The organism is Avibacterium sp. 20-132 (assembly GCF_023611925.1).
GTDB lineage: Bacteria > Pseudomonadota > Gammaproteobacteria > Enterobacterales > Pasteurellaceae > Avibacterium.
This window is the reverse complement of sequence record NZ_CP091456.1, coordinates 1,095,006-1,151,906: the sequence shown is the minus strand read 5'-3', so window position 1 is coordinate 1,151,906 and position 56,901 is coordinate 1,095,006. Positions and strand designations below refer to the sequence as shown.

Sequence of the window (56,901 nt, the reverse complement as noted above, 5' to 3'; positions counted from 1 at the left end):
TCTTCATATAAATATTCCCCACGCATATAGCCTTTCGGGTGCTTGGTTTTAGAAAAACGCTCTATTTCCCCATTGGGGAAGGTTAATTTTCCGTGCGCTCCACAACCTATCGCTAAATAATCACCAAATCGCCAATAATTCAGATTATGCCGACACTGATCGCCAGCTTTTGCATAAGCTGATGTTTCATATTGCACATAGCCTGCTTGGCTTAACAGTTGATGTCCTTGCTCAAAAATATCCCATAGGGCATCATCATCGGGCAAAGTAGGAGGGCGATAAGCAAACATTGTATTTGGCTCAATCGTCAGTTGATACCAAGAAAGATGGCTCGGTTCAAGGGCGATAGCTTGGTGTAAATCATCTTTCGCTTGCTCAAGGCTTTGATTGGGTAAACCGTGCATTAAATCTAAATTAATACGCTTAAAACCCGCCTCTTTCGCCATTTGTACCGCTTTTTTTGCTTCGGTCGCATTATGAATACGCCCTAAACGTTGCAATTTTTCATCATCAAAACTTTGTATGCCTAAAGAAAGGCGATTTACCCCTGCTTCAACATAGCCCGCAAAACGTGTCGCTTCCGCCGTGCCGGGGTTGGCTTCTAACGTAATTTCAATATTTGGTGCAAACGCGATTTGCTGTTCAATTCCTTGTAATAATTGAGCTATGCCTTGTGCAGAAAACAAACTTGGCGTACCGCCGCCAATAAAAATGGAATGCAGTGTTCGCTCAGCAAGACTTGCTTGATAACGCAGTAGATCTTGGTGTAAATCAGCCAACAAATGCGCGATATATTCTTGTTCGGGAATGCCTGCTTTTTGTGCGTGCGAATTAAAATCGCAATAAGGACATTTTTGCACACACCAAGGAATATGCACATACAGGCTTAATGGCGGTAAAACTCGCATTATTTTGACCGCACTTTTATTTGTAAACGTTCTTTTAATACACTTAATGCACTGGCTCTATGTGAGATTTTTTTCTTCTCTTGGGTATCAAGCTCGGCAAAAGTGCGGTCTTTTTTAGGATAGAAAAACACACTATCGTAGCCAAAACCATTTTTTCCTTTTTCTGCAAAAGTAATTTCACCTTCACATTCTCCCTCGGCAATAATTGGTGAAGGATCCGTTTCGTGTTGCAATAAAACAATACAACTCACAAATTTAGCCTGACGTTCACCTGCGGGTACATTTGCTAATTTTTGCAGTAATTTTTTACGATTTTCAGTATCAGCCTGCTCGCCCTCAACACCCGCATAGCGCGCGGAATATAAGCCCGGTTCGCCATTCAAGGCATTCACCACTAATCCGCTATCATCGGCAATAGCAGGTAACCCCGATATTTTGGCGGCATAACGCGCTTTTAATAAGGCATTTTCGATAAATGTCAGCCCCGTTTCCTCTGGACTTTCAATCCCTAAATCAGTTTGAGCAATGACATCAAAACCAAATTCGGCAAGTACATCAGCCATTTCTCGCACTTTACCTTGATTACCTGTAGCAAGCACAATTTTTTGTTTCATTGTTGTTCCTTATAAAATAAAAAAGGCGACTACTAAGCCGCCTTTGCAATACGAACTGATAGGAAATCAACGCAGGATTACCGCTCAATCACAATATTCTTCCGCAATATACTTAGTTTGATTAGTATAGTGCATTTTAATTGCGATCACTATTTGCTATTTTCACTAAATGATAAAGGATCAATGCGTTCTCTGTTTTTTTCTAATGTTGCTTTACCAATGCCCTGAACCTCCAACAGCTGTTCTATGGCAGTAAATTTGCCGTGTTTTTCTCTATACTCAACAATCGCTTCCGCTTTTTTAGCGCCAATACCCACTAATGCACGTTGAATATCGCTAGCTGTTGCAGTATTGATATTCAATTTTTCGCCAATAAAAGAAGAAGAGGCTTTCGCCACTTCCACTGCGCTTTCTAACTGAGGACTCGCCTTATCATTTTGTTGAGATTGTGCGGCAACAGAAAAACTCCCTAATAATGCGGTTGATAGAAGTAAAGAAGATAAAATTGTCTTAATTTTCATTACGGTTTTCCTTATTCATAAAACAAAACGTATAAATACTGAATAAATCAGCGGTTATACTTTGCATTTCAGAGTAAAAACTCGCAATAAAAACACCGCACTTCTGCGATCACGATCGTAAAAATAAAGGAAATAGGTTAAAAAAGTAATCATATTGTTTAAAGATTACTTAACTTCTTATTTACTATCTGTAGACTTTAAATGGATAACATTTTGTATAATCCTGATTTTAAACTGCTACAAATAATCATCATAGAAAATGAATTTAAATAAAATCAGAGAAAATAGAAGAGGGAAAATATAGAAAAATAGGTTATATAATGGCAGGGGCGGAGAGGCTCGAACTCCCAACACCCGGTTTTGGAGACCGGTGCTCTACCAATTGAACTACGCCCCTAAGTGAAGTGGCGGAACGGACGGGACTCGAACCCGCGACCCCCTGCGTGACAGGCAGGTATTCTAACCAGCTGAACTACCGCTCCGCAAAATTTGTAATTGGCAGTGACCTACTCTCACATGGGAAAATCCCACACTACCATCGGCGTTATAGCGTTTCACTTCTAAGTTCGGCATGGAATTAGGTGGGTCCGCTACACTATTGCTGCCAAAAAATTTTATTTTGTTAATTTACTAATATCATAATAAATTAACAAAATAAAACCTGGCGGTGCCCTACTCTCACATGGGAAACTCCCACACTACCATCGGCGTTACAGCGTTTCACTTCTAAGTTCGGCATGGATTTAGGTGGGTCCACTGCACTAACGCCGCCAAGATAATTCTTTCGCTTATCTCTCTTCTTTATAGACTTCAAAGCCTTTCGCTCTAAAATCCCTACTCTTTCAATCAAAAACAAGCCAAAACCCTTGAGCGTTGTATAGTTAAGCCTCTCGGGCAATTAGTACTGGTTAGCTCAACGACTCACATCGCTTACACACCCAGCCTATCTACGTCTTAGTCTCAAACAACCCTTACCAACTTAAAGTCGGGGAGAACTCATCTTAAGGCAAGTTTCGTGCTTAGATGCTTTCAGCACTTATCTCTTCCGCATTTAGCTACCCAGCAGTGCCTCTGGCGAGACAACTGGTACACCAGTGATGCGTCCACTCCGGTCCTCTCGTACTAGGAGCAGCCCCTCTCAATTCTCCAACGCCCACGGCAGATAGGGACCGAACTGTCTCACGACGTTCTAAACCCAGCTCGCGTACCACTTTAAATGGCGAACAGCCATACCCTTGGGACCTACTTCAGCCCCAGGATGTGATGAGCCGACATCGAGGTGCCAAACACCGCCGTCGATATGAACTCTTGGGCGGTATCAGCCTGTTATCCCCGGAGTACCTTTTATCCGTTGAGCGATGGCCCTTCCATTCAGAACCACCGGATCACTATGACCTGCTTTCGCACCTGCTCGACTTGTCTGTCTCGCAGTTAAGCTTGCTTATACCATTGCACTAACCTGACGATGTCCGACCGTCATTAGCAAACCTTCGTGCTCCTCCGTTACCCTTTGGGAGGAGACCGCCCCAGTCAAACTACCCACCAGACACTGTCCGAACACCCGTTTCAGGCGCTTCGTTAGAACATCAAACGTTAAAGGGTGGTATTTCAACAACGACTCCACGATAACTGGCGTTACCGCTTCATAGTCTCCCACCTATCCTACACATCAAAATTCAAGGTTCAGTGTCAAGCTATAGTAAAGGTTCACGGGGTCTTTCCGTCTAGCCGCGGGTACACCGCATCTTCACGGCGATTTCAATTTCACTGAGTCTCGGGTGGAGACAGCCTGGCCATCATTATGCCATTCGTGCAGGTCGGAACTTACCCGACAAGGAATTTCGCTACCTTAGGACCGTTATAGTTACGGCCGCCGTTTACTGGGGCTTCGATCAGGAGCTTCTCTTTCGATTACACCATCAATTAACCTTCCAGCACCGGGCAGGCATCACACCCTATACGTCCACTTTCGTGTTTGCAGAGTGCTGTGTTTTTAATAAACAGTTGCAGCCAGCTGGTATCTTCGACTGGTTCATGCTCCATTCGCAAAGAACTTCACACTACGCCAGCGCACCTTCTCCCGAAGTTACGGTGCTATTTTGCCTAGTTCCTTCACCCGAGTTCTCTCAAGCGCCTGAGTATTCTCTACCTGACCACCTGTGTCGGTTTTCAGTACGGTTTAGTAAAGCCTGAAGCTTAGTGGCTTTTCCTGGAAGTGTGGTATCAGTTACTTCAGCTCCGTAGAGCCTCGTCATCATCTCTCTGTGTTGACAGTAGACCGGATTTGCCTAGTCTACCCACCTACCAACTTAAACGTACATTTCCAACAGTACGCTAACCTAACCTTCTCCGTCCCCACATCGCAGCTTTACCAAGTACGGGAATATTAACCCGTTTCCCATCGACTACGCTTTTCAGCCTCGCCTTAGGGGCCGACTCACCCTGCCCCGATTAACGTTGGACAGGAACCCTTGGTCTTCCGGCGAACGGGTTTTTCACCCGTTTTATCGTTACTTATGTCAGCATTCGCACTTGTGATACGTCCAGCAAACCTCTCAATTCACCTTCTTCCGCTTACACAACGCTCCCCTACCCAACAATCTTTCGATTGATGCCGCAGCTTCGGTACTATATTTTAGCCCCGTTACATCTTCCGCGCAGGCCGACTCGACTAGTGAGCTATTACGCTTTCTTTAAATGGTGGCTGCTTCTAAGCCAACATCCTAGCTGTCTAAGCCTTCCCACTTCGTTTCCCACTTAATATAGATTTTGGGACCTTAGCTGGCGGTCTGGGTTGTTTCCCTCTCCACGACGGACGTTAGCACCCGCCGTGTGTCTCCTGTGCAGTACTCTTTGGTATTCGGAGTTTGCATCGGTTTGGTAACCCGGGATGGGCCCCTAGCCGAAACAGTGCTCTACCCCCAAAGGTATTCACACAAGGCTCTACCTAAATAGATTTCGGGGAGAACCAGCTATCTCCCGGTTTGATTGGCCTTTCACCCCCAGCCACAGGTCATCCGCTAATTTTTCAACATTAGTCGGTTCGGTCCTCCAGTTAGTGTTACCCAACCTTCAACCTGCCCATGGCTAGATCACCGGGTTTCGGGTCTATACCTTGCAACTCATCGCCCAGTTAAGACTCGGTTTCCCTTCGGCTCCCTTATTCAGTTAACCTCGCTACAAAATATAAGTCGCTGACCCATTATACAAAAGGTACGCAGTCACCCCAAAGGGCTCCCACTGCTTGTACGTACAGGGTTTCAGGTTCTATTTCACTCCCCTCACCGGGGTTCTTTTCGCCTTTCCTTCACAGTACTGGTTCACTATCGGTCAATCAGGAGTATTTAGCCTTGGAGGATGGTCCCCCCATCTTCAAACAGGATTCCTCGTGTCCCGCCCTACTTCTCGTAAGCTTAGTACCACACGCGATTTTTTAGATACGGGGCTATCACCCTGTTTCGCTTGACTTCCCAGTCAATTCTCCTAAATCACTTGCTATCACTTACTGGCTACTCCGCTTTCGCTCGCCGCTACTCACAGAATCTCGGTTGATTTCTTTTCCTCGGGGTACTTAGATGTTTCAGTTCTCCCGGTTCGCCTTGTTTACCTAGTTTATTCAGTAAACAATGATAGGTTCTTCACCTATCGGGTTTCCCCATTCGGACATCGTGGGTTAAACGCTTCTTATCAACTCACCCACGCTTTTCGCAGATTAGCACGTCCTTCTTCGCCTCTGATTGCCAAGGCATCCGCCCTGTACGCTTTCTCACTTAACTATACAACCTCAAGGATTTTTTCCTTAAAGCTATCATCGTCATTCGTTGAGAATCGCTTACTTGCTTTTGTTCAAGTAAGTCTTCTTCTACTCAGACTTCTTCAATTCAGTGATAAACTTTATCCTTTATCACCGGCTTGAAAGTCTCTTCAGTTTTCAGCTTGTTTTTACATTGTTAAAGAGCAATTCGCTATAAGATTAGCTTTATATGGCGTCCCCTAGGGGATTCGAACCCCTGTTACCGCCGTGAAAGGGCGATGTCCTAGGCCTCTAGACGAAGGGGACTACATATAAAGATAATCTCTACTACATCCTTTGCTTCTCATTGTCTAACATCAATCAACCAATCTGTGTGAACATTCGTCTTCTCTTCGGTAAGGAGGTGATCCAACCGCAGGTTCCCCTACGGTTACCTTGTTACGACTTCACCCCAGTCATGAATCATACCGTGGTAAACGCCCCCCTCTCGGTTAAGCTATCTACTTCTGGTACAACCCACTCCCATGGTGTGACGGGCGGTGTGTACAAGGCCCGGGAACGTATTCACCGCGACATTCTGATTCGCGATTACTAGCGATTCCGACTTCATGGAGTCGAGTTGCAGACTCCAATCCGGACTTAGATGCACTTTCTGAGATTCGCTCACCCTCGCAGGCTCGCTTCCCTCTGTATGCACCATTGTAGCACGTGTGTAGCCCTACTCGTAAGGGCCATGATGACTTGACGTCATCCCCACCTTCCTCCAGTTTATCACTGGCAGTCTCCTTTGAGTTCCCATCTCTACATGCTGGCAACAAAGGATAAGGGTTGCGCTCGTTGCGGGACTTAACCCAACATTTCACAACACGAGCTGACGACAGCCATGCAGCACCTGTCTCAAAGTTCCCGAAGGCACAAACTCATCTCTGAGTTCTTCTTTGGATGTCAAGAGTAGGTAAGGTTCTTCGCGTTGCATCGAATTAAACCACATGCTCCACCGCTTGTGCGGGCCCCCGTCAATTCATTTGAGTTTTAACCTTGCGGCCGTACTCCCCAGGCGGTCGATTTATCACGTTAGCTACGGGCGCCAAGCTCAAAGCTCAACCCCCAAATCGACAGCGTTTACAGCGTGGACTACCAGGGTATCTAATCCTGTTTGCTCCCCACGCTTTCGCACATGAGCGTCAGTATCTCCCCAAGGGGCTGCCTTCGCCTTCGGTATTCCTCCACATCTCTACGCATTTCACCGCTACACGTGGAATTCTACCCCTCCCTAGAGTACTCTAGTAAACCAGTCTGAAATGCAATTCCCAAGTTAAGCTCGGGGATTTCACATCTCACTTAATTTACCGCCTGCGTGCCCTTTACGCCCAGTTATTCCGATTAACGCTCGCACCCTCCGTATTACCGCGGCTGCTGGCACGGAGTTAGCCGGTGCTTCTTCTGTGACTAACGTCAAATCAACGTGCTATTAACACGTCCACCTTCCTCATCACCGAAAGAACTTTACAACCCGAAGGCCTTCTTCATTCACGCGGCATGGCTGCGTCAGGGTTCCCCCCATTGCGCAATATTCCCCACTGCTGCCTCCCGTAGGAGTCTGGGCCGTGTCTCAGTCCCAGTGTGGCTGGTCATCCTCTCAGACCAGCTAGAGATCGCAGGCTTGGTAGGCCTTTACCCCACCAACTACCTAATCCCACTTGGGCTCACCTTATGGCTAGTGGCCTTGCGGTCCCACTACTTTAATCCTCAGATATTACGCGGTGTTAGCCATCGTTTCCAATGGTTATCCCCCTCCATAAAACAGATTCCCAAGCATTACTCACCCGTCCGCCACTCGTCAGCATCGAAAGCAAGCTTTCAACCCGTTACCGTTCGACTTGCATGTGTTAAGCCTGCCGCCAGCGTTCAATCTGAGCCATGATCAAACTCTTCAGTTCAATCTCGCTCAATGAATACATAACGTTATATTCTATTTGAATTTTAAGTTAAGCATCATTGATTTCTAAATTTTAAATCTTTTTGAAAATCAACGAATGCCCACACAGATTGTCTGATTGATTGTTAAAGAGCAAAAAAAGAACGACGCGATTTGTATCATCTTCACTTCTACAACGTCGCGTCGTTGTGTGCGGCGTATTATAGACACCTCGAAAATCTTTGCAAGTCTTTTTTTGCAAATTTTTAAGATTTTTTATCACTTGATGACTTTTACGCCAACTTGCAAAATTATTCACCTAAGTGCGGTGAAAATTTAGCTTATTTTATCTCTCTAGAGCCATCCTTTTTGACGAAATGTTTTCCACACTTCAATAACATACGCCATTTCTTCCGGTGTACCTAAGGTTAAACGGTTGTAATTCGTTAATGGCAGGAAAGGACGGCCAACAACAATATTGTATGCTTTCATACGTTTTGCATATTCTACACTATCACCTTTGATACTGTGAAAAATGAAATTTGCACTACTTGGTATATAAGTAAGCCCTAATTCATCAAGCGCTTTCATCACCATACGACGAGATTCATCTGTAACACGACGGCTTTCTTGTAAAAATGCGTTATCTGCTAATGTTGCACGTGCAGCCACTGCAGCGGTTAAGTTAGTGTTATCGGCGCTTAAGAATTGACGTAAATAGTCCATTTCTGATTTCGCTGCCACCATATAGCCAATCCGCAAGCCTGCCAATGCATATAATTTAGAAAACGTTCTCGTTACAGCTAAATGTTCAGTCCCTTTACGCACCCATTCCATCGCGCTGGTGAATTGCGGATCACCTTCGGCATATTCTGCATAAGCCTCATCAATCAACAAACGATGATTCGCTGGAATATTATCTAACCAAGGCGCCAACTGGCTACTTGGCGTCAATAATGCAGTTGGATTATTTGGGTTACAAAGATAAATAATGCTCATACCATCAAATTGATCCGCAACCGCACGGATTGCTTTAAGATCAAATGAGAGATCCTCTTTTAGTGGAACTTTCACCACCGGCACATTGCGTGCAGCGGCATAATCTTCATAAATCCCAAATGTTGGATCGGGCGCAATCACTTGTACAGCTTGCTTTTTCTCATTCGCTTGCTGAATCCAACCTGCAATCACCGCTTCAATCGCTTCAGAAGAACCATTACCTAATCCTATATTTTCCGTATTAAGATTAAAACGCTTGGCAATATCCTCAATCAAACCTTCACGTTCACTGTCCGGATAACGATTGGATAAATTGAGATGATTAATAATCGCCTGACGTGCAGACTGGCTCATTCCCAAAGAATTTTCATTAAAGTTTAATAGCAGAGGGTGTTCAGCGCTAGGTAGCGTAAATGTTGTCTGCGTTGTAATGGCTTGTGTTTCAGCAACGACTTTGTGGTGAAAAAAACCTGCAGCAAAACCCGCAGCGGTAAGTTGTAGCATACGACGACGATTAATTTGCATAATTATTCCTTATTAAGTTTTAGTTATTAAATTTCCAATTCATAAAGCAAGCAATTAAAGCCTATTAAAACTTACTTTAACGGCGTTAAATTTGTAATAATTCATTAAAATTGTCAAGTAATAAAACCTATATCTTAAATTAATATTTAAAAATAGTGAATTTTAATTCAATGAGACTCTTTTGACTATACGCTATACAATGACGTTCTAATAGCAACATACGATAGATGTAAGATGAGAAAAATGTTCTTGCAGAAAAGTGAAAAAGGAAACGAGAAGATGGAAGTCTTCTTCAGGGTTAGTCTATCTTTTATATCACGTTAATGCAGGGGTGCAAAATCCACTTTAACGCGACTTATGCAAGTGCGGTGGAAATTTTGTTAATTTTTCCACCGCACTTTCTGTTGGCTAATTAAGTTGCTTCAGCTGTTCGGCAAATTTGTCCACTTTTTGCCAATCGGTATATTCAATTTCTTTACTGGTGTCCGTTTCGCCGCCCGTAATTTTCATAATAAAGCGGATCATCATTCGGTCGAACCAGCCATAACGAGGATACAATAACGCCCCCGCAAATACCGCACATAAAGTGGGGTTCCAGTGGATACGTTGCAAAAATTTTTTGACATATGAATTCGTTTCTGGCGTATCCTTGCCGGCTTTACGCGCAGTTAAATTCACGCCAAAAAATGCCGTTTGTTTGCGATTTAAAAGTGCGGTGTTTTTTTCGATAAATTGATAAAGCAATTTGTTAAAATGTCCGTAACGGATTGACGCACCGATGATAATGCGATCAAATTCCGCTAAGTCAGGCACGTTATCACTAATGCTGCGCACTTCGGCGATTAATTTTTCTGCCATAAATTGGGCGATTTTCTGCGTTTGCCCATCACAGCTAGAATACAAAATCAAAGTTTTCATCAAGTTCTCCAAAAAGCAGGACTGAATAGCACTAAGAGTGAAAAGATTTCCAAACGCCCTGCCGCCATTGCAAAGGAAAAGACATATTTTGCACTATCTGGCACACCGGCAAAGCTTGTACTGATGATACCTAGCCCCGGTCCTGAATTTGTAATGGCGGCAAAAACAGCACCAATGGAATCAAATGCTTCCATTCCGCATAAGATAGCCGCAAAGACGCATAGCCAAAATGTAAGGAAAAAGGCAATTAAAAACGCCCAGATCCGTTCAATAACCTGCATAGATAACAAATTATCACCGAGTTTAACTGGCACAACAAGGCTTGGATGAACTAACGATTTCAGTTCTCGTTTAAACTGCAACCAGACAACTAAGACACGGATCATTTTAAGCCCTCCCGAGGTTGAGCCGGCACAGCCCCCTAATAACCCCGCAAAGACAAGCATCATTCCTAAAAATGGCGGCAATTGATTGAAATCAAATAACGTATAGCCTGACGTCATTGCCATAGACGCAGATTGCGCACTCCCTTGGGCAAAGGCATCAATCAGCGAAAGGTTATCGTAAGAAAGATAAAGCCCTAGAGATAGCACGAGAATAAAGAATCCTTGAACGAAACAAAAAAAACGAAACTCAGGATCGTGCCAATAGGTTTTCCATATACTTTGGTGTTTCATATGTGTTAAAGCCGTAATGTGCAAGCCAAAGTTACAACCTGCGACAAGCATAAAAAATGCGGCTAAAAAATAAATTTTGGAATCATTAAAATACCCTAAATTGGCATCGTGAGTGGACATTCCACCATTAGAAACCGTAGAAAAACTATGGGAAATCGCGTCAAACATTGACATTCCCGCCCACCAATAAGCAAGAATGCATACAACCGTAAGCACGCAATATAAAATCCATAATAGTTTTGCAACTTCTGCAATTCTCGGCAAATTTTTCTGATCTTTCAGTGGGCCTGAAGATTCAATGCGATAAAGCTGGCTTCCTCCAATCCCTAAAATAGGTACAACGGCAACAACCAATACAATCAGCCCCATTCCCCCTAGCCATTGTAAAAACTGGCGATAAAATAAAATGGATTTCGGCAAGTTATCTAGCCCAGACATTACCGTTGCACCTGTCGTCGTCAGGGCAGAAAATGCCTCGAATACCGTATCCGCAAAATCCATATGCACTTCATCAAATAACAAGAATGGAATCACCGCCAATAAACTCAACAGCACCCAGAATACCACGACGATTAAAAAACCTTCTCTGGCGCGCAATTCCTGTTTATGTTGATGACAGCTCCACCACAACAGCGTGCCAAAAGAAAAGCTAGCAATGAAGGCTTGCATAAACGCTTTTCCTCCCCCATCACCATAAATCAGTGCCACAAATGCTGGCACAAGCATTGTGGCAGAAAAACACATCACCAAAATGCCGATAATTCGAAAAATAGATAATATATGCACAATGTTCTCTCTTATTTTATTGCGAGGATTGTTAGCTGACCGGCAGAACGTTCCGTTAATTCTCGTTCAAACTCAGCCTGTTTATCAGGACGGATTGCCAATACAAAATGGACTTTTTCTTGGAAATCTTGCGATTCAATCAACACCTCTTGCTGCACACATAAGTGTTGCAGCCAGTTAATTTGGTCATACTCACAGGTCAACCCAAAATGTTCTCGCTCCACTTTCATTGTGGTTTCAAGCAATTGCAAGGCTTGTTGCACGCCGTTGCCATAAGCACGCACCAAGCCTCCTGTCCCCAGCAAAATCCCACCATAATAGCGCACCACAACGGCACTGACTTCACCAATTTGGCTACCCAGCAACGCATTTAACATTGGCTTGCCTGCTGTGCCTGCGGGTTCGCCATCATCGGAAAAGCCTAAACTTTGGGTATCTGAGGGTTTACCCGCGACCGCCGCCCAACAATGATGGCGGGCATTTGGGTGCTGAGTACGAATTTCCTGCCAAAACGCTTTCGCTTGTGCTAAACCTTCTGTATGTTTGAGATACGTGATAAAACGGCTTTTCTTAATTTCTTCTTCAAAAACCACCGCACTTTGCGGAATTAAATATTCCATAATCCAGACTAATTTTGACCAATATTTAATTGAGCGGTATTATACGCACAAAATTACTTCAACTAAATAAACAATGAACGAAATTAATATTCATCAACAGTTAGATACCCAAGGGCTACGCTGTCCTGAACCGGTAATGCTAGTACGCAAGCAAATTCGCCATATGCAAGCGGGGGAAGTGCTACTTATTCTGGCTGATGATCCTGCTACCACAAGGGATATTCCCAGTTTCTGTCAATTTATGGATCATCGTTTACTCAAAAGCGAAACAGAAAGCCCCCCGTTTAGATATTGGGTGCAGAAAGGGCAATAACGAAGAAAATCAGAACAAAATAAAAAGGTGCGGACATTCGCACCTTTCTTTTTTAACGGGATTATAGATAGAATTTATCTACAAAATTTAATTTATCGTCAAGTTTTAGCACTAATGGCTGACCTGTTGGGATTTCAAAATCCATAATATCTTCATCAGAAATGCCGATAATGTGTTTGGCTAAGGCGCGCAATGAGTTACCGTGAGCGGTGACTAATACACGTTTTCCTGATAATAACGCTGGGGCAATTTGATCTTCCCAGAATGGTAAAACACGCTCTAAGGTTACTTTTAAGTTTTCGCCATCAGGGATCACATCAGGCGGTAAATTTGCGTAACGGCGATCATTATGGGCTGAATTTGGATCATTTGGATCTAGTAATGGTGGTAATGTATCGTAAGAACGACGCCAAATATGCACCTGCTCATCACCATATTTTTCTGCCGTTGCTTTTTTGTCTAAGCCTTGTAATTCGCCATAATGACGCTCATTTAAACGCCAACTTTTCACTTGCGGGATCCAAAGTTGGTGAGACTCTTCCAACACAATATTACAGGTTTTAATTGCACGAGTAAGTACAGAGGTAAACGCGATGTCAAACTCATAGCCTGCATCTAATAATTTTTTCCCTGCCGCTTTCGCTTCTTCTACACCACGTTCCGTTAAATTAACATCACGCCAGCCAGTGAATAAATTTTTCGCATTCCATTCACTAAAACCGTGACGAATAAACACTAATTCCATAGAAAATCTCCTAATGTTAATGAAAAATACTGCGCCACTTTATAGCAAAAATTTCAGCCTTTTAAAAGGAAAAAGCATTACTTTCCTGATCTTTCGCAAGGATTTACCGCATTCTGATTTTTCTCCAAACCGCGATTTTCTGATTTACTCAAAATTTTTCCCGCGAACATTTAGCGCCTTGCTCAAATAATGGTATAGTTATGCACATTTTTAGCCATTAGGGCGATACACCAATTTTATTAATGAGAGAAAAAACGTTGAAAAAACGCACCGCACTTTTCTTTTTTGCCTGCACCCTACCTTTCGCTGTGCAGGGCGCGGATCTGTCTGCGATTCAAAAACAGATCAAACAGCAAGAACAGAAAATTGCTGAACAAAAACGTGAACAAGACAAATTGCAATCCACCCTTAAAAATCAGGAATTGCAAATTAATGGCGTGGTTGGACAACTTCGCCAAACGGAATCAGATCTAAAAGCCATTCGCCAAATGATCGCGGATACCGATAAACAAATCAAACACTTAGAAAAACAAGAAAAAAGCCAAAAAGAAAAACTGGCTAAACAGATCGATGCAATGTACCGCTCAGGCATTAACCCTTCGGTGCTAAAGAAACTCTTTTCAGAAGATGCTCAAAAAGCAGAGCGAATGAAAGCCTATTATGAGCATATGAACCAAGCTCGTCTTGCCTACATTGAAGATCTCAAACAAACGCAAGAACAACTCAAGAAAGAAAAAGCCAATATTCAAACTCAACAGCAAGAACAACAAGATCAGCTGAATGCGCAGAAAAAACAACAACAGAGTTTGCAAAAAGTGCAGCGCGAACGCCAATCTACGCTCAATCAGCTGAATAAGCGTTTAGCCAAAGATCAAAATAAATTAGATAGCTTAAAAGAAAACGAAAATGCCTTACGCCAACAAATCCAACGCGCAGAACAACAAGCGCGTGAACAAGAAAAACGTGAACGTGAAGCGTTAGCGCAGAAAACTCGCCAAGAAGAACAAAAAAACCAAAAGCCTTACACGCCAACCGCCCAAGAAAAACAGCTTATGGCAAGTAGCTCAGGGTTGGGTAAACCACAAAGGCAATATCAATATCCCGTATCAGGCAAAATTCTCAACCGTTTTGGTTCAACCCAAATGGGGGAATTGAAATGGAAAGGGATTGTGATTGGCGCAAATGCTGGAGCGTCTGTACGCGCGATTGCTGATGGACGAGTTATTTTAGCTAGTTGGTTACAAGGTTATGGCTTAATGGTGATCATTAAACACGGTGAAAACGATCTAAGCTTATACGGATACAACCGCGCCGTTTCAGTCAAAGAAGGGCAACTGGTGAAAGCAGGGCAAAAAATTGCCGAAGTGGGAAGTTCTGGGGGACAATCAAGATCAGGGCTTTATTTTGAAATTCGCCGCAAAGGTGTTGCAGTAAATCCAACAGGTTGGTTGCGATAATGAAGAGAACTTACCAAAAGCAAATCACCAAAAAACAAAGTGCGGTCAAAAATTTACTGATTTTTTCTACCGCACTTTGCTTGAGCCTCTTCCCCACAATTTCGATCAGCCAATCTCGCCTTGCCATTGTTATTGATGATGTGGGCTATCGCCCTAAAGAAGATGCTGCAATTTATGCGATGCCAAAAGAAATTTCGGTAGCAATCATTCCTTCCGCACCCTATGCCAAACAACGCAATCAACAAGCAATGCAACAAGGGCGAGATGTGCTTATTCATTTGCCCATGCAACCTATGGGGAATCATAAGATTGAATCTGGTGGTTTGACACTTGGAATGACACAGCAGGCAGTTCGAGAAAGAGTACAAAATGCCAAGAAAATCGTTTCTGCCGCCATTGGCTTAAACAATCATATGGGTAGTGCTGCAACCGCAAATCAAGATTTAATGAATAAATTAATGACGGTATTAAAAGAGCAGCACCTCTTTTTTCTTGATAGCCGCACTATTGGGCGTTCTGTCGCAAGTAAAACCGCAAAACAATACGGCATAAAAGCACTAGATCGCCATATTTTCCTTGATGATAGCGATGAGTTTAACGACGTTCAACGCCAATTTCAACAAGCCATTAATTATGCCCGTAAGCAAGGTACCGCCATCGTTATTGGACACCCTAGAAAAAATACGATTGCAGTATTACAAAATGGCTTACGTCACCTCCCTCAAGATATTCAATTAGTGAATATAGGCAGTCTATGGCGTGGTGAAAAAATCGTCCCGCAAAAACCATTTATTATGCTCTTTAATGCAACACCAGCCCCGACATCCGTCGCCCCTTTTCGAGAAATACCATTACTAAGAGGGATACCAAAATAGAAGAGATCAAAAAGAAGTGGCGGAGATAATGGGAGTTGAATTATAACTATAACATATTAATATATAACAAAATTTAAATTAGAAACCCTAAATCTTGGTACAATTCTTGGTACAATTATCCAAAGTCACTTATAAATTAGACCATTTTTTATACAATTATTCCGGACGTAGAATGGACGCATTTTCAGCTTCAGCTAATGCGCTTTCGCTTGATGTTAATTATTCCTATATAGCTATGTTTTCTCTTTTTATTGCCTCTGTAAAATCTGCATTTCCACCACAATAAATTATGTAGCATAAAACATAAAATTTTTCATTTTTTTAATTTGGTAAAATTTCACGCAAAAAAAATTTTTTTATATATTAGCAAAAAATCATAGGACAATTAGGACAATAGGACAATTCTTTAAATTACAATAAGTTAAGTCGCAAAAATTGTCCTATTGGTATAGGACAAAATAGGACAATTTAGGACAATTTTAGGACAAAAGGGCCATTTTGGTTAATTTTTGAACTGCTCTATTTTAGTAAATCGCTATTTTCGCTAATTTTGGCAAAAATTAAATGTAGCATATATGCTACAAAAATAACAAAAATAAACAAATTAAATCGTGATAATAACACAAAAATCAAACGCTCGAATGGTGATAAAATTCTTAACATCTTAGAGATCATTTGTTTTTATGCTTGATTTTAATTTCGTTATGTTACTCCTCAATCACTGCCCTTGCTTTGTTTATGTCTGCTTGTTACGTGACCTTGTCATCCCTACAAGGCGTTATCTTGTTTGATAGATGAGATAATTTGATCTTTAGTGATTTTGGGCAAATTTACTGACCGTTTAACCACATCAATAGCATTCCTTAGCACATAGGGGCATAATTTACCTTTGTAGATTTCACTAAAACCATTAATTAGTTCTTGATATAAATGTGAAATATTAAAGGCTTGGTGCGCTTGAATGCAGTTTAAGATTGAATCGTGAGATAAAAAAGGATGGTCAACTTGTGGTATATCCACTTGATCGGCGAGTAAGCCGGGGTTGTTGCTGATATAAGGATGGATTTCTGAATTGATAATAAATACTAGTAGCGGTTCAACCGACGCAATCATTACAAATTTATATTTAGGTGGAGTTGTAAAATCACAAAACAATCTTAATACAGCCCCAGCCTTTAAATGATTGTTTATAACTGGCTCAACAATATCTTGAGGAAATAAATGCGAAAAACTAGCCATTTAGATAGCTTCTTAATTGCTCGCTATTTTTACTGTGCTTTACAAAAGCCTCAAAGACAATTTCATTATTGCGATCTGCTTCTTGCCATAAGCTATCGTGCGATTTGTTATTTAATTCGGTAAAAGAAAGTTCACCATTCTCAGCAATAGATTCCTCTAGACAGTCTATATCACTTTGGCTTAAATAATCGCTATTTTCGTGCCTCTTTGCTTTAACGTTAAATTCTTTTACTTCTAAGGCGTCTCTAATTGAATTAATAATTTCGTGAGGTAAATAAACTTGCTCGCCTCTCGCTACTTTCAAAAAGTTATACGCATTGCTTGCTACTGGTCCGTTTTTCATTGCGATATAACTATCACCTGTAATAAAACGCCCGTTTCTTTCTAAATGCTTTCTATCTGCAAAAAACTGTATCTTAACAATGTGATAAATATCTTTAATCGGGCAACGATTAGCAATATAAAGCAATGTTTCTAACGCTTTTTCTCCATCAAATGCCATCTTAAACATAATCCCCCCTAATTTTTGCATTAAAAAGCAAGGATGCAACTTGACTTGCGAGTAGATTACACAAAATAACCCCCGGGACAGTGGTTGCATCACGCTTGAGGGCAATTCTACATAAACCTTAAACAAAAGCAAGGCTATTTTATTGTCTCTTATTGTGTCTATATGCCTCTGCTTGCCTCATTAGCACGATTTCCACCACCACAAGCAAGCAATAAAAAACGCCCATTACTGAGCGTTTTATTGTGGTGGACGTTATACCGTTGGTTATGCCTCTTGCTTGCTGTTCTCAAGCTCAATAACAGGATAAAGCAAATAGCACCTTGTGCGCTTAGGGTCGATTTTATGCGGTAGCTTGGTCATATACTTATAGCCCTTTTCATTGCCTTTCTTCAATATCCCTTTATCTAGCAATATTTGACAGGCTTGTTCTTTCGGGTTGCCATTTATGGCTTCCTCAAACGCCATTGGGTAAAGGTAAAAATGCTCAATGTCGTTATTTTCGGTTAATGTCATTCGATAACCTGCAATGTTATGAATGGTTGGTTGATGAACATTCAAAGGATAATGAATAAACCGCCCCTCTGCATTAGCCAGTAGCCAGCCGTTCACTTGTTCTATCACTTGCATTTCTTCACGGCTATGCAAGCCATACACATTTACCCATTCATTAAAACAGTGTAATAATGCTTCAGCACTTTCCACCACCGTCCATAGTGTTAAATGGCTTGAAAGGGTGAGTGCCGTTTCTAGCACAGCAAAACGACTTGCTACCCGTTGCACTTGTGGGCTTGCGTCTTGTGGTAAGCGTGCCAGCCATTTATTTTTAATCTGTTGATAAATGTTTACTAAATCACCTTGATTAGAAATAAGCCACGTTATCCACTCCCGACCAATTGCCCCATAATGCTTTTTACTGGCTTGGTTTAAGTGGTCTGCGTGGGTTTTACCGTCTTTGAAGTGGTGGAATTGTGTGGCAGATGTGATAGGAATATTCAATAAGCGCACCAACTGCCCCGCGTTGGTTTTTATGCCCGCTTGGGATAAATAGCCCTCTAGGTCAATTTCACCCGTAGAGAACGCCATAATGCGCCAGCGGTTCACTTCTCTATTGCCTCCGTCTTTTGCTCCCTGTACTTTGCCAATACCATTAAAAAGCGTGTAGGCGGTTTGCTCGGCGTGTTTTTTATTTGCCCCTTGTCCTATTTCGTCCATCACTAAAAAGCCGTCATTGCGTGCGGCTGCTTCGTTGCTTAAGCCTAATGCGGTAGCGTTCCAGCTCACTCTGGTAATTTCGGGGTGTCCGTAAATGCTGGCGGCAATATTGGCGGTGGTAGTTTTCCCACTGGTTGATCCGCCGAATAAATGCACTCCAAAGCTATCTGCCTCCAGTAAATGAATAAGCGGTGCAGATAAGGCACAAGCTACACCCAACATCATTGAAGCATTGCCCTTTGCATATTGCCCGATTTCATTTTGCCAGCTCTCTAATGTGCCTTTGACTTGGTAGCCTGCAAAGCCTGCAGATTGTGAACGGAATAACACGGGGCTATCAGGCTCACCAATGACTTCACCATTTGGCAATAAATACGCGCCATTCTGCCAGCCTGTGGCGTTGGTAATCGTCCATAGTTTACGATCGCCCGTGGTTTGTAAATAATCCGCTAATTCGTTTTTAAGTGTTGCATTAGAGGTAACTTTCAAGCCACGATTTTTTAACGTCCGCCAGCCCTCTCTTTCGCCAATATCACCAAGGGGCAAAGCCTCGGTTACTTTCTCTTGACTGTTTTCTAATTGCCATTGCAACACTAAATAACTTTCGCTTTCACTGCGTCCAATGCCAACCACGTCCACCACATCAGAAAGCCATTGCACACGCTCGATAATTTCGCCTGTGTCTTTGTCAAGTTTCGGGATAATGCGATATAAGCCCGTTTTTCCGCTCTCTGCGCGTTTTTCTATGTAAGGTGATAGATTATTCGACTTTGTGCTTTCCCCCTTGCTCTCGCTTGCCTGTGCGATAATTTTCGCGGTTTCTGCTTCTTCGCCTTGCTCTCTCAGGCGTTGAATATAACCGCTTAAATTTTCGATTTGGGAAAGGGTTACACCGTCCACCAGCTCCACAATTTCGGCTTTTGTGGTGGTGGCAAGGTGTAAGCAAAGTGCGGTGATTTTTTCTTGAGAAAGTTCACCACATTGAATGAGTTTTATTGAACGCTGTTCATCGGTCGCAATATGCCAATTAGCTAACTCGGCTAACTGATTATCCCCTAAAATCACGGGCTTTTGCTCATAGCGGGGGATTTCTCCCCCTGTAGTTTTAAAAGGTGAAATTTGCAAACCATCAGCGATATTACGCCATTCTATACCCGCTCCTTTGTCCCACGCTTGCCAAGCACGAGAACCAACCAAAACAAGCAATTCAAAGGCGTGTTTATTCCACGGCTCTTTTAAGTGCGGTGCGTTTTTAATGAATTTTTTCATTTGTTGCCCTCCGCCAATTTCTCGCTTTCCATTCGTTCTATTTCTAGCTTTTCCACGTCCGCCACTACGGTCATTAGAAGCCCAATTAAAAACTTGGTTGAACGCTTAAAGGCTTTATTTTTGGCTTGCTGAGTGGTGTTCAGTTCTTGATTATTAATTAGCTCAAGCAACAATTCTCGCCCTTGTGCAAGCCCCTCTAGCAGAGCTTGGCTTTCCTTTTTCATTTAAATTTTATGGTGGAAACCATCAGGGAAATTCTCAAAGCATTTACGGTTAGCTTGTTTGATTAGCTCGCCTTGGCGTTTCCATTGTGGGAAATGGCTAATTGTTAAGGTTGGTTTAGTCATTGCTTCCCCCTTTTAACATTGCAATTCTGTCTTCAATTATTTCAAGTTTGGCATATAGCAGGCTTTCAATGCCCTGTAGTGCATCTTGAATTTCACAATGCTCTAACGCTTCAATGTCGGTACGGCTTGCTAGGATATTTAATAGCGTGATCGGTTGATGCAATGCTTGAATATCGCTTTCCAAAACGTCAAATTGTCTTGTTTTGTTCTTGGTATTAGCGTTCATTGCTCACCTCCGCTTTGCTGTCTGTTTGTTCTTGCTCAAGGGTGATCGCTTGATATAAATCCATTAATGCACCTTCTGCCAGTAAATTAAAACCATTCACTAGCGTTAAATCGCTCTGGCTGTATTGGCTTTCTATGTGGCTTTTTAATAAGTAAATCAGGGCTTCCAGTTCAGAAAAGCGCGCTAACATAAATTCTTGTTTGATATTTGGGGTAATTGGAGGATTAAACATTTTTCACCTCCATCATAGCTGAAGTGAATGTAACAGGGGATAAAGTGCGGTGATTTTTCGCCAAGTTTTGAACGTTAATGCAACCCGCAAAAATGAGAATAAACCACTTAGCTAATTTTGCTCTTGCTTGCATTTCAGTTTCGGCAAAAATGCGGATTTTTTGAATTGTATTGGTTAAGTCTGTGCGACGAATTGCCGCAAAAATGAAGAGTTTCATTGCGATTTCCTTGTATTGATTATTCAAGGTTACCGCTAAAGTTTCCAGGCTTGGGCGGTAACGTGTTACGGGCTGGAAAACTGCGATACAAGGAACACAGCAAAGGGCGAAACCTTTCCCATAACACGCTACCATAGAAGAACACGCTCTTTTTAGGCGTTCTTTGGGTGTGTTTGTGGTACGCATAAAAAAACACGCATTTAAGGGCGTGTTACTATACGCCTTGTATAAGTTCGAGTTTCCAGGCTCGGCACTGTTTGAAAGTGCGGTATTAAAATACGATAAATTTATGGCGGTTGTAAAGAAATTTCTACTATAATCTTGCTTAATCATTCGGGTTTCTCCTATAAATTTGAATGATTGGGGCTTGCTGGTTGGGGAATTAGCAAGCCTTTTTGTTGGTTTTCCTCATTTTGAGTAAAAGCACGATTTCGATCTCAGGTTTTATCTACGATCTTTATTCCTCATTAAAGTCTGGTCGCCCGTTAAAGTGCGGTAGTTTTTCGCCTCGTTTTCGTTTTTCTGCTATCAGGTCTTTAATGCGGTAATAGACTCGATAATCATTGATAAGATTGCTTGCCCTTGCTCGTAGGCTGTGCGGTTTCATATTGGCGGCGTTTGCGTGTGTGGCGATATAAGCCTGTTTTGCATTACCTAACTCAATATATTTCTGTACAAAGGCTTCTTTTCTTGGGGTTAATTCTTCGCTTCTTCGTCTTGGCATTGGCTTCTCCTGTGTGTCATTTTGATGCTAACTATCTCATTGTTCTTAAAGCAAAACGCAAAATTGCGTTCACCTATCCTATTGATTCTTAAACAATCCTCATCTTTGAGTTTTGCGAAATCCATTTCTGGATTTTGTCTAATCAACGGGTGAAAAATTTCGCTCGTTCAGTTATCTTCAAATTCCAGTGGAATATTGCGGTTTTTTAGTTTCGGTAATTTTTCCCGTTCCTGTACTTTGTTGAAGAAAGTAAAAATTTCTTGGCTCATTTCTGCGGGTGTAAGGCGATAAGTTGCCACTTCCCAGCCTTCACCTAGTTGGTGATTTTTAAACGACTCTACGGCATTTATTGCCGCATTGCGATGTGAGAATATCCCTAAATCACGTTCTACTTGCGCCCGTTGTTTAAGGTTAATCAAGGTGATATTTGCGCGAAATTTGATGAAGTTGTTATTTGTCATTAGTGTTAATCCTTATCGTAATCTTGGGGTTTTGTCGCTCTTGATATTCCGCCACTAGTGCAATTTATCTTCACGTTCAATTAATCGCTTTAAGTGGCTTTTACGTTGCCTGAATGGTATATCTACCATTAAAAGGCTGGTGTTCGTTTGTTGTAGCAACTTGAGCAAATAAAGCTGCCTTGTGGTAAAACTATCTCGCACATTCGCAATCCCGGTTCTTTCTTTCCAGTGGTGGACGTTTTCGCCAAGAAGTAGGCTATCTAACATTACTTGTTCATTGCTGAAGTGATACGGCTTCAATTCTTTGCCTTGCCGTTGGTAATAGTCCTTTATTGCATCTGTCATTGCTCGATTATGGTCAATCGTGGCAAGCCGTGCTTTGGTTCGCTCTAAGGTGTTGCGGTGAATATTCGGTGCAACCTGTGCGAATTGCTTTTCTGCCTCAATAAAGTGCTGGCGGATTGCGTGGCCCACTTCGTTTTTTTCCAATAAACAAAGATGTTTCGCCATATCGAAAGTAATAACGTAATCTTTGCTTCGCATATTCCCGCCTTTTTGATTTGATAATTTTGTCAAATCAATGGCGGAATTTTGTACAATAAAATCTTGTCCTTCGATAAATTGGCATTGTTTAATACGTTTTTTAATCCACGTTGAATATTCTTGCTTTGAACCCAAAGCTTTATGCAAATTACGAGAATTTACGCAATTTATTTCCTTGTGGTGGAATTGGTGCGTTACTGGCTCAAGCAGTAAATTGAGCGCATTAGCTTCTAAATTCGCTTGTAAGTGTTGATTATTGTTCATTGGGTTAATTCCTTTTGGTGTAGCTTGGTTAATTTTGCAAGTTGGCATTTAGCTCTATATAGTCCGTGCTGATAAGTTTCGTTATTGGGGTAATTCAATACATCATTTTCTAGCGTGCTAATTCGCTCACTGAGCAACGTTATGACCTCGTCTAATGGATATGGCTCGTTATCATCATAAGGGCTCATAAATCGCAATAGCGGGCGTTTTTCTAAATAGTGTTCAATTGCTTCACTCAATAACGCTGTTTTAGCAATTCGGCATTTCATTATTGCAATCTCCCTGTTGGTGGAAGTTGTGCTTGGTGGAATAATTGAGGAAATACCGCATTTTCTAATTGGTGTTCGGTCATTACTAATCTTCCTCTTGTTCAAGGTTAATTAAGGCGTGTAGGTGGGTTTCTGCCTCGGTAAGGTTATCAAGTGCAAGTTCTATAATTTCATCTGCTGATAATACTTGGCCACGTTTATTTGTTACCGCCCCACCTTGATTTATGACAATTTCTAACAAGGTTTTTGCTTGCTCGATTTTCTCGGCTAGTTCTAGCGTTTCAATTTCCGCCAGCCTTGCAATGGTATTGATAGGTTTAAAAATCCCCATATGGCTAATTGGTTTTGATTTACCGTTCTCAGTGGTAGAGACGGCATTATTTCCACCAGCGTTAGCTAATTCTTTAATCTGTGGGATAAGTCCTTTAATTTCGCCTAATTTGATTTTTGCTTTAGTTTCTTGTGCTGCCATTTTGTTAATCCTGTGGTGTTGAATGTAGGGTATAAACCCCTATGCCTTTGTGTTTTACTCCTGCGTGATCTAATTCGTCTTGCGTGCTAGTGGAAATGTCATAACCTTTGGCTCGCAGTTCCATAATGCGAGGTGCAGGGCTACAAATTCCCATCGCTCTAAATTCTAGTGTTGAGCAAGAACCTTGTTTTAATCGCTGGATAATCGCTATTTGTTGCGTGTGCTTGCTAGTGTCGGTGATTTGTTGCATTGTCTGCCCCTCCCTATGCTTCAAGGCTCGCTAAATAGGCTTTAACGCTGCTTTCTGGATAACGGCTACAAGTGCCAAGTTTTACCCGTCTTAATTTGCCTGCACGAACAAGGCGATCAACGGTAGAACGTGAGCCAATGCCTAAATCAGTAAGTTCTTTTTGTGTGTAATGTTTTTCGATTGGTTGATTTTCCATAACTTCCCCTTTGGTGTGATAGTGATATGGTTCTGGGTTCACCCTCGTAAGTCTTGGGCTTGGTGGGGATTATGGAAAAGGTGGGAGTTTGCTTCAATTAGTTGATTTTTAAATTAAAAATTCGTTTTTAAATAAGACTTAATTAAAAAGAAAAAGCCCCTAATTTGAAAATTCTTAGGGGCTTATTTAAAAAGGCTATTTCTGTTTGGGTGGGAATGGTGATTTGTTGTTTATCCTTAACTTTTCATCAATTAAGCGATCAAAAGTTGGATATTGAATATCTGCTTGCCTTATCCCTTTTTCTCTTAAATCGGCATTAAGAGCCTCAAAAAGTGCATTTCTGCTTTGATAGTTAGGATAACAATTCATCACTAACAATGAGAATAAATCTCTTTGGGCTTGGCTTATTCTATTGTCTTGATTAGCTATGGGTTGATTTAACTGATTTTTATTCTGTTGAAGCTGTTCAATTTGAGCATCTAGTTCTTTAATGTAATTATCTTTATTTTTTATTACTGCGCTTTGATCAAGTTGAGCAATTTGAGTTTTTTCTGATTGTTTAAGCTCTCTTGTTTTTTCTGCTATCTGTTCAAATTGCCTTAATCTAACTAATGTTTCTCTAAGGTTTTCTTCGAGTTTTATATTCTCCGCTTCTAAACATAAATTTTGCTTTTCTAGCTCTTCTATCCTTGTTTCATCTTGATGCCACTGATTAGAGAAACTTTTATCTTTTCTTTCAGTACACACAACACTTTGCAAACTAGGTAATGGCCATTCATAGCCATATTTTAGAGCAAATATTTCTGCACTCTTTCTATCAATACTTGCCTCAAAAATGCCATTAAACTCATCAAACGCGTGTATTTCTGAATTTGCCAGTTCTCCGTCTAATATTTTTTCTTCTAAGGTATGAAGCATCGGGTAAAAATTTATATCTTTAGAACTTGCATAATTAGCAGGCGAAATGCCTTGGAATAATGCGATACACTCATAAAAATTAAGCGTTTTTCTTGGTAAATACGGCTTTAAATCACCTTGAACGATGACTTTCTTTTTTATGGCAACTCCTAACGCTTTTTCAATATCTGCTTTTTTAATTAAAAGATTGCTTCTCAAATCCATAATGCCTCCTAGCTTAAAATGGAACCTCATCAAGACTGTCCAAATAGTCTTTTAATCTTAGATCAAGAGCTTTTAGCAAAACTGGCTCAGTGGATTTCAATATTCTTGGCTTTATTCCAGATACATTTTCATAAAGATAACAGTCATTGCCTTGTAAAGTCCCGAGCAAATCCCTAAGTGCTTTTTCTCGATCGTTTTCATTGAAAGGCAAAGCCCATTCAATAAGCTCTTCAATAGAAATGAATTGGTTTTGAATATAGGAATTTTTACCCATAAAACGCCCCTATACGTTGCCCTATTTGTTGTTGGTGGAAGTGCAACAGGAAAGCAAATAGGGTTACTTTCTTTTCAAACGGGTTAATTACGCCCGTTCTAGTTGCACTTTAATTTGAGTTATTAAGGAATAGTTAATAACTGAAAAGCATTTATTCGTTGCTATGAAAGCAATTTTCTTTGATCCACGTCTGAAAATGTGGATTATTTATTTTAATCGCTTTGTTTGCGTCTCGGGTGATAAGTTCTTTTTTCTCGAGCTTTCTTAGTTGCCCTTGAATTGAGCTTGAACTCACTTCATCAACGCCTATTTTCTGCGCTAAATTCTCCCTTGTGGCTTTTTTGTAAGGTGTGGTTTCACCTTGTGCGGCAAGTTTTAAAATTTCACGCTCTAACAGGCTTAAACTGCCCCATTCTTTACCCACTTCGCTCAAGTCTGCCATTTGTGATAGTCGATAATCTGCCGCTTCTTCCAGGGTCAAATTATGGTTAATAATCATATCCTGCGCAATAGAGCGCATATATAACGGCGTAAAGTGAAAACGCTCAAACAGGTGATAAAAGTCATCTTTATCAATCGTCTTTCCCGTTCTATCGTGGTAAATATCCGCCAAAAAGTCCGTAAAAGCGCGGTCGAGATGTGGGAAATCTATCGCGTGGGCAAAATGAAAAAACGGCGCTTTGTTATCATTAAACATTAAGCGCAAGCCGTTTGTGCTGCTACCTGTAAAAATCACTTTAATTTTATTTTGATTGACATCAAGCCCAGTCCGCAACGACTGAATAAAATCCGCATTGCCTTTTTCCCTTGCAAGCTCTTGTACTTCATCAAGTAGCATTAGAACGGGCTTCTTGGATTTCTCCGCCAATTCATTTAATAATCCGCTAGCGGTAACAGATAACGCTGCTTTATGGCTTTCTAGCTCAATGCCAACGCCTAGCACATCAACGCTTTTCAGTTGCTTTATGGCTTGCGTGAATTTGTTTGCGCCACTGGTAACGCTATCTAAAAACTGGAGAAGCTGAGCATTAAACGCCTTTCTCATTTCGCCATCAGATTTTTCCATAAAGCTAAAATAAAACACATTAAAGCCCATTTCTTCCGCCAGTGGCTTAATATCATTGAGCAAAAATTGCGTTTTCCCCATACGGCGAGGGGCAAATAATGTTAATGCGTGCATAATGCCATCTTTTAGGCTAATTAATAGACGGCTTGCCAGCTCACTTCTTGGAAAATAAAGCGGATCGCGCATTTCATCCCTCTTTTATATAAAATTATACAAGATGAATATAATTATATAGCGTAAATATAATTTTGTATATTGTCTCTCCTTGCGTCATTATACGCCCACATAAATCAAAAGCCAATTATTTGGCTGTGATTTTATCCAGTAAATAAAAAAGCCACAAAAAACTGTAATAGCGATTGCATAGGGTTTCTGTGGTGGTAGTTAGCTTTGTTTCTGTGAACTTTTCCACCACCCTACCTACGCAAAAGGCACTCAATAGGACAAAACACCCCAAAAATAGGACAAAATAGGCTCAAAATAGGACAAAATGACCTTAAAATAGGACAATTTTTGATTATTAATTAATCTATTTTTATTATAAGGTATTGATATTATTATATATGTAATTTTCCATTGTCCTATTGTCCTATAAAAAAATGCTCTCCTAATATGTAAAAATTTTTTCAGTGAAAAACGAACAAAAAAAGCCAGTGTAATCACTGGCTCTTGTGGTGGTGGAATTAAACAAAAGGCTTAGGTGCAAGGCTTTCTAAATAATCGCCCCAATCTTGCAACATTGCCGCACGTTGCTCTAAATACTTCGCTTTATTGTAAATCTCCCTTATGCGGTCTTTTCCCTTGTGTGAGAGGGCTTTTTCTATCCAATCCGCATTATAATCACGCTCATTCAAAGAAGTGCTTATTAAGTGCCTTATGCCGTGCGTAGTAAGTTTTCCCTTGCCAAGGGTCTTTACTATCGCATTGCGCATTGCCTCAATCGTAATATGTCCTGATTTTGCATTTACGCTAGGAAACACAAATTCACTATTTAAACTAAGTGCGGTGCTAATTTCTCGCATTTTCTGCAATACCGCCACCGCTTGCCGTGAAAGTGTTACAATATGCAACCGTCCGCCCTTTAAGTTCTTATTACCTTTCTGCACACGATACGCCCAAAGGCTTTGACTAAAATCAATATCTTCCCATCTTGCCCCCGCTATCTCTGATGGTCGTCCACCAGTTAAAAGCACTAATAACACAGCATAGAAAGAAAACGGGCTAAAGCGATTGTTCTCTTTGGCTTGGTAAAATGCCGTTATAAAGCTCTCTAGCTCTTCTGGTTCGATTGTGTTCATTCCTTGCGGTGTTGGCTTAGTGAACTCCTTGCCAATCTTAGCAAGGTTATTTGTGGGGATAATCCCACGGTGTAGGGCATAAGTCATCACTTCATTAATTTTAGTGATTACCTTGGATAATTCTGTGTATTTGCCCGCTAATTCCAACGGTTTAAGCGCATTGATTGCCATTAAAGGAGTTATCTCTCGTATAGGATAATTGCCAAGTAGTGGGAGGATATGGCGATTAAATCGCTTCCAAGTGTCTTGTGCGGTGCGTTCTGAAAAGTCAGGCTTTAGCTTCCTATCTTCAAACCAATTTAACGCCACTTTCTCAAAGGTGTTATTAATTCCCTCCGCTTGTAACTGGCTTTGCTGTTGTTCATAGTCTTTTGGATCAATTCCTTGCGCTAATAGGGCTTGATATTCATCACGCTTAGCCCGTGCTTGCGCAAGTGAGATAGCAGGATAATGCCCTATCGTCTTTTTGGTTCGCTTCTTAGTACGTGGATTAGTGTATTTAAAATGCCATATCTTAGATTGAGACAATGCCACCACAATAAAAAGCCCGTTACCATCGCTTAAGGTGATTTCTTTATTGTCGGCTCTCGCCTTTCTAATCTGTGTGTCTGTTAGTTGCTGTGTTTTTCTTGCCATAGTATCAACCTTTAAAAAATTGTACCAAGAAAAAACAACCACTTTGCCACCTATCGGCATAATTTAACCATATGAAAATAAATAATTTTTCGGATAATTGTACCAAGATTTTTATTGCCTAAATCATTGCTTTTGGGAGTAACGTAGCGAATTTTTAAAATCTTGGTACAATTCTTGGTACAATTATATTGCGTTATAGAGATTTACGGGGACGCAATCAGACGCATACAATATCGCCAAAGGCTAGATTTTACAAGGATTTTTGAAGCAGTGAGATTTATGTAGAGACGTGTAGAACAGTGGATTGGCGGAAGATAATGGGAGTCGAACCCACCCAAGATTGCTGGCAACCTTAACAGGATTTGAAGTCCTGCCGTTTCACCGGAAACGCCTATCTTCCAACAGTTTGCTCACTTTAAAGGAAATTTGTTGATTATTCAAGCCTATGTGAAAGTAAAATTATCGGTCCACATTTTATTGTTATTTTAATGTGCAATAACATAAGATCATTTTAGTAAAGTGCTACCGAAAAACACACCAATGCCATATCCTTTCAACATCTCTCGGCAAGACTTCCAGTTAAAAGCTGAATTTTTGATTAAAAAACAGTATGATTACAAGTAAAAGTTTACTAGGACGATAAAATGAGCAGCCTTTTTCAACACCTTCCTTCAATAGATAAATTGTTAAAACAGCGTGAAATTGCCCCACTGATTACAATGTTCGGTCATCGTGCGGTGGTTAATGTATGTCGAAAATTCCTTGAAGATGCCCGTTCTCAGATAAAAAAAACACAAACACTTCCTGATATTTTTCTTAATCAGGAAAACTTGCTTACCGAAATTCAGCGAACCCTCACCATACAACAACAAGTAAAAATTCAACCTGTGCATAATTTAACGGGAACTGTTTTACATACGAATTTAGGTCGGGCTTTGTGGGCTGAGGCTGCACAGCAAGCCGCATTATTAACGATGCAAGAAAATGTCGCATTAGAATATGACTTGCTCGCCGGAGAACGTAGCCACCGCGATAAGTATATTAGTGAGCTATTATGTGAGCTTACCGGAGCAGAAGCCGCTTGCGTGGTGAACAACAATGCGGCAGCCGTGTTACTAATGTTAGCTACCTTTGCAGCGGGTAAAGAAGTGGTTATTTCTCGTGGTGAGCTAATTGAAATTGGCGGTTCGTTCCGTATCCCTGATATTATGCAACAAGCAGGCTGTAAGCTAATTGAAGTTGGTACAACAAATCGCACCCATTTAACTGATTATCGCCGTGCGATCAACGAAAATACTGCCTTTTTAATGAAAGTTCATAGTAGTAATTACCAAATTTGTGGCTTTACACATTCTGTCAGCGAAGCCGAATTAGCACAACTTGGTCAGGAAATGAATGTGCCTGTGGTAACCGATTTAGGCAGTGGGGCATTGGTGGATCTTTCACAATATGGCTTGCCGAATGAACCCACCGTACAAGAAAAATGGCAGCAAGGTGTGGATTTAATCTCATTTTCTGGGGATAAATTGCTAGGTGGTCCACAGGCAGGCATTATTGTTGGAAAAAAAGAATTTATCGATCAACTACAAGCGCATCCACTCAAGCGCGCATTACGCTGTGATAAAGTCATTTTAGCAGGATTAGAGGCAACGTTGCGTTTATATCTTCAACCTGAAAAATTGACAGAGAAACTGACGAGTTTGCACTTACTCACGCAGCCTGTCTCCGTATTACACCAACAAGCAGAAATACTGAAAGTGCGGTTGGAAAATCAGTTAGATTTTGCCTATACCGTCCGTGTGGAACAAAGCCAAGCACAAATTGGCAGTGGTGCCCAACCCCTCGCCACACTCCCTTCCATTGCGGTAACCATAGAAGAAAAAACATCGCAAAAATTGACCGCACTTCTTGAACGCTTCAAACAACTCCCCCAGCCTATCATTGGGCGAATTGAACAAAATAAATTATGGCTCGATCTACGTAGTCTTGCCAATTTTGAACGTTTATTAAATACCGTGGAGCAACTATGATTATTGTTACCTCAGGCCACGTCGATCACGGCAAAACCGCTTTGTTACGCGCTTTAACGGGTACTGATGCAGATCGCTTGCCAGAAGAAAAGAAACGCGGAATGACGATTGATTTAGGTTATGCCTATTTACCTTTACCACAGAAAACGCTGGGTTTTATTGATGTGCCGGGACACGAAAAATTTCTCTCAAATATGCTTGCCGGGCTAGGCGGAGTAGATTATGCAATGCTTATCGTTGCCGCAGATGAAGGTATCCAGCCACAAACCGCAGAACATCTCGCCATTTTACGCCTATTGCATTTTAAGCAAATTATTGTTGTGATCACAAAAGCGGATAAAGTCAGCGAAACACATATTGCAAACACCAAGCAACAACTGATGCAAACATATCCATTTTTGGAAGAAAGCGCTTTTTTCATTACTTCCGCTTATACAGGGCAAGGTATTGCCGAATTACAAGCACATTTAGCAAATTTGCCTTCTCTTTCTGATAACCAGCTGCCTTTCCGTTATGCGATTGATCGCATTTTTACGATTAAAGGGGCAGGAACTGTGGTAACCGGCACGGCATTCAGTGGGCGTATTGCTACGAATGAAGAACTGTACTTATCCACAGGAAAAAAAGTGCGTATTAAAAATATCCATAGCCAAGATCTACCATCAATGGTTGGAGAGGCTGGGCAACGTTTAGCCTTAAATATTCAAACCGATGTAGAACGGACTGAAATTCAGCGTGGAGACTGGCTTTTCTCTCATCCTCCAACAGTTGCCACTGATCGCATTACCGTAGAAATCGAAGCGGCACAATGGATACAAGAAAGCCAAGCGGTGCATAGTTATCACGCCGCCTCGCATACAACAGGTAAACTCACATTGCTCGAAAATAAACAACTTTATCCACAGCAAAAAGCCCTAGCAGAACTCACTTTACAAGATCCATTATACTTAACCTATAACGATAAATTAATTTTACGTACAGGCGATGCCAAATCCTTATTAGCCGGCGCAAGGGTGATTGAAATTCACTCGCCAAAACGTTACAAGCGTACTGAAGTGCGGTTGAATTTTTTACATCATTTACTCACAACGCAAAACGTAGCTGAACGTTTAAGTTGCTATTTACAACATCGCCCAATGCCACTTACGGAATTAGCGTGGTTAGCACAACGTAAAGAAGAGGATTTACCCGATTTACTTGCAGAACGTCATATCCAAACCCGGCAAGGGTGGGCATTTACGCGTAGTTATCAACAACAGCAAAGTGAAAAATTAATCGCCACATTGACGGATTACCACCAGCAATCTCCCGATCAACTTGGCTTAAGCAAAGCACGTTTATATCGCATTGCGGCTATTCATCAGCCTGAAACCTTAATTTATCATTTTATTGCTGACTTATTAGCCCAAGAGAAGCTTCAGCAAACGCGCGGTTGGTTGCATTTACCAGAACATAAAATTCGTTTTAATACAGGAGAACAGCAGTTATGGCAACAAGTCCTCACGCATTTTGAACAACAGCACGGACAAGCATTATGGGTGCGAGATTTAGCGAATTTACTGGATTTAGATGAAAGCACGATGCGTAATTTTCTTTATAAAGCAGGGAAATTGGGCTATTTAACGCCTATTGTACGAGATCGTTTTATGCTTACGGAAACCCTGTATGCGTATGCCCATTGGGTAAAAAATGCTATCTTGGAGAAGGGAGGCATTTCAGTAAATCAACTCCGCGATGAATTACAATGGGGCAGAAAAATGACGGTACAACTTATGGAATATTTCGATCGCTGTGGTTTTTTACGCCGTAAGGGAAATGTGCATTTATTACGAGATGGCGATCTCTTTGATTACTAACCATAAAACACAAGTGCGGTGAAAAATGGAGAAATTTATCACCGCACTTTTCTTAAATGCAAACACATTTTTATTGCCATTTATTTTTTCATCAATCCTTTTGCAAGCGGGATAAGACAACCTCCTCACAACGTCCATTTATTTCAAACTAAAGCAACGATAAAGCAGATCAAGTATCAACCTATGTTGAACCTGTGTTATTCCACTAAATATTTAAATTGATTTTCTCATCAATAAAACATTGATCCATTTCAAATGCCGGTTTTGCTGCTTTATCTTTACCAATGGTTTTTGAAGGGACACCCGCAACAGTGGTATATTCAGGGACGGGTTGTAACACCACAGAATTGGCGCCAATTTTGGCATAACGCCCAATTTCAATATTACCGAGAATTTTTGCCCCAGCTCCAATCATCACCCCCTCCCTTACTTTTGGATGACGATCACCAGATTCTTTACCCGTTCCGCCTAGGGTAACGCCTTGTAGAATAGACACATCGTTTTCGATGACAGAGGTTTCGCCTACCACAATGCCAGTGGCGTGATCGAACATAATGCCACAGCCTATTTGTGCAGCGGGGTGAATATCCACATCAAACGCAACAGAAATTTCATTTTGTAAATAAATCGCCAACGCTTTACGATTTTGTTGCCATAAATAATGGGTAATACGGTAACTTTGTAAAGCGTGAAAACCTTTTAAATATAATAACGGCGTTGTCCATAATTCCACTGCGGGATCCCGTTGACGCACCGCACGAATATCGCAAGCCGCACTGCCAATGATATCAGGTTCTGCTTGGTAGGCATCTTCAATAATTTCACGCAAGGTGATCGCGGGCATAATGGGATTTGCTAATTTATTAGCTAAAATATAACTTAATGCGTTACCAAGATTCTGGTGTTTTAGAATAGTGGAATGAAAAAAACTCGCGAGCATTGGCTCACATTCCGCTAATTCTTTTGCTTCTTGACGGATTAAACGCCAAACTTCAACAGGCATTTTATTCTCCTTTTCGTTCTCGACCAAGCAAACTAGATACCACGTCTTTGGCATTTTTAGCACAAAATAGGACTTGGTAAATTTGTTCGGTAATTGGCATTTCTACACCTTGTCGCTGAGCAAGTAAATAGGTTTCTTTGGTGTTATAAAATCCTTCCACCACCTGACCAATTTCAGCTAATGCCTGCTCGGTGTTTTGCCCCTGACCAAGCATTAACCCAAAGCGACGATTACGCGATTGGTTATCGGTACAAGTTAGTACTAAATCACCTAAGCCCGACATTCCCATAAATGTATTAGGGTTTGCCCCGAGTGATTCACCTAATCGGCTAATCTCCGCTAACCCCCGTGTAATCAAGGCAGTACGCGCATTTGCACCAAATCCCATTCCGTCTGACATTCCAGCCCCAATGGCAATCACATTTTTAATAGCTCCGCCAAGCTGAACACCGATCATATCTTGATTAAGATAAACACGAAAATGTTTACTGCAATGAATACGCGCTTGAAATTCTTGGGCAAACGCCAGATCGTGAGAAGCTAAGGTGATTGCCGTTGGCAGCCCTTGCGCAAGCTCTTTGGCAAAAGTTGGGCCAGATAAAACAGCTAATGGATATTGCGTGCCAAGTTTTTCTTCTACCACCTGTTGCAATAAACGCCCTGTATCTCGTTCTAAACCTTTCGTCGCCCAAACAATTCGATGCTCTGGCTGTAAGTGCGGTCGGATTTTTTCTAAAACTTCGCCAAAAACGTGGCTAGGTACAACAATCAATAAATCTCGTGATTTTTGCACCGCACTCGCTAAATTCGTTTCAATTTGTAATGCTTCAGGAAACGGAATATCTGGTAAAAAAGACTGATTACAACGTGTATCCGCCAACGCTTGCATATGTTCGGCATTATGTCCCCAAAGATAAGTAGGAGAACCGTTACGAGAGAAACTGATTGCCAATGCCGTCCCGTAAGATCCTGCGCCAATGACAGTAATGGGTGAATTGGAAATATTGTTGTGCATTAATCATCTCCATAATCAAAAAAGTTAATAGCACGGAGTATATAGTAGGGCTGAGTTTAACCTACTTGAATGAAGCTGGGAATAGCATTTTTAGATACACAGATTAACCGTGGGGAGCTGGTCAGTCATTTTTATAAAAAAGTGGGTCTTTCACCCACTTATTTTGATTAATTAACCGTTTCTGGTTTCTCGTCCTGTGCTTGCTCCGCTTGCTGACGCTCTAAATATTCCATAAAGAGTGCATCAAAGTTTACAGGAGAAAGATTTAATGGCGGGAAAGTGCCACGGTTTACAAGGCTTGCAATTAATTCACGCGCGTAAGGGAACAGCATATTTGGGCATTGTGAAGTTAAGCAATGGGCAAGTTGAACGCCTTCCAACCCACTTACTGTGAACACACCTGCTTGTTTTACTTCACAAATAAACGCCACATCACCACTTTCTTCAAGGGTGGTTTCGGTGGAAATGTTTAAACAGACCTCATAAAGATCTTCACCTAATTCAACCACTTCTGTGTTTAAATCAAAAGAAAGTTGAGGTTTCCATTCTTGTTGGAAAATATGGGGAAGATTCGGCGCTTCAAAAGAGACATCTTTAATATAGATACGTTGAATTTGTAATACAGCTTCTGTTTGTTGTTCTTGTGCTTCCGTTGCAACTTCTTGATTTTGCTCAGTCATTTTCTATTCCTCTATGAGTTATTTATCTTTTTTCACTAATGGCAAATTCGCTGAACGCCAACCTGCAATCCCTTCTTTTAACGCGTACACTTCGCGAAATCCTTGTTTAGCCAAAAGCTCTGCGGAAGTGCCTGCAGCCATTCCCGTGGCACACACAACCACAACGGGCTTGTCTTTATGCTGTTCAATTTTACCAATATTCTGATTTTTAATTTCGCTAGGTAATAAATGAATGCTGTGAATAATATGCCCACGTTCAAACTCATCAAGAGTACGCACATCAATTACTGTCGCCTCTTTATTATTCATTAAGCTAACGATCTCGGCATTCTCAATGGTTTTCACTTTGGTGGTGAACGCCTTGAAATAGGTGTAAATAACGAGAAAAAATACGGCTATCCAAGAAATAACCATTAATGTGTGATTTTTTGCAAAGGCGGTTGCCATCGGTAGAAATTCTTGCATTTTACTCTCTATGTTTTAGTTCAAAATAAAGGCTTAAGTATAACCGCACTTTATTCATCTTTCAAAGAAACTCTGCGAAATTCCTCACTTGTTAAGGTAGGTTTTATTCTAAATCAATGAATAAATAAAAATAATTAGAGCTTATATAGCGATTCACCGCGTTTATTGCTATATTATTGCGCGATTTTAAAGAGATTTTTCTCTTTTCATCATTGTATGTTCTTTTTGCAAAGAAATTATCTAATCCATATATTAAAAGAGGTTCGATTATGTTTTTTCTCCAATTTGCCATCGTATTGGTGTGCATTTTGATTGGTGCGCGCATTGGCGGTATCGGCTTGGGAGTGATGGGCGGTATGGGGCTTGCTATCCTCTCTTTTGGCTTCGGCTTAGCGCCTGCGGGTTTACCGATTAATGTAATGCTAATGATTATGGCGGTCGTTTCTGCCGCAGCAGCAATGCAAGCCGCAGGTGGTTTAGATTATATGATCAAAATCGCCACCAATATTTTACGTAAACACCCGAAATACATCACCTTTATTGCGCCTGCAGTAACTTGGACATTCACCGTATTAGCAGGAACAGGTCACGTGGCTTATTCTGTATTACCGGTGATTGCAGAAGTAAGTCGCCACAATGGTGTGCGTCCTGAACGTCCGCTTTCAATGGCGGTAATTGCTTCACAATTTGCCATTGTCGCTAGCCCGATTGCTGCTGCGGTGGTTGCGGTGGTTGCTTATCTTGAGCCACAAGGCATTCACTTAGGTGATGTATTAATGGTAACCATACCTTCAACCATTTTAGGCTTAGCACTTGCTTGTATTTTCGTCAATAAAATGGGTAAAGAATTAAAAGATGACCCAGAATATCAACGTTTATTACAAGATCCTGAGTATGTAAAAGAAAACCATACAGATGTTAATCCTGACAACATTCAATTAAAACCAACTGCGAAATTATCTGTCGGTTTATTCTTATTTGGTGCGTTATTAGTAGTATTAATGGGGGCATTCCCTGGCTTACGTCCAGTTTTTGATGGCAAACCAATGGGAATGGCACACGCCATTGAAATCGTGATGCTGACTGTGGGAGCATTAATCATTTTAACTTGTAAACCAAATGGTAACGCCATTACACAAGGTTCCGTGTTCCACGCGGGAATGCGTGCTGTTATCGCTATTTTTGGTATTGCGTGGTTAGGTGATACCCTGATGCAAGCGCATATGGTGGAAGTCAAAGAAAGTGTGAAAGTGTTGGTTGAAACCGCACCTTGGACCTTTGCTATTGCACTATTTGTGCTTTCTGTTTTAGTAAATAGCCAAGGCGCAACAGTTGCCACTTTATTCCCAGTTGGGATTGCATTGGGCATTCCAGCACCTGTGTTAATTGGGGTATTTGTTGCGGTAAATGGTTACTTCTTCATTCCAAATTACGGTCCAATCATTGCCTCAATTGACTTTGATACCACAGGAACAACACGTATTGGTAAATATATTTTCAACCATAGCTTTATGCTACCGGGGCTATTAAGTATGGCATTCAGCCTTGCGTTTGGCTTGTTGTTCGCAAATATTTTGCTGTAATTTTTTACCGCACTTTATGCTATCAACTGGGGGCGTTGCTCCCAGTTTTTTTATGCCCTCATTCTGATACAAAAAGTTAGCTATGGCATTCCTTGCCAAACTTTCGCATAATATGGCCAGCTTTTTTAACAAGAGGAATATAATAATGACGATTTCCAAACAACAAATTCTTGATGCTTACCATTTTCGCCACGCGTGCAAACAATACGATCCCACAAAGAAAATCAGTGAGGAAGATTTTCGCTTTATCCTTGAAACCGCACGTCTTTCGCCAAGTTCCTTTGGATTTGAGCCGTGGAAATTTTTAGTGATTGAAAATCAGCATATTAAAGAACTTATCCGCGATACCGCGTGGGGAGCGAAAGATAAAATTATGGATTGTAGCCATTTTGTCGTCATCCTCGTTCGCCAACCCCAAACTCTCCTAGCAGATGGCGAATATGTCCCACATATTATGCGTGATGTGCATCATATCCCTGAAGATGCCCTTAAATTGCGTCAAGGTTTTTATCGCAACTTTACAGAAAACGATTTTGCGCTCACCGACAATCCCGTTGCGTTTTATCATTGGGCTTGCCGTCAAAGTTATATCGCCTTAGGCAATATGCTCACTAGCGCGGCAATGATTGGCATTGATAGCACCCCGATTGAGGGCTTTCCGCTAGAAAAAATGAATGATCTTTTTGTTGCAGAAGGGTTATACCGTGCAGATGAATACAAGCTCAGCGTGATGGCAGCATTTGGCTATCGCGTAAATGCACCGCGAGAAAAAACACGCCAAGCATTTGACGAAATTGTCGAATGGGTAAAATAAAAACCCCGTAAAATCCTACCGCACTTTATCCTATCAATAAAAATAAAGTGCGGTGCAAATTTTCTTCTTTTTAATCATTCTTTGGAATAGGTATGCTCATTTCATTTATTCTGATTGCACTTTGTGCAGGCGTTGCCCTTGCCACGCAAGCCGCGATTAATAGCCAACTGGCAGGATCATTAATGGGACAACCCGTGGTGGCCGCATTGATTTCTTTTGCGATGGGAACCCTATTGCTGCTTTTTATTTGTTGGTGGAAAGCTGATTTATTCACTACCTTACAACAAGTGCCAAAACAACCAATATGGAAACTCATTGGTGGCCCGCTCGGTGCGTTAGTGGTCTTCACAACCATTTTTCTCGCCCCTAAAATGGGCGTAACAAATATGCTGTTTTTCATCATTATCGGGCAACTTATTGCCGCAGCGGTGATTGATCATTTTGGCTTGATTGGTATGACAAGTCGTCCAATCCAAATCTGGCAAATAATTGGCTTTGTGTTTATGGGCGCTGGATTAGTGCTATTTTTCTTTGGCAAAAAATTGTTTGGCTAGCTTTCAACACATCGATCGATAAGTGCTATCCTCATCTCAGGTAAAAATACTGTAAAAAATTACCGCACTTCTTCATTGCCTTCCTATTTTCCCGTAATGGCGGGCTGGTGTGTCCGCCTAAAAAATATTGCCACACAAGCAATGTAAAGGCGGTCATTTGGAAATGAGTTAGGATTTCCCAAAAAATTCCCCTCTTGCATCAAGAGGGGAAGAGCAAAAGTGTGGTAAGAACACATTGAAATGTAAAAAGTTTTCTTCTACAAAATCATCTTCACTAATTTATCCGCTTTAATACGGGCAAATTTTTTCAGCAGTTTTTGCACTGGTTCTGGATATTGCGAAAGTGCCTCCAGTTCTGTGTAGTGTGTGAGCTGTATGGTATGTTGGCGAATACAGTCTAACTCTTGTTGTACTTGGGATTGCAGTTGTTGTGCTGGATCTTGAATGAGCAAGCCATTTTCTGCGTCTAAACGCCAAGCACGCGGGTTAAGATTGTTGCCGGTTAAAAGCATATAATGATCATCTACCCACACACCCTTTAGGTGATAGCTGTTATCACCGTCTTTCCAAGTGCGAATAACCAGCTGACCTTGGTTGATTTGTTGCTCAAATTTTTGGCTAAAACGACGTAAATTACTTTCATATAAATAAGGCAGCGCGCCAGCCATTTTAAATGGCTGTGAAGGGGGAATATAAAAATCATTGGCAGTTTTATCCCCCACAATAATTTCAATTTGCTTGCCTTTTTGTAATAAACGCCGAATTTTTTGTTGCAATGGGCGAGGGAAATTAAAGTAAGGCGTACAGATCACCAATTTTTCCTGCACAATCTGAAAAAGATCTTCAATCGTACGGTTAAGCAGATTTGCACCACCGCCTAAGCCAAAAAGTGGGGTGATTTTTAGGCCAGAATTTTCTTCGTTTGCAAACTTATATTGTCCATCACTTGCCAAGCCTTTACGGAAAGCACGAATATGTTGGCGAATTTCTTTGGTTTTAGGACGCTCAACATTATCCAACGGTAATACTGCTTGATTACTCAGCAAATGCTGTTTGAGAAAATCCACCATTGAGTCTGTTAAAGCCGAATGAGTGATTTTATGATAACGATCGTAGCGATATTTTTCATTTTGCTGTAAATAAACATTATTGATACTCGCCCCACTGTATAGCAACGTATCATCAAAAATAAAACCTTTAATGTGTAAAACGCCAAAAACTTCTCGTGTATTTACGGGAACACCGAAAAATAAATGAGCGTGTTCACCATATTGATGAATTGCCCGTTGATCACAATACCAGTCCGCATTTGTGGCTGTCTTTTCTGCCCCGAGTAAATTACGTTGAGCGCGATGCCAATCCACAAAAATTTTCACATCAAGATTCGGATTACGGCTTTTCGCGGCAAAGATCTCATTCAAAATCGCTTGCCCTGCTTCATCATTTTGCCAATAAAGTGCGGTGATATAAATGCGCGTTTTTGCTTCACGAATAAGCTGAATAATCTGTTGCTTAAATTCCGCAGGGTGATGAAGAAAATCAATTTGTGTTTCCTCTAAAGCCAAATAAGGCAAGGTTTGTAGATTTTCTTTCGCCCGTTTCGTTTTATTTATCAACATAATTTTTACTCTAATTTTAGTAATCTTTTTTGTTCAGCTCGCTAGTTTACAATATTTACTTCTTCGCTTGGTAGAAAAAAGATATTTTTTCGCTATAATGCTCACACTTTCTGACAAAGTGCGCTGAAAATTCGCCCACTTTTCTTATTTTTATCACAATTTGGTAACGCAAAATGAACGCAAAAAAACCAACCTTCCAACAATCGGATTCCACAAAACGTTTCAATGAACGCTACGCTGGCGAAAAACAAGACAAAAAAGCACCGCACTTCTCGCGTGGAAAAAAGGAAGATAAACGCCCTTTTCCTCGAGAAAAGACAGCGTTCAAAGCAAGCGAAAAAGTGCAACAACGTACAGAATTAACGATGGATAATGCACGTGGCACAGCCAATGTCAAAGTGGTAATTAAACGAACTGGGGAAAAAGAAAAACAGAAAAAAACAGGCCCTCTTTCCCCACGTGCACCAGAAAAAATTAAGAAAAATCGCGCAGAAGAAATTAAAGTTTATGGTGAAAACACCTGTTTAGCACTTTTTGCTCAGCGTCCTGAAAGCATTGTTCGCGTATGGACTACCGTGGAAATGGCACACCGTGTCGGGGAATTATTCAGCTATTTGGCAGCAAATAAAAAAGTCTATCACGTTGTAGATAATAAAGAACTTGCGTTAGTGAGTGGTACAGAACACCATAACGGCATTTGTATGTTGGTGAAAAAACCTCGTCATTTTACCCTTACTGGGTATCTAGACATTCCACGCCAAAAAGATGCCTTAGTGTTACTTGATAATGTACATAATGCCCATAACATCGGTGGCATTGTGCGAACTTGTGCGGTATATGGCGTGAAAGGGTTAGTATTGAGTAAAGCCGATTTACTTAACTCTGCTGCGGCAATGCGTGTGGCAGAAGGCGGTGCAGAATACATACATACGTTACTGACCAACAGCACAGAGCAGGGTTTAACTGAATTGCGTGAAAAAGGCTATCAAATCGTACATCTAAGCCAAAACAAACAAGCCAAACCTTTCGCTCAGTTGAAATTAAGCGATAAAGTGATCTTTGTATTAAGCGAAAGTGCGGGGGAAAATTTGGCAAAAAATCACGATGATGTTGTGAATTTATCCCTTGCTAACCCACTTAACTCAGGTTTGAATGTTGCTGTCGCTGCGGGTGTTCTCTTAGCAAAATGGGCAGAAAAATCCTTATAATTGATCCGCGTGATGAATAAGGACAAAGCGTTCCCATAACTGGGCTTCGCTTTCTTGATGATTAGGATCAGGCTTAATGCAGTTGCTGATTGGGCAAACTTTTTGACAGGTTGGGGTATCATAATGCCCCACGCATTCGGTACAAAGATTTGGATCGATAAGATAAATATCTTCGCCCACAGAAATGGCATCGTTCGGGCATTCAGGCAAGCACATATCACAATTTGTGCATTTCTCTGTAATTAAAAGTGCCATCATTTCCCCATATCATCATTGAAAGGGCGAGATTATAAAGAATCAGCAAGGAAAATTAAATAGGCAAAACAAGATGAGCAAGAAAAACAATAAAGGACTTTCTTTTTTAAGTACCCTAATCATTGCGGGCATTGCATTGATTTGGAATTATTTTCAACCTTCCGAAAAAACACCTAAACCGCAGCCCGCCCCACAATCGCAACCAAATACAACCGCACCACTTAGCGATAATTATGATTACATTATGCGTGATGATGCCATTGGGCAAAATAAAAATGCGCCGGTGGATTATTATATGCTGGCGTTGTCTTGGTCGCCGGGGTTTTGCCAAGCCCAAAAGGAACGCTATAACGGTAAATTGCCACAATCGCTGATGAGCCAATGTGGCACACAGCAGTATGGCTGGGTGATCCACGGATTATGGCCACAAAATGGCAATGCTCATTCCGTCAGTGATCATCCTCGTTTTTGTCAAGGAGATTTACCTATGGTTGATCCTAGCTTGATTAAGCCTTATCTTGCCGATAGCCCAAGCGCCAATTTATTACAAGGCGAATGGGAAAAGCACGGCGCTTGTGCGTTTAATGACGCCAAATCATATTTTGAAAAACAGCAAAATTTATACCGCACTTTAACCTTGCCAGATCGTGATTTACCACGCAAAGAATTATTTGCTTGGCTGAAAAAACATAACCCACAATTAAAAGGAGCCTACTTGAGAGCAAGCCATAATGAATTATTTATTTGTTATGACCTGAATTGGCAAGTGAGAGATTGCCCACATTAGTGCGCGCTTTACTCTATTTGGAGTAATAAAAGATCTATTATTTCTCAGAATTAAAAAAATCTGCCTGATTATTTGATCTAAAGCAGTTACAATCTAGTAATAACTGGGTATAATGCCACCCAGTTCTATTAATTTTTAAACAAATAAAGAGGGTAAATTATGTCAGTAATTAAAATGACCGACCTAGATTTAGCAGGTAAACGTGTGTTTATTCGTGCCGACCTTAATGTGCCAGTAAAAGAGGGAAAAGTAACCTCTGATGCACGTATTCAAGCAACCATTCCAACCTTAAAATTAGCCCTTGAAAAAGGGGCAAAAGTGATGGTTACCTCTCATTTAGGTCGCCCAACTGAAGGCGAATTCAAACCTGAAGATTCCCTCCAACCTGTAGTTAATTACTTAAAAGATGCAGGCTTTAATGTACGTTTAGCACGTGATTATTTAGACGGTGTAGAAGTGAATGACGGTGAAATTGTTGTACTTGAAAACGTCCGTATTAACAAAGGCGAAAAGAAAAATGATCCTGAATTAGGTAAAAAATACGCCGCACTTTGTGATGTATTTGTAATGGATGCCTTTGGTACCGCACACCGTGCGCAAGCTTCAACTTATGGCGTAGCAGAATTTGCCCCGATCGCTTGTGCAGGCCCGCTATTAGCAGCAGAATTAGATGCCTTAGGCAAAGCCTTAAAAGAGCCACAACGTCCAATGCTTGCTATTGTTGGGGGATCAAAAGTTTCAACCAAATTAACCGTGTTAGATTCTCTTGCTAAAGTCGCTGATCAACTGATCGTCGGCGGTGGGATCGCAAATACCTTTATTGCTGCAGAAGGCAAAGATGTAGGTAAATCCTTATACGAAGCGGATTTAATCCCTGAAGCACAACGCTTAGCAAAAGCAACCCAAATTCCTGTCCCAAGCGATGTGCGTGTTGGCTTAGAATTCTCTGAAAACGCACCAGCGATTGAAAAATCCGTTGATGATGTGCAAGCAGAAGAATCTATCTTTGATATTGGCGATAAAAGCGCAGAAGAGCTGGCAAACATTATCCGCAATGCGAAAACGATTCTGTGGAATGGCCCTGTAGGTGTATTTGAATTCCCTAATTTCCGTAAAGGAACTGAAGTGGTTGCCAATGCTATCGTTGAAGCAACCCAAAATGGTGCATTTTCTATTGCAGGCGGTGGCGATACCTTGGCTGCAATTGATTTATTTGGCATTAAAGATAAAATTTCATACATCTCAACAGGTGGCGGTGCATTCTTAGAATTCGTAGAAGGCAAAGTATTACCTGCTGTTGAAATCTTAGAAAAACGTGCGAAAAACTAATTTAATTCGATTGAAATAAAGGGGAATGTTCTTCCCCTTGAAACATTCCCAAAACTATATAGGAAATATTAATATGGCAAAATTACTAGACATCGTAAAACCGGGTGTATTAACAGGCGATGACGTACAAAAAGTTTTCAATTATGCAAAAGAGCATAACTTTGCATTACCTGCGGTAAACTGCGTAGGTACGGATTCCGTTAATGCGGTATTAGAAACCGCTGCACGTGTTAAAGCACCTGTGATTATTCAATTCTCTAACGGTGGCGCGCAATTCTATGCTGGAAAAGGGATTAAACCTGCAAGTGGCGCACGTCCTGATGTGCTTGGTGCGGTAGCGGGTGCAAAACACGTTCACGAATTAGCCGCTGAATACGGTGTACCTGTAATTCTTCACACCGACCACGCAGCGAAAAAATTACTTCCTTGGATTGATGGCTTGTTAGATGCAGGTGAAAAACACTTTGCGGAAACAGGCAAACCACTTTTCTCTTCACATATGATCGACCTTTCTGAAGAGCCAATGGAAGAAAATATGGCAATCTGCCGTGAATACCTTGCTCGTATGAGCAAAATGGGAATGACCCTTGAAATTGAAATCGGTATCACAGGTGGAGAAGAAGACGGTGTAGATAACTCAGATGTTGATGAATCACGTTTATACACACAACCTGAAGATGTACTTTACGTGTACGATCAATTAAACCCTGTAAGCCCACGTTTTACCATTGCAGCAGCCTTTGGTAACGTACACGGCGTTTACAAACCTGGTAACGTAAAATTAAAACCATCTATTTTAGGCGCATCACAAGAGTTTGTATCTAAAGAACGTGGTCTTCCAGCAAAATCATTAGATTTCGTTTTCCACGGCGGTTCTGGCTCATCAACCGAAGAAATTCGCGAAGCAATCAGCTATGGTGCGGTGAAAATGAACATTGATACTGATACCCAATGGGCAGCGTGGGAAGGTATCTTAAACTTCTACAAAGCAAACGAAGCATATCTTCAAGGCCAACTTGGTAACCCAGAAGGTGAAGATGCACCAAACAAAAAATACTATGACCCACGTGTTTGGTTACGCAAATCTGAAGAATCAATGTCTAAACGTTTAGAAAAATCTTTCCAAGATTTAAATTGTGTTGATGTTTTATAATCAGTAAAAGCAATTTCAAATATAAAAGCACTGACTAACCTCAGTGCTTTTTTCTTGTTGCATATTTTTTCTGTTGTTATCAAGAACAATACACAGAATATAAAAAAATCCCGAACAGTTCGTAATCTTACAGAAAAATTAACCGATTTTTGGTCCGCACTTTTACTTTATATAAAAGCAAAAAAGTGAGCCTCTTATCCTTAAGTGCGGTAAAAAAACAGTAAATTTTTCACCGCACTTTATTTCTTCAGTGCAATAGTAAAAAATTCAGCAATTAAGAAAGGCTTATTTCCAGCCCTTCGCCTTACAAATCAGATCATAAGCGGCTTGAATTTGTTGAGTTTTTTCTTTCGCCATTTCAAGCATTTCTTCTGGTAACCCTTTGGCGACTAATTTATCGGGATGATTTTCATTCATTAAACGGCGGTAAGCACGTTTGACTGTGGAACGATCATCACTTTCACTGACGCCAAGCACATTATAAGCATCTTGCAAGGTTGGGCCAGAGCGTTGTCCTTGATAGCCATAACTGCCCTGTTGATACCCCTCTTGCTGAGAGTCTCCCTGTTGTGAGCCGTTATATTCATAATAAAATCCACCACGGCTGAATTGGCGCGCGGCAATTTCTGCCATCAAAATTTGTTGGAATTGGAAACTGGATAAGCCCAATTCTTCTGCCACCACTTGGAGAACGTCTTTTTCATTTTCGTGTAAGTGATCATCGGCAAATGCGGCTTGTAATTGAATGCGTAAAAACATTCTTAATAAATCATTACGCTGTCCACAAGCGGTGCAAAATTCACGAATGACTTGGCGTAATGGGAAATTAGGATCTTTACCCCGATTAAAGGCGTCTTGTGCTAACTTACGCCCTTTATCATCTAAATTCATTTGATTCATTAGATTGTTCGCAAGGGCGATATCATCTTGCGTAACCCGTCCTTTGGATTTAGATAAATGGCCAAGCACGGCAAATGTGGTCTGCATAAACAAAGATTGGCGGGTTTCTTTACGTTTAAAAAAACTCGAATTGACACTACCAAGCTCATATAATTTTTTATCGGCTAAATGTCCTAAATAAGCACCACAAAGCCCACCAAAAAAGCCGCCAAAACGGTAGCCAATAAAAAAACCTAATAACTTTCCAATAAAACTCATTCTGTTCTCCAATTTGAATAATAAAGTGCGGTGCTTTTTTAGCGAGATTTACACACCATATTGTTCACGATACGCACGCATTGCGGGCAAATATTGTTGATAATCTGTTTCTTGCTCAATAAATTGCATTAAATCGTCAAAATCAATAATCGACAGCACGTTGCATTGATAATCTCGTTCCACTTCCTGAATCGCGGAAAGTTCGCCTTTACCACGTTCTTTACGGTTTAAGGCAATCACCACCGCACTTAATTTTGCTTGATTTTGTCTAATGAGATCCATTGCCTCACGAATTGCTGTGCCAGCGGTGATGACATCGTCCACCAACAGCACATTACCGCGCAATGGGCTACCAATTAAATTGCCCCCTTCGCCGTGATCTTTCGCTTCTTTACGATTAAAACACACGGGCTTATCAATGCCATATTGCTTAAACAATGCCACAGACAGGGTTGTGCCAATCGGAATGCCTTTGTAAGCGGGGCCAAAAATCACATCATAGGCTAAGCCACTGGCTTCAATCGCAGCGGCATAAAACTCCCCTAACCGTGCTAAATCTGCCCCTGTATTAAATAACCCTGCATTGAAGAAATAAGGGCTAATACGCCCAGATTTCAAGGTAAACTCGCCAAATTTTAGCACATTACGACTTAGCGCGAATTTGATAAAGTCAATTTTATAGCCTTGCATTTGCACTCCCTTATGATTAAGGCGATGAATTAAGAATGTTGTAATGCCTCGCGTTGGGCGTTGAAAATCACTTCACAGCCTTGTTTAGCAAGATCTAATAGGGTTAATAATTCTTGGTGAGAAAAGGGTTCTCCCTCTGCGGTGCCTTGCACTTCGATCATTCTCCCATCGTCAGTCATCACCACATTCATATCGGTTTCTGCGTTACTGTCTTCCACATATTCCAAATCGCACACCGCTTCACCTTCCACAATCCCAACCGAGATAGCGGCGACAAGGCCTTTAATTGGGTTGGTTTTCAGTACGCCTTTTTCCAGTAAACCATTGATGGCATCAATTAAAGCAACGCAAGCCCCTGTAATCGACGCCGTACGCGTACCACCATCAGCTTGAATCACATCACAATCAAGTGTGATTGAACGCTCACCAAGCGCATTGAGATCCACCATTGCACGTAAAGAACGGGCAATTAAACGCTGAATTTCCATCGTGCGTCCACCTTGTTTGCCTTTTGCTGCCTCACGTTGCATACGGCTATGCGTGGATCGTGGCAACATACCATATTCTGCGGTAACCCAACCTTGATTCTGCCCTTTTAAAAAACGAGGAACAGAATCTTCCACGGTTGCTGTGCAAAGCACTTTGGTTTCCCCAAATTCTACCAGCACAGAACCTTCAGCATATTTCGTGAAATGACGGGTGATTTTAATTGGACGTGGTTGATTTAATGGACGATCATTCGGACGCATTGGAAATTCCTTACTCATTCATAAAATGGCGCTCATTCTAACACGCAAACTGACAGATGAGAAATTTAACGGTAGAATAGACGGCAATTTTTAGCGCACATTAAGGATTTATTATGATTTATAGTATGACGGCTTTTGCCCGTTATGAGATCAAGCAAGATTGGGGCAGTGCAGTTTGGGAAATTCGTTCCGTTAATCAGCGTTATTTGGAAACCTTCTTCCGCTTACCAGAACCATTTCGTGGCTTAGAAAACACCTTGCGAGAAAAATTACGCCAGCGTTTAACCCGCGGTAAGGTGGAGTGTAGCCTGCGTTTTGAAAGCACGCCACAAGCCAATGCTAGCCTTAATTTAAACCAACCATTCGCATTGCAAGTGATTGAATCGTTACAATGGATTAAGCAACAAGCCGGTGAGGGGGAAATCAATCTCACCGATGTTTTACGCTATCCTGGTGTCGTGGAAACCCCAGAGCAAGATTTGGATCGCATTGGCCAAGCATTGATCGCAGGGTTTGATCTCGCCTTAGAAGAATTTATTGCGATGCGAGGACGTGAAGGAGCGAAAGTAAATGAATTAATTCAACAACGTTTAACTGCAATCGCGAGTGAAAGCGATAAAGTGCGGTCAAAAATGCCGGCGATTTTGCAATGGCAACGTGAGCGTTTGCAGCAGCGTTTTGAGGAATTACAATTACAAGCCGATCCACAACGCCTAGAACAAGAAATGGTGCTGTTGGCACAACGTATTGATGTGGCAGAAGAGTTAGATCGTTTACAGCTACACGTGAAAGAAACGCAGCGTATTTTACAAAAAGGCGGGGCGGTAGGACGTAAGCTCGATTTTATGATGCAAGAACTCAATCGTGAAAGTAACACGCTCGCTTCAAAATCCATCAACGCTGAAATCACCAATTCAGCGGTGGAATTAAAAGTGCTTATTGAGCAAATGCGTGAACAAATTCAGAATTTGGAATAATTATGGCAATCATCAATCTTTTACAATATCGTGTTATTTCCGTACAAGGCTTGGAAGCAGAAAAATTTCTGCAAGGTCAGCTCACTTGCGATGTAAACGGACTGGCTGATGGACAATCCACGCTGACTGCGCATTGTGATCCTAAAGGCAAAATGAGCAGTATTTTTCGTCTGTTGCGCGAAAATGCCGAACAGTTTTACCTGATTGTTCGCCACAGCTTATTACCTTCCGCATTGGATAATCTGAAAAAATATGCGGTCTTTTCCAAAGTGGTGTTTAATGAACAAGATTGGCAAATTATTGGCGTGCTGGATAAAGCAAAGTGCGGTGCAATTTCTGCGGATTTTTGTCTGGAAATAGGGCAATCTGAACGAGCCATATTATTAAATAAGCACGCACAACAGATTGATTTTACTGGTTCAATAACCCAATGGGAGCTGGCTGAAATGCAAGCAGGCTACCCTATTTTATCGCCTGAAAGCCAAAATGAATTTATTCCACAAGCGTTAAATTTACAATGTATTGAACAAGCGATTTCGTTCCAAAAAGGTTGTTATATCGGGCAAGAAACCGTGGCACGAGCGAAATATCGTGGCATTAACAAACGTGCAATGTTCCTATTGAACACACAAACTGATGATCCCGTTCAGCTTGGCTCAGAAATTGAAATGGAATTGGAAAATGGCTGGCGTAAAACGGGCGTTATTCTCAGCGCAGTACATTTTGAGGGCATTTTATGGTTGCAGGTGGTAATGAATAATCAGTTTAAGGCAGGCACGAAATTTCGCCTTTCAGGTTCAGAAACCTTATTAAATCTCGTTGAATTACCTTATCGTCTATCATAAAAAATTGGGCATTACGCCCAATTTATCTATTCAAACCAAATTAATGAGGCCATTCGCCCCGTTTGTTGATCTCGGCGGTAAGAGAAAAAGTTGTCTTTTTCAAGATAAGTGCAATGTTCGCCCCCACTAATCTGCGAAATGCCTAGTTTGTTAAGGCGTAAGCGCGCGATCTGATAAAGATCGGCAAGGTATTTGCCTTGCTCGTTAGGATCAGACACAAAGGCTTGCGCCGCATTGGGATCTTGTGCGATAAATTGTTGTCGCACTTCTTCACCCACTTGGAAAGATTGAGGCCCTATTGCTGGCCCTAACCAAGCGATAATTTCTTGTGGTTGAGCTTGGAATTGTTGTACCGTTTGTTCTAACACGCCATTACATAAACCCCGCCAGCCAGCGTGTGCCGCCGCGACTTCATTACCTTGTTGATTCGTAAACAAGACAGGCAGGCAATCTGCGGTCATTACAAGGCAAACTTGGTTTGGTTGATTAGTGTAAACCGCATCAGCATCTAAATTATTGCCCTCGTAAGGTAAGCGAATCACCCTAGTGCTGTGAGTTTGATTTAGGAAAAGTGGAAACTGCGGTAAATGAAAACGTTCCACCAATAAAGTGCGGTTATTTTTTACCGCACTTTTATCATCACCGACGTGATCGCCGAGATTAAAACTATCATAAGGGGCTTGGCTCACCCCGCCTTGGCGTAAGGTGGTCAATGCGTGGATATTTGCTGATGTTTGCCAATTAGGGATAAGTGCGTCCATTTTAGTAATCCAATTCCTCTTTATGAATAAGGTAATCTGTTTTTAACGCATTCACTAAGCCAACAAAATCTTCTGGCAATGGGGCATACCATTCCATTATTTCCCCCGTAATCGGATGGGCTAAACGTAACATTATGGCGTGTAAGGCTTGACGTTTAAAATCACGCAAGGTTGCTAAGAATTCTTCACTGGCATTTTTAGGCGGACGTGGACGCCCACCATAGGTTTGATCGCCGAGTAATGGGTGGGCGATATGCGCCATATGCACACGAATTTGGTGTGTTCGTCCTGTTTCAAGGCGTAAACGCAAGCGTGTGTAATTGCGGAAACGTTCCATAATGCGATAGTGCGTTACCGCAGGCTTGCCCATTGGGTGAACCGCCATATGAGTACGCTTGGTCGGGTGGCGCGCCATCGGTTCATCAACTGTCCCCCCTTGGGTCATCACCCCATAAGCAATGGCTTCATATTCACGGGTAATTTTGCGTTTTTGTAGATCACGCACCAATTTGGTTTGAGCTGGAATGGTTTTCGCCACCACCATCAGCCCCGTTGTATCTTTATCTAAACGATGAACGATCCCCGCGCGCGGTACTTCTGCAATGGCAGGATAATGATAAAGTAACGCATTTAAAACCGTTCCATTAGGGTTGCCCGCCCCTGGGTGTACAACCAAATCTTTCGGTTTATTAATGACCAAAATATCATCATCTTCATACACTATATTTAACGGAATAGCTTCTGGCTCAAAGCGGGTTTCATCTTCGACTTCTAGGGTAATAGAAATGTGTTCGCCACCATACACTTTACTGCGTGGCACATTGACCACTTCGTCATTTACTTTCACCAGATCACTTTCGATCCAAGTTTTTAACCGTGAACGAGAATAGTCAGGGAACATTTCCGCTAAACTTTGGTCTAAACGTTGTCCCATTTGATTTGGCTGAACGTCTGCTTCTAAAGTAATGTGTGCCATAAATAAAAATCCGTGAATAATTTGCTTATTTAGCAAGGTGCTATAAAATACGGATTATTGTAACTTATTTATTATTGCTCGTAAAAAAAGGATTCATCAATGCGTAAATTAACGTCTTTTACATTCGTTGCATTAACGGCACTTGCCGTAAGTGCTTGTTCTAATTCATCAAAAGAAATAGAGCAAGGCACTGAACAAGAACTTTATGCGAAAGGGCAAACCTATTTGCAAGACGGGGACTATTCCCAAGCGGTACGCTATTTAGAAGCAGTCAAAAACCGTTTCCCTGCGGCAAATTACAGTGAGCAAACACAGTTAGATTTAATTTATGCTTATTATAAATCGCAAGATTACACCAAAACCTTGGTCGCAGCAGAACGTTTTTTACAGCAATATCCAAATAGCCCAAATGTAGATTATGTGATCTATATGGCAGGGCTAACCAATTTTGCTTCAGGCGAAAACTTCTTCCAAGATTTCTTTGGGGTTGATCGTGCTACCCGTGAAAATACCGCAATGAAAGCGGCATTTGCAAACTTCCAAACCCTTGTGGATCATTTTCCTAATAGCACTTATGCACAAGATGCCTTAGCAAGAATGGCTTATATTAAAGCTGCCTTAGCTCGCCACGAACTTGCCATTGCTAAATTCTATATGAAACGCAATGCCTATGTTGCCGTTGCTAACCGCGTAGTCGGAATGTTACAACAATACCCTGACACCCAAGCCACCCTTGAGGCGTTGCCATTAATGAAGGAAGCCTATGAAAAAATGAACCTTCCTGATTTGGCAAAACAAACGGAAACCTTGATTCAAGCAAATAAAGATAAAAAATTCAGTGATGTCGAAAAACCAAAAGACGTTGAATTAAATAAGCCAAAAGCTTAATCAATGCGCAATAGAAGATGATGAGAAAACCTCTATATTGAAGATAGAGGTTTTTTATTACTTAATTTTTAAGTGCGGTAAGTTATTAGAAAATTTCCAAAAATTTGACCGCACTTAGATTTTTTTTCGTCAGAGTGTAAAATGTATGATAAAGAATTTATTGGCAAATCCGGGAAATCAATATAAAGGATTATGAAGTAATCTGAAGCAGAATGAACGATATTCAATGATTGAAGTGGTGCCCCCAACAGGACTTGAACCTGTGACCAATCGATTATGAGTCGACTGCTCTAACCGACTGAGCTATGGGGGCGGTGAGAGTTTGCTGATTATAATGAAATCTCCTAGTAAAGTCTATCATTCACCAATTATGCGGTTTAAATTTGAACAAAAAAGCCTGATAATACATCAGGCTTTACTAAAGATAAATTATCCTTACTCATCCAAGAAACTACGCAAGGTTTCTGAGCGGCTTGGATGACGTAGTTTGCGTAACGCTTTCGCCTCAATTTGACGGATACGTTCACGGGTTACATCAAATTGTTTTCCCACTTCCTCTAAGGTGTGATCCGTATTCATATCAATACCAAAACGCATTCTTAGCACTTTCGCTTCTCTCGGTGTTAAACCTTCTAACACTTCGTGTGTAGCGGCTTTAAGGCTTTGTGCCGTTGCGGAATCAAGTGGCAATTCTAAGGTGCTGTCTTCAATAAAATCACCTAAGTGGGAATCATCGTCATCACCAATTGGGGTTTCCATTGAGATCGGTTCTTTGGCAATTTTTAGCACTTTGCGAATTTTATCTTCTGGCATTCCCATTCTTTCTGCCAATTCTTCTGGTGAAGCCTCACGCCCCATTTCTTGCAGCATTTGACGCGAAATACGGTTCAATTTATTGATTGTTTCGATCATATGAACTGGGATACGAATGGTTCTTGCTTGATCTGCGATTGAACGTGTAATTGCCTGACGAATCCACCAAGTTGCATAAGTTGAGAATTTATAACCACGGCGATACTCAAATTTATCCACCGCTTTCATCAAACCTATATTTCCCTCTTGAATCAGATCCAAGAATTGTAAACCACGGTTGGTGTATTTTTTCGCAATAGAAATGACCAAACGTAAGTTTGCCTCAACCATTTCCTTTTTCGCTCGGCGTGCTTTTAATTCACCTTGGGAAACCGCATCGCAAATATCGCGAATTTGGCTAATTGTTAAGCCTGTATCTTGTTCAATCTGTCCTAACTGGGCAATTGCCTGACGGATAGGTTCTTCATACTGCGCTAATTTTTCAGACCAATTTTTCCCAGCATTCAGGGCTTTTTCTAGCCACGCATCTTTGGTTTCGTGTCCAATAAATTCTTTTTGGAATGTGCCTTTTGGCATTTTCGCGTTATCCACCGCCATTTTTTGAATATGACGTTCCTGCTGACGCACGCGTTTCATCATATTACGCATAGATAACACTAACGTATCAAATTGTTTTGGCACTAAACGGAATTGCGTAAAGATCTCTGCCAAAATTTGAATTTGATCTCTTGCTTGTTTTTTATGGCGACCGTGTTTTGCAATCGTTTCTAAGGTTTTTTTGTGCTGAGCCTGTAATTCTGCAAATTTTTCACGCGCCACTTCTGGGTCAATACTGTTATCAGAATCACTGTCATCGGAAGAATTACTTTCATCACTTTCTTCCTCTTCGTTTTCATCATCTTCAATTGATTCTGTTGAAACGCTTTCCTCATCTTCTTCGTCAGAAAGCATTTCGTGTTCATCTGATACAGCTTCTTCCACGACGGCATTTGGATCAACAAAACCTGTGATGAGATCAGCTAAACGCATTCCCCCCTCTTCCACCAAAGCGTATTGATGTAAAAGATCGCTCAAGGCTTCGGGATAAGCTGCTACGGCAGTTTGTACTTCATTGATCCCTTCTTCAATACGTTTCGCGATGTCAATTTCGCCTTCGCGGGTTAAAAGCTCCACACTCCCCATTTCACGCATATACATACGCACGGGGTCAGTGGTTCGTCCTAATTCCGCTTCCACGCTAGATAATACTTGGGTGGCTTCTTCTACCGCATCTTCATCAGTGATATTTTCATTTAACATCAAATCATCGGCATCCGGTGCAGTTTCTAGCACTTGAATACCCATATCGTTAATCATTTGAATGATGTCTTCAATTTGATCTGCATCTACAAGCTCTTCTGGCAAATGGTCGTTTACTTCAGCATAAGTAAGATAACCCTGCTCTTTCCCTTGTGCGATTAACAGTTTCAATTGAGATTGTGGATTTTGTTCCATATCCATATTATATATCCGCCTCGATGTGTAATTATGGGAGATAAAATGCTTTTGATTTTATCACCGTTATGTTGGATTAACTATTTATTTTGCTGTTTTTTCAATAATAATTGTGCAAGTGTGTGCCGTTCTTGTTCATTTAAGCCTTCTGTGCGTGCTTTTGCGATAAGCATTTCGATATTTTTCTCCATCAGTTGCAAATAAAAAGAACGCAAGGTTTCACGAAATGTGTCTTCGATTTTATCCTCATCGACTAAATGATCCCACACGGCAAGAATTTCAAGGGGGCGAAAATGCTCAGTATCACGGTAATGTTCTAAAATTTGTGCCGTCGTCATCCCCACTCGTTCACGACAAAGTGCGGTGATTTTTTCAAACAAATCTAGCCCTGCCTCATTGAGTACCGACAAGGCACTTAAATTCTCTGGCACAATGTGGATCAACTCAGGATTTTGTAATAGCAAAGCAATCAGCACACGCATTGGTGTGCGTTTTACCACATTTTGCTTCGGCGTTGATGAGGTATTCTCTTTTTGTGCGGGGATTAAATGCTCAATCTGCGTTTCATTAAAGATCCCCAATTTTTGCGCCAAAAGCTTACGCAGAGATAAACGTAGCAATTCCCCCGGAATTCGGTTAATCAATGGTACCGCAAGCGCAGCCAGTTTTCCCTTGCCTTCTTTACTTGAAAAATCCACCTGTGAACTCAGTGTGGCAAATAGAAAATCGCTCAGAGGCTGTGCTTGACGAATATAATCCTCAAACCCTTCTTTACCATACTGACGAATGAAGGTATCAGGATCTTCGCCATCAGGTAAGAAAATAAACTTAATTTGCCGTCCATCTTCTAAAAAAGGCAACGCATTTTCTAACGCTCGCCACGCTGCATCACGCCCAGCACGGTCAGCATCGTAACAACAAATAATCTGTTCACTAGAACGAAATGCGAGCTGAATTTGCTCAGGCGTTGTCGCTGTGCCTAAAGACGCAACGGCATAATCTACTCCAAATTGAGCAAGCGCCACCACATCCATATAACCTTCTACCACCAGCAACATTTCAGGACTATCATTAACTTGCAATGCTTCAAACAAGCCATAAAGCTCGTTGCCTTTGTGGTAAGTCATACTTTCTGGTGAATTCAAATATTTTGGTTTTTCATCCCCTAACACGCGTCCACCAAACGCGATGGTTCGCCCGCGACGATCACGGATAGGAAACATAATGCGATTACGAAAACGATCATAAACATCTTGCTTTTCGTTGCGCGATAACATTCCCACATCAAACAATTTTTGGCGAGCATCTTGATTGCCTCCAAACTGTTTAAGCACCGCATTAAACTGATTCGGTGAAAAACCGATTTGAAAACGTTCAATCACCTCAGCAGATAAACCACGTTTTTGCACATAAGATTGCGCGGGAATATGATGCGCAAGTTGCTGATGATAAAATACTGCAATTTCTTGCATTAGCTGGTAAAGATCTTTCTTAGTGCGATAACTCGCTTGGGGTTTGCCTTTGTTATCCAAGTGCGGTGATTTTTCATAAGGAATTTCCAGCCCTAAATGATTGGCAAGTTCTTCTACTGCCTCGATGAATTCGAGCTTATCATATTCCATTAAAAAATTAATCGCATTACCGTGTGCGTGGCAGCCAAAACAATGGTAAAACTGCTTTTTAGGGCTTACGGTAAAGGAAGGCGTTTTCTCGTGATGAAAAGGACAACAAGCCTGAAATTCACGCCCTGCTTTTTTCAGCTTAACCCGTGAATTAATTAATTCGACAATATCGGTTCTGGCAAGAAGATCATCAATAAATGAACGTGGAATATGGCCTGCCACAATAATTTCCTCTCATTTCAATCAATGTAGATTTAGAAAGACATACCTAAGATAATAAGAAATGACAGAGCTAAAAACAACAAAACCGTGATTCCAAAAGGTTTCACGGCCTGCTTAACTCGAGTTTAATTAAAAAATTTTTAATTAGTATAAACGTACATTACGTGCATTCTCACGAGCAACGCGTTTTGCGTGGCGTTTAGCACGAGTTGCGTTTTCACGTTTACGAATTGTTGTTGGTTTTTCGTAAAATTCACGGCTACGAACTTCCGCTAAGATTCCTGCCTTTTCGCAAGAGCGTTTGAAACGACGTAATGCTACGTCAAATGATTCATTTTCACGAACTTTAATTACCGGCATAAGCCATCACCTCAATATGGATTAATATTTTGCAAAATTTAGACCGTTTTGATAAACGGCTTATTTAAACTAATAAGGGTCGCAATTCTAATTCAAATTAAGCGCAAAAGCAAAGAAAAGATCCAATTTTTGTTGAAATTCTGCTTTTCGCTGAAAGGAAAAATGATCGCCAGCTGGTGAAAAGACAATAAACAGGGTAAAATCACCCCAATTTTTCCTATACCAAAGAGAGAAAAAATGCGAATTTTAGGCATTGAAACATCTTGTGATGAAACAGGTGTGGCGATTTATGATGAAAATAATGGACTTATCGCCAACCAACTTTACACCCAAATTGCCTTGCACGCCGATTATGGTGGAGTTGTACCTGAATTAGCATCACGCGACCATATCCGTAAAACCGCTCCGTTAATTCAAGCTGCATTAGCACAAGCAAATCTAACCGCCAGTGATATTGATGGTATTGCTTATACTTGCGGGCCCGGACTGGTGGGCGCATTATTGGTTGGCTCAACCATTGCGCGTGCTTTGGCTTAT

The 56,901-nt window shown here is 41.2% G+C and carries 57 protein-coding genes, 5 tRNA genes, 4 rRNA genes and 1 pseudogene (2 of these 67 running past the window's edge); 16 read left to right on the top strand and 51 right to left on the bottom strand.

Annotation, left to right across the window (positions count from 1 at the left end; genetic code table 11):
* From hemW to L4F93_RS05405, 14 genes are all read right to left on the bottom strand, one after another.
* A protein-coding gene (gene hemW / locus L4F93_RS05470; protein ID WP_250351470.1) for a radical SAM family heme chaperone HemW crosses the window boundary here: on the bottom strand, positions 1–908 show its 5' portion. Its footprint begins 241 nt before the window's first position; the window shows 908 of its 1,149 coding nt (coding positions 1–908); the start codon lies at positions 906–908; the stop codon falls past the left edge of the window.
* Entirely contained in the window at positions 908–1,522 is a 615-nt protein-coding gene (gene rdgB, locus L4F93_RS05465; protein WP_250351469.1) for an RdgB/HAM1 family non-canonical purine NTP pyrophosphatase, read from the bottom strand. Before rdgB ends, hemW begins: the two co-directional genes overlap by 1 nt.
* Before the next feature lie 149 nt (positions 1,523–1,671).
* A complete protein-coding gene (locus L4F93_RS05460; protein WP_250351468.1) occupies positions 1,672–2,043 on the bottom strand; it encodes a ComEA family DNA-binding protein in 372 nt (123 codons plus the stop codon).
* Between the two features lie 321 nt (positions 2,044–2,364).
* Positions 2,365–2,440 (bottom strand) — tRNA-Trp (locus L4F93_RS05455).
* Between the two features lie 8 nt (positions 2,441–2,448).
* Positions 2,449–2,525, bottom strand: a tRNA-Asp gene (locus L4F93_RS05450).
* Between the two features lie 11 nt (positions 2,526–2,536).
* A 5S ribosomal RNA gene (gene rrf / locus L4F93_RS05445) occupies positions 2,537–2,652 on the bottom strand.
* Positions 2,653–2,702: 50 nt separating this feature from the next.
* A 5S ribosomal RNA gene (gene rrf / locus L4F93_RS05440) occupies positions 2,703–2,818 on the bottom strand.
* Positions 2,819–2,920: 102 nt separating this feature from the next.
* Positions 2,921–5,819 (bottom strand): 23S ribosomal RNA (locus tag L4F93_RS05435).
* Positions 5,820–6,027: 208 nt separating this feature from the next.
* A tRNA-Glu gene (locus tag L4F93_RS05430) sits at positions 6,028–6,103 on the bottom strand.
* Positions 6,104–6,193: 90 nt separating this feature from the next.
* Positions 6,194–7,737: ribosomal RNA gene (locus L4F93_RS05425) — 16S ribosomal RNA — on the bottom strand.
* The 16S, 23S and 5S rRNA genes sit together here with 3 tRNA genes alongside, the layout of an rRNA operon.
* Before the next feature lie 332 nt (positions 7,738–8,069).
* Positions 8,070–9,239 (bottom strand): pyridoxal phosphate-dependent aminotransferase, encoded by a 1,170-nt coding sequence (locus L4F93_RS05420; RefSeq protein ID WP_250351467.1) that lies wholly within the window; start codon positions 9,237–9,239, stop codon positions 8,070–8,072.
* A 408-nt stretch (positions 9,240–9,647) separates the two neighbouring features.
* Positions 9,648–10,157 (bottom strand): menaquinone-dependent protoporphyrinogen IX dehydrogenase, encoded by a 510-nt coding sequence (gene hemG / locus L4F93_RS05415; protein ID WP_250351466.1) that lies wholly within the window; start codon positions 10,155–10,157, stop codon positions 9,648–9,650.
* Positions 10,157–11,620 carry a TrkH family potassium uptake protein gene (locus tag L4F93_RS05410; RefSeq protein WP_250351465.1) on the bottom strand — a complete coding sequence of 488 codons (1,464 nt, stop codon included), beginning with the start codon at positions 11,618–11,620 and terminating at the stop codon, positions 10,157–10,159. Before L4F93_RS05410 ends, hemG begins: the two co-directional genes overlap by 1 nt.
* An 11-nt stretch (positions 11,621–11,631) precedes the next feature.
* The gene (locus tag L4F93_RS05405) at positions 11,632–12,243 is read right to left on the bottom strand and encodes a YigZ family protein (RefSeq protein WP_250351637.1); all 612 of its coding nucleotides are present in this window, start codon (positions 12,241–12,243) and stop codon (positions 11,632–11,634) included.
* A gap of 70 nt (positions 12,244–12,313) precedes the next feature.
* Here L4F93_RS05405 and tusA point away from each other — a divergent pair, with 70 nt between their 5' ends.
* The gene (tusA, locus tag L4F93_RS05400) at positions 12,314–12,553 is read left to right on the top strand and encodes a sulfurtransferase TusA (protein WP_250351464.1); all 240 of its coding nucleotides are present in this window, start codon (positions 12,314–12,316) and stop codon (positions 12,551–12,553) included.
* A gap of 61 nt (positions 12,554–12,614) precedes the next feature.
* Here tusA and L4F93_RS05395 read toward each other — a convergent pair whose 3' ends face one another.
* Complete coding sequence (locus tag L4F93_RS05395; RefSeq protein ID WP_250351463.1) at positions 12,615–13,298, bottom strand: 2,3-diphosphoglycerate-dependent phosphoglycerate mutase; 684 nt, start codon at positions 13,296–13,298, stop codon at positions 12,615–12,617.
* Between the two features lie 242 nt (positions 13,299–13,540).
* On the opposite strand from L4F93_RS05395, the gene envC reads away from it, so the two are divergent.
* Both envC and L4F93_RS05385 read left to right on the top strand, forming a co-directional pair.
* A complete protein-coding gene (gene envC / locus L4F93_RS05390) occupies positions 13,541–14,755 on the top strand; it encodes a murein hydrolase activator EnvC (RefSeq protein WP_250351462.1) in 1,215 nt (404 codons plus the stop codon).
* Positions 14,755–15,630: a divergent polysaccharide deacetylase family protein gene (locus L4F93_RS05385; RefSeq protein WP_250351461.1), complete on the top strand. Its 876-nt coding sequence runs from the start codon at positions 14,755–14,757 to the stop codon at positions 15,628–15,630. Before envC ends, L4F93_RS05385 begins: the two co-directional genes overlap by 1 nt.
* A gap of 768 nt (positions 15,631–16,398) precedes the next feature.
* On the opposite strand, the gene L4F93_RS05380 is transcribed toward L4F93_RS05385, so the two are convergent.
* The 21 genes and pseudogenes from L4F93_RS05380 to L4F93_RS05290 form a co-directional block, all read right to left on the bottom strand.
* Positions 16,399–16,869: a hypothetical protein gene (locus tag L4F93_RS05380; protein ID WP_250351460.1), complete on the bottom strand. Its 471-nt coding sequence runs from the start codon at positions 16,867–16,869 to the stop codon at positions 16,399–16,401.
* A complete protein-coding gene (locus L4F93_RS05375) occupies positions 16,862–17,380 on the bottom strand; it encodes a Panacea domain-containing protein (RefSeq protein ID WP_250351459.1) in 519 nt (172 codons plus the stop codon). The genes L4F93_RS05380 and L4F93_RS05375 overlap by 8 nt, the downstream gene beginning before the upstream one ends.
* Before the next feature lie 264 nt (positions 17,381–17,644).
* Positions 17,645–19,861, bottom strand: a complete 2,217-nt coding sequence (locus L4F93_RS05370; RefSeq protein ID WP_250351458.1) for a DUF927 domain-containing protein — start codon at positions 19,859–19,861, stop codon at positions 17,645–17,647.
* Positions 19,858–20,085: a hypothetical protein gene (locus L4F93_RS05365; protein ID WP_250351457.1), complete on the bottom strand. Its 228-nt coding sequence runs from the start codon at positions 20,083–20,085 to the stop codon at positions 19,858–19,860. The genes L4F93_RS05370 and L4F93_RS05365 overlap by 4 nt, the downstream gene beginning before the upstream one ends.
* Positions 20,086–20,208, bottom strand: coding sequence for a hypothetical protein (locus L4F93_RS12415; protein ID WP_265748292.1), 123 nt, complete (start codon positions 20,206–20,208; stop codon positions 20,086–20,088).
* Positions 20,201–20,434 (bottom strand): hypothetical protein, encoded by a 234-nt coding sequence (locus L4F93_RS05360; RefSeq protein WP_250351456.1) that lies wholly within the window; start codon positions 20,432–20,434, stop codon positions 20,201–20,203. The genes L4F93_RS12415 and L4F93_RS05360 overlap by 8 nt, the downstream gene beginning before the upstream one ends.
* The gene (locus L4F93_RS05355; RefSeq protein ID WP_250351455.1) at positions 20,424–20,666 is read right to left on the bottom strand and encodes a hypothetical protein; all 243 of its coding nucleotides are present in this window, start codon (positions 20,664–20,666) and stop codon (positions 20,424–20,426) included. The genes L4F93_RS05360 and L4F93_RS05355 overlap by 11 nt, the downstream gene beginning before the upstream one ends.
* The gene (locus L4F93_RS05350) at positions 20,659–20,883 is read right to left on the bottom strand and encodes a host cell division inhibitor Icd-like protein (RefSeq protein WP_250351454.1); all 225 of its coding nucleotides are present in this window, start codon (positions 20,881–20,883) and stop codon (positions 20,659–20,661) included. The genes L4F93_RS05355 and L4F93_RS05350 overlap by 8 nt, the downstream gene beginning before the upstream one ends.
* Before the next feature lie 51 nt (positions 20,884–20,934).
* Positions 20,935–21,216 (bottom strand): annotated as a pseudogene (locus tag L4F93_RS12445) (hypothetical protein); the annotation flags it as partial.
* Between the two features lie 124 nt (positions 21,217–21,340).
* Entirely contained in the window at positions 21,341–21,607 is a 267-nt protein-coding gene (locus L4F93_RS05345) for a terminase small subunit (RefSeq protein WP_250351453.1), read from the bottom strand.
* Positions 21,608–21,774: 167 nt separating this feature from the next.
* On the bottom strand, positions 21,775–22,068 hold the full coding sequence (locus tag L4F93_RS05340) for a hypothetical protein (RefSeq protein ID WP_250351452.1): 294 nt from the start codon (positions 22,066–22,068) through the stop codon (positions 21,775–21,777).
* A gap of 54 nt (positions 22,069–22,122) precedes the next feature.
* Positions 22,123–22,875: an antA/AntB antirepressor family protein gene (locus L4F93_RS05335; RefSeq protein ID WP_250351451.1), complete on the bottom strand. Its 753-nt coding sequence runs from the start codon at positions 22,873–22,875 to the stop codon at positions 22,123–22,125.
* Complete coding sequence (locus L4F93_RS05330; protein WP_250351450.1) at positions 22,872–23,144, bottom strand: hypothetical protein; 273 nt, start codon at positions 23,142–23,144, stop codon at positions 22,872–22,874. Before L4F93_RS05330 ends, L4F93_RS05335 begins: the two co-directional genes overlap by 4 nt.
* Positions 23,145–23,229: 85 nt before the next feature.
* Positions 23,230–23,616 (bottom strand): hypothetical protein, encoded by a 387-nt coding sequence (locus tag L4F93_RS05325; RefSeq protein ID WP_250351449.1) that lies wholly within the window; start codon positions 23,614–23,616, stop codon positions 23,230–23,232.
* A gap of 4 nt (positions 23,617–23,620) precedes the next feature.
* Entirely contained in the window at positions 23,621–23,866 is a 246-nt protein-coding gene (locus tag L4F93_RS05320; protein ID WP_250351448.1) for a helix-turn-helix domain-containing protein, read from the bottom strand.
* A 13-nt stretch (positions 23,867–23,879) separates the two neighbouring features.
* Entirely contained in the window at positions 23,880–24,062 is a 183-nt protein-coding gene (locus tag L4F93_RS05315) for a helix-turn-helix transcriptional regulator (protein ID WP_250351447.1), read from the bottom strand.
* 195 nt (positions 24,063–24,257) lie between these two features.
* A complete protein-coding gene (locus L4F93_RS05310) occupies positions 24,258–25,184 on the bottom strand; it encodes a hypothetical protein (RefSeq protein WP_250351446.1) in 927 nt (308 codons plus the stop codon).
* 13 nt (positions 25,185–25,197) lie between these two features.
* Positions 25,198–25,458, bottom strand: a complete 261-nt coding sequence (locus tag L4F93_RS05305) for a hypothetical protein (protein WP_250351445.1) — start codon at positions 25,456–25,458, stop codon at positions 25,198–25,200.
* Positions 25,459–25,609: 151 nt separating this feature from the next.
* The gene (locus tag L4F93_RS05300) at positions 25,610–26,710 is read right to left on the bottom strand and encodes an AAA family ATPase (protein WP_250351444.1); all 1,101 of its coding nucleotides are present in this window, start codon (positions 26,708–26,710) and stop codon (positions 25,610–25,612) included.
* Positions 26,711–27,207: 497 nt separating this feature from the next.
* Complete coding sequence (locus tag L4F93_RS05295; RefSeq protein ID WP_250351443.1) at positions 27,208–28,458, bottom strand: tyrosine-type recombinase/integrase; 1,251 nt, start codon at positions 28,456–28,458, stop codon at positions 27,208–27,210.
* 305 nt (positions 28,459–28,763) lie between these two features.
* Positions 28,764–28,858 (bottom strand) — tRNA-Sec (locus L4F93_RS05290).
* A gap of 244 nt (positions 28,859–29,102) precedes the next feature.
* Here L4F93_RS05290 and selA point away from each other — a divergent pair.
* The gene (selA, locus tag L4F93_RS05285; protein ID WP_250351442.1) at positions 29,103–30,488 is read left to right on the top strand and encodes an L-seryl-tRNA(Sec) selenium transferase; all 1,386 of its coding nucleotides are present in this window, start codon (positions 29,103–29,105) and stop codon (positions 30,486–30,488) included.
* On the top strand, positions 30,485–32,344 hold the full coding sequence (gene selB, locus L4F93_RS05280; RefSeq protein WP_250351441.1) for a selenocysteine-specific translation elongation factor: 1,860 nt from the start codon (positions 30,485–30,487) through the stop codon (positions 32,342–32,344). Before selA ends, selB begins: the two co-directional genes overlap by 4 nt.
* 205 nt (positions 32,345–32,549) lie before the next feature.
* On the opposite strand, the gene cysE is transcribed toward selB, so the two are convergent.
* The 4 genes from cysE to L4F93_RS05260 form a co-directional block, all read right to left on the bottom strand.
* Positions 32,550–33,347 (bottom strand): serine O-acetyltransferase, encoded by a 798-nt coding sequence (cysE, locus tag L4F93_RS05275; RefSeq protein WP_250351440.1) that lies wholly within the window; start codon positions 33,345–33,347, stop codon positions 32,550–32,552.
* A gap of 1 nt (position 33,348) precedes the next feature.
* Positions 33,349–34,362 carry an NAD(P)H-dependent glycerol-3-phosphate dehydrogenase gene (gene gpsA / locus L4F93_RS05270; protein WP_250351439.1) on the bottom strand — a complete coding sequence of 338 codons (1,014 nt, stop codon included), beginning with the start codon at positions 34,360–34,362 and terminating at the stop codon, positions 33,349–33,351.
* Between the two features lie 167 nt (positions 34,363–34,529).
* The gene (gene secB, locus L4F93_RS05265; protein WP_250351438.1) at positions 34,530–35,042 is read right to left on the bottom strand and encodes a protein-export chaperone SecB; all 513 of its coding nucleotides are present in this window, start codon (positions 35,040–35,042) and stop codon (positions 34,530–34,532) included.
* 18 nt (positions 35,043–35,060) lie between these two features.
* Positions 35,061–35,507 (bottom strand): rhodanese-like domain-containing protein, encoded by a 447-nt coding sequence (locus L4F93_RS05260; RefSeq protein ID WP_250351437.1) that lies wholly within the window; start codon positions 35,505–35,507, stop codon positions 35,061–35,063.
* Between the two features lie 269 nt (positions 35,508–35,776).
* On the opposite strand from L4F93_RS05260, the gene L4F93_RS05255 reads away from it, so the two are divergent.
* The 3 genes from L4F93_RS05255 (at position 35,777) to L4F93_RS05245 (ending at position 38,458) form a co-directional block, all read left to right on the top strand.
* Positions 35,777–37,090, top strand: a complete 1,314-nt coding sequence (locus tag L4F93_RS05255; protein WP_250351436.1) for an anaerobic C4-dicarboxylate transporter — start codon at positions 35,777–35,779, stop codon at positions 37,088–37,090.
* 145 nt (positions 37,091–37,235) lie between these two features.
* Positions 37,236–37,904, top strand: a complete 669-nt coding sequence (locus tag L4F93_RS05250) for an NAD(P)H-dependent oxidoreductase (RefSeq protein WP_250351435.1) — start codon at positions 37,236–37,238, stop codon at positions 37,902–37,904.
* A 92-nt stretch (positions 37,905–37,996) separates the two neighbouring features.
* A complete protein-coding gene (locus tag L4F93_RS05245) occupies positions 37,997–38,458 on the top strand; it encodes a DMT family transporter (RefSeq protein ID WP_250351434.1) in 462 nt (153 codons plus the stop codon).
* A gap of 257 nt (positions 38,459–38,715) precedes the next feature.
* On the opposite strand, the gene pssA is transcribed toward L4F93_RS05245, so the two are convergent.
* A complete protein-coding gene (gene pssA, locus L4F93_RS05240; protein ID WP_250351433.1) occupies positions 38,716–40,077 on the bottom strand; it encodes a CDP-diacylglycerol--serine O-phosphatidyltransferase in 1,362 nt (453 codons plus the stop codon).
* Between the two features lie 173 nt (positions 40,078–40,250).
* On the opposite strand from pssA, the gene L4F93_RS05235 reads away from it, so the two are divergent.
* Entirely contained in the window at positions 40,251–41,285 is a 1,035-nt protein-coding gene (locus tag L4F93_RS05235; RefSeq protein WP_250351432.1) for a TrmH family RNA methyltransferase, read from the top strand.
* Here L4F93_RS05235 and L4F93_RS05230 read toward each other — a convergent pair.
* Positions 41,280–41,540: a YfhL family 4Fe-4S dicluster ferredoxin gene (locus L4F93_RS05230; protein WP_250351636.1), complete on the bottom strand. Its 261-nt coding sequence runs from the start codon at positions 41,538–41,540 to the stop codon at positions 41,280–41,282. The genes L4F93_RS05235 and L4F93_RS05230 overlap by 6 nt on opposite strands.
* 73 nt (positions 41,541–41,613) lie before the next feature.
* Between L4F93_RS05230 and L4F93_RS05225 the strand changes: the two genes are divergently transcribed.
* The 3 genes from L4F93_RS05225 (at position 41,614) to fbaA (ending at position 44,809) form a co-directional block, all read left to right on the top strand.
* The gene (locus tag L4F93_RS05225) at positions 41,614–42,327 is read left to right on the top strand and encodes a ribonuclease T2 family protein (protein ID WP_250351431.1); all 714 of its coding nucleotides are present in this window, start codon (positions 41,614–41,616) and stop codon (positions 42,325–42,327) included.
* A gap of 159 nt (positions 42,328–42,486) precedes the next feature.
* The gene (locus L4F93_RS05220) at positions 42,487–43,656 is read left to right on the top strand and encodes a phosphoglycerate kinase (protein WP_250351430.1); all 1,170 of its coding nucleotides are present in this window, start codon (positions 42,487–42,489) and stop codon (positions 43,654–43,656) included.
* Positions 43,657–43,729: 73 nt separating this feature from the next.
* Entirely contained in the window at positions 43,730–44,809 is a 1,080-nt protein-coding gene (gene fbaA / locus L4F93_RS05215) for a class II fructose-bisphosphate aldolase (protein ID WP_250351429.1), read from the top strand.
* A 285-nt stretch (positions 44,810–45,094) separates the two neighbouring features.
* On the opposite strand, the gene djlA is transcribed toward fbaA, so the two are convergent.
* The 3 genes from djlA to rph are packed head-to-tail and all read right to left on the bottom strand — an operon-like array spanning position 45,095 to position 47,406.
* Positions 45,095–45,967, bottom strand: a complete 873-nt coding sequence (gene djlA, locus L4F93_RS05210; protein WP_250351428.1) for a co-chaperone DjlA — start codon at positions 45,965–45,967, stop codon at positions 45,095–45,097.
* Positions 45,968–46,015: 48 nt separating this feature from the next.
* On the bottom strand, positions 46,016–46,657 hold the full coding sequence (gene pyrE / locus L4F93_RS05205; protein WP_250351427.1) for an orotate phosphoribosyltransferase: 642 nt from the start codon (positions 46,655–46,657) through the stop codon (positions 46,016–46,018).
* Positions 46,658–46,686: 29 nt separating this feature from the next.
* Complete coding sequence (rph, locus tag L4F93_RS05200; protein ID WP_250351426.1) at positions 46,687–47,406, bottom strand: ribonuclease PH; 720 nt, start codon at positions 47,404–47,406, stop codon at positions 46,687–46,689.
* Positions 47,407–47,519: 113 nt separating this feature from the next.
* Between rph and L4F93_RS05195 the strand changes: the two genes are divergently transcribed.
* Together L4F93_RS05195 and ygfZ are read left to right on the top strand one after the other, a co-directional pair.
* Positions 47,520–48,383: a YicC/YloC family endoribonuclease gene (locus L4F93_RS05195; RefSeq protein ID WP_250351425.1), complete on the top strand. Its 864-nt coding sequence runs from the start codon at positions 47,520–47,522 to the stop codon at positions 48,381–48,383.
* The gene (gene ygfZ, locus L4F93_RS05190; protein ID WP_250351635.1) at positions 48,383–49,228 is read left to right on the top strand and encodes a CAF17-like 4Fe-4S cluster assembly/insertion protein YgfZ; all 846 of its coding nucleotides are present in this window, start codon (positions 48,383–48,385) and stop codon (positions 49,226–49,228) included. The genes L4F93_RS05195 and ygfZ overlap by 1 nt, the downstream gene beginning before the upstream one ends.
* A 26-nt stretch (positions 49,229–49,254) precedes the next feature.
* On the opposite strand, the gene pgeF is transcribed toward ygfZ, so the two are convergent.
* Positions 49,255–49,989 carry a peptidoglycan editing factor PgeF gene (gene pgeF, locus L4F93_RS05185; protein ID WP_250351424.1) on the bottom strand — a complete coding sequence of 245 codons (735 nt, stop codon included), beginning with the start codon at positions 49,987–49,989 and terminating at the stop codon, positions 49,255–49,257.
* Between the two features lies 1 nt (position 49,990).
* Positions 49,991–50,965, bottom strand: a complete 975-nt coding sequence (gene rluD, locus L4F93_RS05180; protein ID WP_250351423.1) for a 23S rRNA pseudouridine(1911/1915/1917) synthase RluD — start codon at positions 50,963–50,965, stop codon at positions 49,991–49,993.
* 99 nt (positions 50,966–51,064) lie between these two features.
* Between rluD and L4F93_RS05175 the strand changes: the two genes are divergently transcribed.
* Positions 51,065–51,853: an outer membrane protein assembly factor BamD gene (locus L4F93_RS05175; RefSeq protein WP_250351422.1), complete on the top strand. Its 789-nt coding sequence runs from the start codon at positions 51,065–51,067 to the stop codon at positions 51,851–51,853.
* A 236-nt stretch (positions 51,854–52,089) separates the two neighbouring features.
* Here L4F93_RS05175 and L4F93_RS05170 read toward each other — a convergent pair.
* The 4 genes from L4F93_RS05170 to rpsU all read right to left on the bottom strand — a co-directional run bounded on the left by L4F93_RS05170 (position 52,090) and on the right by rpsU (position 56,364).
* Positions 52,090–52,166 (bottom strand) — tRNA-Ile (locus tag L4F93_RS05170).
* Between the two features lie 122 nt (positions 52,167–52,288).
* Positions 52,289–54,160, bottom strand: coding sequence for an RNA polymerase sigma factor RpoD (gene rpoD, locus L4F93_RS05165; protein WP_250351634.1), 1,872 nt, complete (start codon positions 54,158–54,160; stop codon positions 52,289–52,291).
* 80 nt (positions 54,161–54,240) lie between these two features.
* Complete coding sequence (gene dnaG, locus L4F93_RS05160) at positions 54,241–56,004, bottom strand: DNA primase (protein WP_250351421.1); 1,764 nt, start codon at positions 56,002–56,004, stop codon at positions 54,241–54,243.
* Between the two features lie 144 nt (positions 56,005–56,148).
* Positions 56,149–56,364 carry a 30S ribosomal protein S21 gene (gene rpsU / locus L4F93_RS05155; protein ID WP_017805200.1) on the bottom strand — a complete coding sequence of 72 codons (216 nt, stop codon included), beginning with the start codon at positions 56,362–56,364 and terminating at the stop codon, positions 56,149–56,151.
* A gap of 237 nt (positions 56,365–56,601) precedes the next feature.
* Between rpsU and tsaD the strand changes: the two genes are divergently transcribed.
* Positions 56,602–56,901, top strand: partial view of a tRNA (adenosine(37)-N6)-threonylcarbamoyltransferase complex transferase subunit TsaD gene (gene tsaD / locus L4F93_RS05150; RefSeq protein ID WP_250351420.1) — the 5' end (the start) only. Its footprint extends 732 nt past the window's final position; 300 of the gene's 1,032 nt are visible here — the first part of the coding sequence; the start codon lies at positions 56,602–56,604; its stop codon lies off the right edge, out of view.

What these genes read in the sequence shown, in the direction of transcription:
- rph (WP_250351426.1), bottom strand. Translation starts at nt 47,406, where the DNA reads ATGCGTCCGAATGATCGTCCATTAAATCAACCACGTCCAATTAAAATC.
- L4F93_RS05365 (WP_250351457.1), bottom strand. Translation starts at nt 20,085, where the DNA reads ATGAAAAAGGAAAGCCAAGCTCTGCTAGAGGGGCTTGCACAAGGGCGA.
- tusA (WP_250351464.1), top strand. Translation starts at nt 12,314, where the DNA reads ATGAACGAAATTAATATTCATCAACAGTTAGATACCCAAGGGCTACGC.
- hemG (WP_250351466.1), bottom strand. Translation starts at nt 10,157, where the DNA reads ATGAAAACTTTGATTTTGTATTCTAGCTGTGATGGGCAAACGCAGAAA.
- rpsU (WP_017805200.1), bottom strand. Translation starts at nt 56,364, where the DNA reads ATGCCGGTAATTAAAGTTCGTGAAAATGAATCATTTGACGTAGCATTA.
- rpoD (WP_250351634.1), bottom strand. Translation starts at nt 54,160, where the DNA reads ATGGAACAAAATCCACAATCTCAATTGAAACTGTTAATCGCACAAGGG.
- L4F93_RS05330 (WP_250351450.1), bottom strand. Translation starts at nt 23,144, where the DNA reads ATGAAATGCCGAATTGCTAAAACAGCGTTATTGAGTGAAGCAATTGAA.
- L4F93_RS05355 (WP_250351455.1), bottom strand. Translation starts at nt 20,666, where the DNA reads ATGTTTAATCCTCCAATTACCCCAAATATCAAACAAGAATTTATGTTA.
- L4F93_RS05260 (WP_250351437.1), bottom strand. Translation starts at nt 35,507, where the DNA reads ATGCAAGAATTTCTACCGATGGCAACCGCCTTTGCAAAAAATCACACA.
- L4F93_RS05320 (WP_250351448.1), bottom strand. Translation starts at nt 23,866, where the DNA reads ATGCAACAAATCACCGACACTAGCAAGCACACGCAACAAATAGCGATT.
- L4F93_RS05295 (WP_250351443.1), bottom strand. Translation starts at nt 28,458, where the DNA reads ATGGCAAGAAAAACACAGCAACTAACAGACACACAGATTAGAAAGGCG.
- L4F93_RS05315 (WP_250351447.1), bottom strand. Translation starts at nt 24,062, where the DNA reads ATGGAAAATCAACCAATCGAAAAACATTACACACAAAAAGAACTTACT.
- L4F93_RS05460 (WP_250351468.1), bottom strand. Translation starts at nt 2,043, where the DNA reads ATGAAAATTAAGACAATTTTATCTTCTTTACTTCTATCAACCGCATTA.
- L4F93_RS05195 (WP_250351425.1), top strand. Translation starts at nt 47,520, where the DNA reads ATGATTTATAGTATGACGGCTTTTGCCCGTTATGAGATCAAGCAAGAT.
- L4F93_RS05220 (WP_250351430.1), top strand. Translation starts at nt 42,487, where the DNA reads ATGTCAGTAATTAAAATGACCGACCTAGATTTAGCAGGTAAACGTGTG.
- secB (WP_250351438.1), bottom strand. Translation starts at nt 35,042, where the DNA reads ATGACTGAGCAAAATCAAGAAGTTGCAACGGAAGCACAAGAACAACAA.
- L4F93_RS05175 (WP_250351422.1), top strand. Translation starts at nt 51,065, where the DNA reads ATGCGTAAATTAACGTCTTTTACATTCGTTGCATTAACGGCACTTGCC.
- pgeF (WP_250351424.1), bottom strand. Translation starts at nt 49,989, where the DNA reads ATGGACGCACTTATCCCTAATTGGCAAACATCAGCAAATATCCACGCA.
- L4F93_RS05395 (WP_250351463.1), bottom strand. Translation starts at nt 13,298, where the DNA reads ATGGAATTAGTGTTTATTCGTCACGGTTTTAGTGAATGGAATGCGAAA.
- L4F93_RS12415 (WP_265748292.1), bottom strand. Translation starts at nt 20,208, where the DNA reads ATGACTAAACCAACCTTAACAATTAGCCATTTCCCACAATGGAAACGC.
- L4F93_RS05255 (WP_250351436.1), top strand. Translation starts at nt 35,777, where the DNA reads ATGTTTTTTCTCCAATTTGCCATCGTATTGGTGTGCATTTTGATTGGT.
- L4F93_RS05340 (WP_250351452.1), bottom strand. Translation starts at nt 22,068, where the DNA reads ATGACAAATAACAACTTCATCAAATTTCGCGCAAATATCACCTTGATT.
- L4F93_RS05335 (WP_250351451.1), bottom strand. Translation starts at nt 22,875, where the DNA reads ATGAACAATAATCAACACTTACAAGCGAATTTAGAAGCTAATGCGCTC.
- L4F93_RS05225 (WP_250351431.1), top strand. Translation starts at nt 41,614, where the DNA reads ATGAGCAAGAAAAACAATAAAGGACTTTCTTTTTTAAGTACCCTAATC.
- L4F93_RS05325 (WP_250351449.1), bottom strand. Translation starts at nt 23,616, where the DNA reads ATGGCAGCACAAGAAACTAAAGCAAAAATCAAATTAGGCGAAATTAAA.
- L4F93_RS05245 (WP_250351434.1), top strand. Translation starts at nt 37,997, where the DNA reads ATGCTCATTTCATTTATTCTGATTGCACTTTGTGCAGGCGTTGCCCTT.
- L4F93_RS05420 (WP_250351467.1), bottom strand. Translation starts at nt 9,239, where the DNA reads ATGCAAATTAATCGTCGTCGTATGCTACAACTTACCGCTGCGGGTTTT.
- gpsA (WP_250351439.1), bottom strand. Translation starts at nt 34,362, where the DNA reads ATGCACAACAATATTTCCAATTCACCCATTACTGTCATTGGCGCAGGA.
- fbaA (WP_250351429.1), top strand. Translation starts at nt 43,730, where the DNA reads ATGGCAAAATTACTAGACATCGTAAAACCGGGTGTATTAACAGGCGAT.
- rluD (WP_250351423.1), bottom strand. Translation starts at nt 50,965, where the DNA reads ATGGCACACATTACTTTAGAAGCAGACGTTCAGCCAAATCAAATGGGA.
- L4F93_RS05375 (WP_250351459.1), bottom strand. Translation starts at nt 17,380, where the DNA reads ATGTTTAAGATGGCATTTGATGGAGAAAAAGCGTTAGAAACATTGCTT.
- pyrE (WP_250351427.1), bottom strand. Translation starts at nt 46,657, where the DNA reads ATGCAAGGCTATAAAATTGACTTTATCAAATTCGCGCTAAGTCGTAAT.
- selB (WP_250351441.1), top strand. Translation starts at nt 30,485, where the DNA reads ATGATTATTGTTACCTCAGGCCACGTCGATCACGGCAAAACCGCTTTG.
- L4F93_RS05305 (WP_250351445.1), bottom strand. Translation starts at nt 25,458, where the DNA reads ATGGGTAAAAATTCCTATATTCAAAACCAATTCATTTCTATTGAAGAG.
- cysE (WP_250351440.1), bottom strand. Translation starts at nt 33,347, where the DNA reads ATGCCTGTTGAAGTTTGGCGTTTAATCCGTCAAGAAGCAAAAGAATTA.
- L4F93_RS05250 (WP_250351435.1), top strand. Translation starts at nt 37,236, where the DNA reads ATGACGATTTCCAAACAACAAATTCTTGATGCTTACCATTTTCGCCAC.
- L4F93_RS05235 (WP_250351432.1), top strand. Translation starts at nt 40,251, where the DNA reads ATGAACGCAAAAAAACCAACCTTCCAACAATCGGATTCCACAAAACGT.
- L4F93_RS05230 (WP_250351636.1), bottom strand. Translation starts at nt 41,540, where the DNA reads ATGGCACTTTTAATTACAGAGAAATGCACAAATTGTGATATGTGCTTG.
- L4F93_RS05380 (WP_250351460.1), bottom strand. Translation starts at nt 16,869, where the DNA reads ATGGCTAGTTTTTCGCATTTATTTCCTCAAGATATTGTTGAGCCAGTT.
- L4F93_RS05310 (WP_250351446.1), bottom strand. Translation starts at nt 25,184, where the DNA reads ATGGATTTGAGAAGCAATCTTTTAATTAAAAAAGCAGATATTGAAAAA.
- L4F93_RS05350 (WP_250351454.1), bottom strand. Translation starts at nt 20,883, where the DNA reads ATGAAACTCTTCATTTTTGCGGCAATTCGTCGCACAGACTTAACCAAT.
- L4F93_RS05345 (WP_250351453.1), bottom strand. Translation starts at nt 21,607, where the DNA reads ATGCCAAGACGAAGAAGCGAAGAATTAACCCCAAGAAAAGAAGCCTTT.
- L4F93_RS05300 (WP_250351444.1), bottom strand. Translation starts at nt 26,710, where the DNA reads ATGCGCGATCCGCTTTATTTTCCAAGAAGTGAGCTGGCAAGCCGTCTA.
- pssA (WP_250351433.1), bottom strand. Translation starts at nt 40,077, where the DNA reads ATGTTGATAAATAAAACGAAACGGGCGAAAGAAAATCTACAAACCTTG.
- L4F93_RS05360 (WP_250351456.1), bottom strand. Translation starts at nt 20,434, where the DNA reads ATGAACGCTAATACCAAGAACAAAACAAGACAATTTGACGTTTTGGAA.
- L4F93_RS05370 (WP_250351458.1), bottom strand. Translation starts at nt 19,861, where the DNA reads ATGAAAAAATTCATTAAAAACGCACCGCACTTAAAAGAGCCGTGGAAT.
- L4F93_RS05385 (WP_250351461.1), top strand. Translation starts at nt 14,755, where the DNA reads ATGAAGAGAACTTACCAAAAGCAAATCACCAAAAAACAAAGTGCGGTC.
- selA (WP_250351442.1), top strand. Translation starts at nt 29,103, where the DNA reads ATGAGCAGCCTTTTTCAACACCTTCCTTCAATAGATAAATTGTTAAAA.
- envC (WP_250351462.1), top strand. Translation starts at nt 13,541, where the DNA reads ATGAGAGAAAAAACGTTGAAAAAACGCACCGCACTTTTCTTTTTTGCC.
- djlA (WP_250351428.1), bottom strand. Translation starts at nt 45,967, where the DNA reads ATGAGTTTTATTGGAAAGTTATTAGGTTTTTTTATTGGCTACCGTTTT.
- rdgB (WP_250351469.1), bottom strand. Translation starts at nt 1,522, where the DNA reads ATGAAACAAAAAATTGTGCTTGCTACAGGTAATCAAGGTAAAGTGCGA.